Below are 56434 nucleotides of genomic sequence, written 5' to 3'. Positions count from 1 at the left end.
GGGCGATCGCGATCCGCTGGGCCTGACCGCCCGACAACTGGGACGGGCGCCGCGCGGCGAGATCCTCGGCGTCCACCTGCCGCAGCCAGTGCGCGGCGATCTCCCGCGACTGCGCCCGCGACATCCCGCGGCTGCGCGGCGCGAACGCGACGTTCGCGGCGGCCGTCAGGTGCGGGAAGAGCAGGGCCTGCTGCGACAGCAGAGCCACGCCCCGGTCGTGCGGCGGGACGAACACACCCGCAGCGGTGTCGACGAGGGTGCGGTCACCGAGCGTGACGGTCCCGTCGTCCGGCCGCAGCAGTCCGGCGATCATGCCGAGCAACGTCGACTTGCCCGCCCCGTTCGGTCCCAGCACCGCCAGCACCTCGCCGTCGCCGAGCGCGACGTCGAACCGTGCCCCGCGGTGCCCGAGGCCGGCCCGCACCGTCAACGCGCTCACAGCTTCTCCGTCGTTCGCTCGCTCACAGCGCCCCCACCCGGTGCCGGTGGGTCGCCAGCACGATCACCGCGGCCACCACGATCAGCAGCAACGACAACGCGACCGCCGCCTGCGGGTCGGTCTCGCGCTGCAGGTAGATCTCCAGCGGGAGGGTGCGGGTGACGCCCTGCAGCGACCCGGCGAAGGTGATGGTCGCGCCGAACTCGCCGAGCGCGCGGGCGAAGGCGAGGACGGCGCCGGACGCCAGGCCCGGAAGCACCAGCGGGAGCGTCACCCGCCGCAGCACCGTCGTCGGCCGGGCACCCAGGGTCGCGGCGACCTCCTCGTAGCGCCGTCCCGCCACGAGGAGTGCCCCTTCGAGGCTGACGACCAGGAACGGCAGCGACACGAACGTCTGGGCCAGCACCACAGCGGTGGTGGAGAACGCGATTCGGATCCCGAAGGCCTCGAGCGGCTCGCCGAGCAGACCGTTGCGGCCGAACGTGTACAGCAGCGCGATGCCGCCGACCACGGGTGGCATCACCAGCGGCAGCAACACCAGCGAGCGCAGCATCGAGCGGCCGCGGAAACGTCCACGCGCCAGCACCAGTGCCATCGGGACACCGAGGAGGATGCAGGCCACGGTGCTCGCGCTCGCCGTCTTCAGGCTCAGTGCCAGTGCGGTGCGAGCGGATTCGGAGGTGATCAGGGAAACGAAGTTGCCCCAGTCGATTTCGAGGAGGACGGCGACGAGGGGGAGGACGAGGAACGCGGCCCCGACAGCGGCGGGCAGGTACGTCCAGCCGGGCAGGCCGACGCGCACCCGCCCGTCCGGATCCCCACCCGCCCGCGAGGTCACGGTGCCGCGAATCCCGCCTCGGCCAGCACCTTCCGGCCCTCGGGTCCGGTGACCAGTGCGACGAACGCCTCGGCCGCCTCGGGGTTGCCCGCGTCGGTGAGCGCGGCGATCGGGTAGGTGTTCACGGCCCCGGCGGACTCGGGGAACGGGACCGCGGTGACCTTGTCGCCCGCGGTCGCCGCGTCGGTGACGTACACCAGGCCGGCGTCCGCCTGCCCCGAGGTGACCTTGCCGAGCACGTCGGTGACCGACGACTCCTCACTGACCGGAGACAGCGTGACGTTCGTCGCCGCCTCGACCTTCGCGGTCGCCGCGCCGCACGGCACCTGCGGCGCACACACCACGACCTGGACGTCCGGCTTGGCCAGGTCCGCGAAAGACGTGATCTGTGCGGGGTTTCCGGGCGGCGTCACGATCGTCAGGGTGTTGGTGGCGAAGTTCACCGGGGTGCCGGCGACCAGGTCCTGCGCCTTCGTCATGTTGGCGGTGTCGGCGGAGGCGAACACGTCGGCCGGCGCGCCCTGCTGGAGCTGCGCGACCAGGTCGGACGACCCGGCGAAGTTGAACGTCACCGAGGTGCCGGGATGCGCGTCCTCGAACATGTCGCCGAGTTCGGTGAACGTCGACTTCAGCGAGGCGGCCGCGAACACCGTCAGGTCACCCGAGACGGCGGCCGAGTCGGCGGCGCTGGTCGGGGTGGCGTCCTCGTCGGTGGACGAGCTCGAGCATCCGGCGATGGCTGCGGTGGCGGCGACCGCGGCGAACAGTGTTGCGAGGGTCCTGCTGTGCTTCACGAAGTTCCTTCGGGTGTTTCGACGATGACGGTGGTGGCCTTGACCATGGCGACCGCGACGGAGCCGGGTTCGAGGCCGAGCTCACGCACGGAGGCCGAGCTCATCAGGGAGACGACGGTGAACGGGCCGCACTGCATCTGCACCTCGGCCATCACCGTGTCGGTGGTGACCTTGGTGACCAGACCGACGAAGCGATTGCGCGCCGAGCTGGCGGATCCGATCGGGTCGGCCGGGGGAGTGGCCTGCCGAGTGGCGAACTCCGCGAGGACCTTCCCGTCGACGACCTTGCGGCCCGAAGCGTCCTTGTCGGCGGGCAGGGCGCCGCTGTCGATCCAGCGGCGGACGGTGTCGTCGCTGACGCCGAGCAGATCCGCAGCATCCTTGATGCGTAGCGACGGCATCGATCTCTCTTTCGCAGAATCGGTCTCCGGTAGGCCAGAAGATCGTATCAGCGGAGAGATGAGGTCAATATTGGCGCATCAGCGGATCTGCGGCCGGGGCCGGATCAGTACACGTCGCGCACGTACCGCTTCTCCGCCGCGAGCGCCTTCACGTACGCCTCCGCGCTGCGCGGCGCGAGGCGGCCGTGCTGCGCGACGATGCCGCACAGCGCCTGGTCGACGTCCTTGGCCATCCGGTTCGCGTCACCGCACACGTAGAAGTGCGCACCCTCCTGCAGCCACTGCCACAGTTGCGCACCGCGTTCGCGCATCCGGTCCTGGACGTAGATCTTCTTGCTCTGATCGCGGGAGAACGCCAGATCGAGTTCGGTGAGGAAGCCGTCGCCGCGGAGTTCCTCGATCTCGTCGCGGTAGTAGAAGTCGGTGCCCGCATGCTGCTCACCGAAGAACAGCCAGTTCGGTCCCGTGTGGCCGAGCGCCCGCCGTTCGTGCATGAAGGCGCGGAACGGGGCGACGCCGGTGCCCGGCCCGATCATGATCATCGGTGTGTCCGCGTCGGCCGGGGGCCGGAAGTGCCGCGACTTCTGCACGAAGATGCCGATGTCGTCGTCCTCGGCGTGGTCGGCGAGGTACGTCGAGCAGACGCCGCGCCGCGGGATGCCGTGAATGTTGTACCGGACGGCCGAGACCGTCAACTGGACCTCGCGGGGATTCTCCTTCGGGCTCGACGAGATCGAGTACAGCCGGGGCTGAAGGGGTTTGAGGACGGCCAGCCACTCGTTCGCGGAAGCGCGGAACGGGGCGTGGGTGAGCAGGTCGAGCGACTGCCTGCCCCACGACCAGTCGTCGAGGCGTCCCTTGTTCTCCGGCTTCATCAGCTCCGCGAGCTGCGCGTCGCCGGTGCGCTCGTGCGCGAACCGGAGCAGATCGCCGGTGATGCGGGTGATCTCCAGACGCTCGAGAAGTGCGGTGCGCAGCGGCATCGCGCCGTGATCGGCGACGTCGACGGTCGCGTCACCGTCGAGACCGGTGGCGCCGAGCCACTCGTCGACGAACGGGCGGCTGTTGCGCGGCCACACCCCGAGCGCATCACCGGCCTCGTAGTCGAGGGTGTCCTCCGGCAGGTGGAACCCGAACTGGCGCACGTCCTTCGACGATCCGGGCCGGCTCAGCACGGTGTTGCGGACCAGCTTGGTCACGAGCGGCGACTTGCGTCCGTAGCGAGCCTGCGGCGCTGCCGGTTCGGTGGCCGTCGCCCGGGCCGGGAACGACGTCGTGGACGACCCGGGCGCGGTCGTCGCCGGAGCAGGCGGCGCGGGCGTCGGCGGTGCGTCGTCCGGGGCGCCGGTCAATGCCGTCGTGACCGCGTCCAGCCACCCGGCCGCGGCAGCGTCGAAGTCCGGTTCGCAGTCCACCCGGTCGACGATGCGCGTGGCGCCGAGCTCGGCGAGCCGGGCGTCGAGTTTGCGTCCGTGACCGCAGAAGTCGTCGTAGTTGGAGTCGCCGAACGCGAGGACGGCGAAGCGGGTGCCGGTCAGCTGCGGCGCGTCCGCAGCGGACAGGGCGCTCCACAGGCCGCTCCCGTTGTCCGGTGGATCTCCGTCACCGGTGGTGCTCGTGATCACCAGCAGCTCACGTGTGCCCGCGAGATCCGTGGCGGAGAACCCGTCCATGTCGTGCAGGGTGACCGGCACACCGGCATCCGAGAGCGACGCCGCGCAGCCGGACGCGAACTCCTCCACGGTGCCGGTCTGCGACGCCCACAGCACGGTGACCGGTGCCCGGCCGGGGGCCGGGGAGTCGAGCGGCGACGCCGGTTTCGTCGTCGACACCGTGGTGCGGGAGAACAATCCGGCGAGCAGCCCGTCCACCCACGCGCGGGCGGCCGGATCGAACGGCGCCGAATCCGGCAACACCGGAACCCCCGAGCCGGCGGCGTCGGCGCGCAGCGCGGTCAGCATCCCGGCGAGGTAGCGTCGCCCGACGGGGTCGAAGTCGATCGGAGCCTGGTCGGACAGGCCCAGGATGTCGGCGAGGGTGTCGACCCGAGTCACACGGTTCTCCTCCGTCGAAAGCGGTGCGGCAGTGTCGAAAGCCGTTGCGGCGGCGACAGACGGTGCGGTCCCGTCGTCGGCGGGCGGTTCCCCGTCGGTGACGACCTTCGCGAGGGTGACCGCGCAGGCCTTGAACTCCGGCTGCTGGGACGCCGGGTCGATCGCGTCGTTGGTGACCGCGTTGATCGCCAGGTACTCACCGAACACGTCGTTCCAGTGGAACGGGGCGAAGCAGTCCCCGGGACGCACCCGGTCGCTGACCACGGCGGGAAGCACCGCCCGCCCGCGCCGCGACGCCACCTCGACCCGGTCCTTCGCGGTGACACCCAGACGCGCAGCGTCGTCGGGGTGGATCTCGACGAACGGGCCGGGGTTGAGCTTGTTCAGCTTCGCGACCTTGCCGGTCTTGGTCATCGTGTGCCACTGGTGCGCCAGCCGACCGGTGTTCAGCAGGAACGGGAAGTCGTCGTCGGGTATCTCGGCCGGCAGCATGTGCGGGCGCGCGAAGAAGGCGGCACGCCCGCTCGGGGTCGGGAACGCCAACCGCGGCGTGGTGCCGTCCTCGCGGACCAGAAGATGCTGGCTCACACCGTCGTTGAGGTAGCGGATCGGGTGCCGTCCGGTGTCGGGGTCGCGGTCGGAGTCGGCATCCGGGGGGCACGGCCACTGGATCGGCGTCTGCCGCAGCCGCTCGTAGCTGACGCCGCGCAGGTCGTATCCCGTTCGCGGATTGGCGAACTGCTTGATCTCCTCGAACACCTCCTCCGCGCAGGAGTAGGTGAACGCCTCGGCGTAGCCCATCTCGCAGGCGATCCGGGCGATGATCTGCCAGTCCGGCAGCGCCTGCCCGACCGGGTCGAGGGCCCGCTGGAACAGGGTGACGTTGCGTTCGGAGTTGATCATCACCCCGTCCGACTCGGTCCACAGCGCGGCGGGCAACAGGATGTCGGCGTACTCGTTGGTCTCGGTGTCCCGGAAGGCGTCCTGCGTGATCACCAGCTCGGCCTTCTCCAGCCCGGCGAGCACGGTCCGGCGGTTCGCCACCGTCGCAACGGGATTGGTGCAAATGATCCAGCAGGCCTTGATGTCGCCGTCGGCCATGCGGGAGAACATGTCGATGGTGCCGCCGCCGACGTCGGTGCGCAGCGTCCCGCGCGGAATGCCCCAGCGGTCCTCGACGAAGTCGCGGTCCGCCTCGGACGTGATCGCCCGCTGCCCGGGCAGTCCCGGACCCATGTAGCCCATTTCGCGGCCACCCATCGCGTTCGGCTGCCCGGTGAGCGAGAACGGGCCGCTGCCGGGCTTGCAGATCGCGCCCGTCGCCAGGTGCAGGTTGCAGATCGCGTTGGTGTTCCAGGTGCCGTGGGTGCTCTGGTTCAGGCCCATCGTCCAGCAGCTCGTCCAGTCGGAGGCCTCGCCGATCCACCGCGCCGCGGTACGGATGTCCGCCTCGGGGATACCGGTGATCTCGGCGACCTTCCCCGGCGTGTAGTCGGCGAGGAAGTCGGGCATGGCGTTCCAGCCCTCGGTGAACTCGGCGATGAACTCCGGATCGGTGTGCCCGTTCTCCACGATCAGGTGCAGCAGCCCGTTGAGCAGCGCCAGGTCGGTGCCGGGCGCGATCTGCATGAAGAGGTCGGCCTTGTCGGCGGTCGCGTTGCGCCGGGGGTCGACGACGATCAGCTTCGCGCCGGCCTTGACGCGGTCCATCATCCGCAGGAACAGGATCGGATGGCAGTCGGCCATGTTGGCGCCGATCACGAAGAAGACGTCGGCGTGGTCGAAATCCTGGTACGAGCCGGGCGGGCCGTCCGCGCCGAGGGACTGCTTGTAGCCGGTGCCCGCGCTGGCCATGCACAGCCGCGAGTTCGACTCGATCTGATTGGTGCCGATGAACCCTTTGGCCAGCTTGTTCGACAGGTACTGGGCCTCGAGGGACATCTGCCCCGACACGTACAGCGCCACGGCGTCCGGACCGTGCTCGTCGACGATCGCCCGCAGTCGGGTGGCCGTCTCGGTGATGGCGGCGTCCATCACGGTGGCCTCGACCGGTGCGCCGCGCTGCGGCCGCAGGTAGGCGGACTCCATGCGTCCCGACCCGGCGAGCATGTCGGCGGTGGTCGAGCCCTTCGTGCACAGGCGACCGAAGTTCGTCGGGTGATCGGTGCGTCCGGTGGACTTGGCGGCGCGGCGCCGTCCGGTCTCCGGGTCCGTGGTGATGTCGAGCACCAGACCGCAACCCACCCCGCAGTAGGCGCACAGCGTGTCGACGCTGTCGGCATCGCGGCATGCGCTCACGGAGCTCTCCTTCTGTCGACCGAACCAACCAGACCGAGTTTCGGGTGCGGATGTTTCCGGAGTCTTCGGCTGATATTTCGTACATGTGAACCGTTCGCCGAACGGCCGTCGCCCGATCCCCCCGCTGACGGAAGGTGGCCTTCGTCTCGCTCATCGAGATGAAGGTCACCTTCAGCCGGGGAGTGGGAGGGGAGGCGGAAGAGCTGGGTTCGGAATGTAGACTCAGCATCGTGACCACGCTCTCGGACACGGTGACCCTGCTCGGCGAACGCTGGGCGCTGCTCGTCGTGCGCGAGGTGTCGCTCGGACTGCGGCGCTTCGACGAACTCCGCTCCGCGACCGGAGCCCCGCGCACCGTGCTGTCCGACCGACTGCGACGGCTCGTCGAGGCGGGGGTGCTCGGCACCCGCGAGTACCGCGTCCCGGGAAGTCGGGCGCGGCTCGAGTACACGCTCACCGCCGCCGGGCTCGACCTGCTTCCCGTGCTCGCCGCGCTGACCGACTGGGGGGAGCGGCACCTCGACACGGCGTCGGTCCCCGATGTCGCCTACCGGCACGGCGGCTGCGGTGGCCGGGTCGAGGCCCGGCTGGTCTGCGAGTGCGGATCGGAAGTGGTTCCCGGACAACGACTTCTCGCCCAGGTCAACCGCTGACCGACCACACCACCACAGGAAGAAGGACACTCATGGCCCTCGCCTCCACCACCGACTCCGACTTCGCCGCCGATGTCCTCGGCTCCGACCTGCCGGTTCTCGTCGACTTCACCGCCGCCTCGTGCGGGCCGTGCCGGATGGTCGCGCCCGTGCTCGACCAGATCGCCGGCGACCTCGACGGACGCCTGCGCATCCTGACGCTCGACGTCGCGGCGAACCCCGTCACCACCGGTGAGTACCAGGTGATGGGCACGCCGACGCTGGCGTTGTTCGTCGGCGGCGAGCGGGTCGTGCGACTGGCCGGGGCGAAGTCCCGCGCCGCGATCCTGCGGGAGATCGAGCCGCACCTGCCGAACTGACGCGTCACCGCGGATCGTCGCGGGCGACCGGGACCAACTGCAGGTGCCGCAGCGGGATCGGCGTCTCCAACGCGATCGACGTCGAGGAGCGCAGGACGTGCCTGCCGTCGACGATCTCGTTGATCACGCGCTGCAGATCGGCGTGGGTGCGGGCCACCACCCGCACCAGGAGGTCGCCCGCGCCGGTCGTGGTGTGCGCCTCGAGCACCTCGGGGATCGCCGACAGATGCTCGATCACGGCACTGTGGCCCTGACCCTGCACGATCTCGAGCGTCGCGAACGCCGACACCGGGAACCCGAGCGCGGCGGCGTCCAGGGTGGGGGAACGGTCGGCGATCACCCCGCACCGTTCGAGGCGGTCCAGCCGGGCCTGGACGGTGCCGCGCGCGACACCGAGACGCCGCGACGCCTCGAGCACCCCGACGCGGGGCTCGGTGTGCAGCAGGGCCAGCAGGGCCGCGTCGAGACGGTCGATGGACATGGCTGCCTCCTGGTCGATCTGTCCAGTGAAACCGCGTCGATGCCCAGCATTCTGTACAGGGTGACCACCGTCAACGCCGACTGTTGCGCACTCCGGCGCCCGGGCCGACAGTGAGGCATGACCACCGCACGCCTCACCTCCCACGAACGTGCCGCGCACCTGCGTGCCGGACAGCTGCGGCGACTCGTCGGACTCGTCGACCACGACGACGCAGCCGACCCGTTCCCCGTCGTCGGGATGGACGCAGTCGAGTTCGTGTGCGGCAACGCCACCCAGGCCTGTCACTACTTCACCTCGGCGTGGGGGATGACACTCGTCGCGCACGCCGGCCCCGAGACCGGGCAACGCGACCACCGGTCGTTCGTCCTCGAATCCGGGTCGGTCCGATTCGTGCTCACCGGCGCCGTCGACCCCACCAGCGCGCTCGCCGACCACCACCGCCGGCACGGTGACGGCGTCGTCGACCTGGCCCTCGAGGTCCTCGACGTCGACCGCTGCGTCGCGCACGCCCGCGCCCACGGCGCCGTCGTCCTCGACGAACCCCACGACGTCACCGACGAGTCCGGCACAGTCCGGCTCGCCGCGCTCGCCACCTACGGCAGCACCCGGCACACGCTCGTCGACCGGTCCGGGTACCGCGGGGTGTACCTGCCCGGCTTCGAGCCCCGCTGTTCGGGATTCGTGCCCCGGCCCGGCGCGGAGGACCGGGTGTTCGCCGCCCTCGACCATGCCGTGGGCAACGTCGAGATGGGCCGGATGGACCACTGGGTGCGGTTCTACAACGAGGTCATGGGTTTCACGAACCTCGCCGAGTTCGTCGGCGACGACATCGCGACCCAGTACTCCGCCCTGATGAGCAAGGTCGTCGCGAACGGCAACCACCGCGTCAAGTTCCCCCTCAACGAACCGGCGGTCGGACGCAAACGGTCGCAGATCGACGAGTACCTCGACTACTACGGCGAACCCGGCTGCCAGCACCTCGCGCTCGCCACCGACGACATCCTGCGCGCCGTCGACCGACTACGCGCCGAAGGCGTCGAGTTCCTGCCGACGCCCGACGCGTACTACGACGACCCGCAGCTCCGCGCCCGGATCGGCCGGGTCCGGGTCCCGATCGACGAGCTGAAGGCGCGCGGCATCCTCGTCGACCGCGACGAGGACGGTTACCTGCTGCAGATCTTCACCAAACCCCTCGGTGACCGGCCGACGGTGTTCTTCGAACTGATCGAACGGCACGGTTCGCTCGGCTTCGGCAAGGGCAACTTCAAGGCCCTGTTCGAGTCCATCGAACGCGAGCAGGAGGCACGCGGGAACCTGTGAAGCGGTGATTCGCAACTCATTCGCTATTTCGCCGTGACTCGTGTCGCTGGCGTGGCAGGCGTCAGTGGTGTTTCATCGGTGAACTATGAGCGCAGTCAACCGAATCGCCCGAATTGCCACCGTCGCCGCCGGAACCGTCGCCGTCCTGGCCACGTCGGCCGCGATCGCCTCCGCCGCTCCCGCGGTGCCCGGTTCGGAGAGGTTCACCCCGTTGGTCGACGGCTCGCACACCGAGTTCCTGGTCAACCCGGTGATCACCCAGGACGACCTGCTCTACACGCACAAGGACTTCACCACCATTCCCGGCGTGCGCGCACACAGCATCGACGGCCGCAACTACTCCTTCTACCGCGTCGTCGACGGCGTCCGCATCAGCATGGCCCGCATCAACGAGGTGTGCCTGCCGACCGGCGTCTGCCACGGACTGATCGTCGACGCACCCAGCCCCTTCATCTGATCCACCGCCGCCCGCACGCCCCCGGGCCCGGGACGACACGCATCGTCCCGGGCCCGGTGTGTCACCGGGTGGCCGCAGCCTGTCCCAACACCCTGTCGTTGCCGGGTTCGCGGGAACTGGGACACTGGAGGCCGTGACTGCCACCCCCGGCGCCTCGGCGCAGCCTGCCACTCGATCCGCAGAACTCTTCGAGCGCGCCGCCGCCGTCACCCCCGGCGGCGTGAACTCCCCGGTCCGGGCATTCGGCTCGGTCGGCGGCACCCCCCGGTTCATCGCCCAGGCCCACGGCTGCACCCTCACCGACGTCGACGGCAACGACTACGTCGACCTCGTCTGTTCGTGGGGTCCGATGATCCTCGGGCACGCGCATCCCGCTGTCGTCGAGGCGGTGCAGCGGGCGGCCGTCGGCGGCCTGTCGTTCGGCGCCCCCACCGAGGGCGAGGTCGAGCTCGCCGAACTGATCGTCGACCGCACCTCCGTCGAGCAGGTGCGCCTGGTCAACTCGGGCACCGAGGCGACGATGAGCGCGGTCCGGCTCGCCCGCGGGTTCACCGGCCGCACCAAGATCGTCAAGTTCGCCGGCTGCTACCACGGCCACGTCGACGCGTTGCTCGCCGAGGCGGGCTCCGGCCTGGCCACCTTCGGGCTGCCGACCTCGCCCGGCGTCACCGGCGCCCAGTCGTCCGACACCATCGTGCTGCCCTACAACGACCTCGCCGCCGTCGAGCAGGCCTTCGCCGCGCACCCCGGCGAGATCGCATGCGTCATCACCGAGGCCGCCGCGGGCAACATGGGCGCCGTCCCGCCGCTGCCCGGCTTCAACGAGGGTCTGCGGTCCCTCTGCACCGCGAACGGCGCGCTGCTGATCATGGACGAGGTGATGACCGGATTCCGCGTCAGCCGGTCCGGCTGGTACGGCCTCGACGGCGTCGCCGGTGACCTCACGACCTTCGGCAAGGTGATGAGCGGCGGGCTGCCCGCCGCCGCGTTCGGTGGCCGCGCCGACGTCATGAACCACCTCGCACCGGCCGGCCCGGTGTACCAGGCGGGCACCCTGTCCGGGAACCCGGTCGCCGTCGCCGCCGGCCTCGCCAGCCTGAAAGCCGCAGATCAGAGCGTCTACGACGCGCTCGAACGCAACGCCGCCACCCTCGGTCGGCTGCTCGGTGACGCACTCCACGCTGCAGGTGTGCGGCACCAAGTGCAATTTGCAGGCACCATGGTGAGCGTGTTCTTCGCCGACCGACCCGTGACCAGCTACGCGGAGGCGAAGGCGAGCGAGACGTGGCGGTACCCCGCCTTCTTCCACACGCTGCTCTCCCGCGGCGTGTACGCACCCCCGAGCGCGTACGAGGCCTGGTTCGTCTCGTCCGCGCTCGACGAGGGCGCCTTCGACCGCATCGCCGCCGCCGTCCCCGCGGCGGCCGCCGCGGCCGCCGCGGCGACCCCCGGCACCTAGATCCACCCCGACCACCCGACACCCACCATCCAGCTCCCGGAGCAGACCACCGTGACAAGCCCCCAGCAGACGCCGTCCGCAGACCCCGCCGAGTCCCGCACGATCGTGCACGTCCTGCGGCACGGTGAGGTGCACAACCCGAAGGGCATCCTGTACGGGCGGCTCCCCGGCTACCGGCTGTCGGTGACCGGTCAGGCGCAGGCCCGCACGGTCGCATCGGTGCTGTCCGCGCACGACATCACCCACGTCGTCGCGTCGCCGCTGCAGCGGGCGCAGGAGACCGCGTCGCCGATCGCGGACGCGCACGGCCTGACCCTGGCGACCGACGACAACCTGATCGAGGCCGCGAACGACTTCGAGGGCCTGAAGGTCTCCGTCGGCGACGGTGCGCTGCGCCGTCCGCGGCACTGGTGGAAGCTGCGCGACCCGTTCACCCCGTCGTGGGGCGAGCCGTACCTGCAGATCGCGCACCGGATGCTGGCCGCCGTCAACGCGGCGCGCGTCGCGGCCGTCGGGCACGAGGCCGTGTGCGTCAGCCACCAGCTGCCCGTGTGGACGCTGCGCCGCTTCCTGCAGGGTGAGCGGCTCTGGCACGACCCCCGGCACCGGCAGTGCGGCCTGGCGTCGCTGACCTCGCTGGTGTACGAGGGCGACACCCTCGTCGACATCGTCTACTCGGAGCCCGCAGGCGCGTCGGATCCGAGGGTGACCGGGGCATGAGTGCGGCTTCGCCGCCTGTGCGCGTTGTCGGTGGCACCGGCCACCGACGGCGCGCACAGGTCCTTGTTGCCCTGGTGCTGAGCGTGCTGCTCGGCGGGCTGGCCAGCGCCTGCGCCACCGGCGACGACGCCGTCGCACAGGGCGGCACCTTCGACTTCGTCTCGCCCGGCGGCCAGACGTCGATCTACTACGACCCGCCCGCCGACCGCGGCACCATCGGCAACCTCACCGGCGAGGACCTGATGGAGGAGGGTAAGACCGTCTCGCTGTCCGACTTCGAGGACCAGGTCGTCGTGATCAACCTGTGGGGCCAGTGGTGCGGACCGTGCCGCGGCGAGGTCGACGACCTCGAGAAGGTGTACGAGGCCACCCGCGACCAGGGCGTCGCGTTCCTCGGCATCAACGTCCGGGACCCGCAGCGGGACAAGGCACAGGACTTCGTCACCAACAACAACGTCGGATACCCGTCGATCTGGGACCCGTCGATGCGCAGTCTCACCGCACTCGGCGGCAACTACCCGACCAGCGTCATCCCGTCCACCATCGTCCTGGACCGTCAGCACCGCGTCGCGGCGGTGTACCTGACCGCACTGCTCGTCGACGACCTGCAGCCCGCGGTCGAGAGGATCGCGGCCGAGCAGTGAACACAGCAGTACTGGCCCAGAGCATCGGCGTGCATGCGCAGAGCGTCGGCGTGCATGCGCAGGGTATCGGCGCCACCTTCCAGTCCACCGCGGCCACCGGGCCGCTGATCCTCGCGTTCGCCGTGTGCATCCTCGCGGGCCTGGTGTCGTTCGCGTCGCCGTGCGTCGTGCCACTGGTGCCGGGCTACCTGTCGTACCTGGCCGGTGTGGTCGGTGCCGACGCGCCGCCGGTGACGGTCGAGCAGGCGAGTGTGCGCACCGAGACGCGCGCCGCGCGAGTGCGGGTGGCGGGCGCGGCCGGACTCTTCGTGGCCGGGTTCACCGTGGTGTTCGTGCTGGCCACGATGACGGTGTTCGGGGCGATGTCCGCGCTGTCGGTGAACCGGGAGATGTTCCAGCGGATCGGTGGCGTCGTGACGATCGCGATGGGCCTGGTGTTCATCGGCCTGATCCCGGCGTTGCAGCGCGACGTGCGGTTCGAGCCGCGCCGGATCTCCGGCCTCGTCGGCGCACCGCTGCTCGGCGGCGTGTTCGCGCTCGGCTGGACGCCGTGCCTCGGGCCGACGCTGACCGGTGTGCTCACCGTCGCGGCGGGTACCGAGGGCACCACCGCGGCCCGCGGACTGGTGCTGATGGTCGCCTACTGCGTCGGCCTCGGACTGCCGTTCGTGCTGCTGGCCTTCGGGTCGGCGAGCGCCCTGCGTGGGGTCGGATGGTTGCGGCGCAACGCGCGCGTCATCCAGATCTTCGGTGGCGTGATGCTGGTCGCGGTCGGTGTCGCGCTGGTCACGGGGGCGTGGGATGTGTTCGTCGGTTGGGTTCGTGACGCGTTCGTGTCGGAAGTGACTCTGCCCATATGAGAGGCACGGAAGGTGGCGGCGCCGACATGACGGTCGACGAGAAGGACAGGACCGAGGACGACGCGGGTGCGGCGGTACCCCGGCAGTCGGTGGCGGGCCGGGCGGCGGCGCTGGTCCGCAACACCTGGCGCGGGCTGACGTCGATGCGGACCGCGCTGGTGCTGCTGTTCCTGCTGGCGCTGGCCGCGATCCCGGGCGCGTTGTTGCCGCAGCGCAGCCTCAACGCGGGCAAGGTCGACGAGTACATCGCGAACCGACCCACGCTCGGGCCGTGGATGGACCGCCTCGAGCTGTTCGACGTGTTCGGCAGCTTCTGGTTCACCGCCATCTACGTGCTGCTGTTCGTGTCGCTGATCGGCTGCATCATCCCGCGCTGCTGGGACCACTTCCAGGCGCTGCGCACCCAGCCGGTCGCCGCGCCGCGCCGGCTGTCCCGGCTGCCGCACCACACCGACGCCGTCGTCGACGCCACCCCGGACGCCGTCGCGGCCGGTGCCGTCGCCCGGCTGCGCGGCTGGAAGACGATCACCCGCACCGGGGACGACCTGCGTTCCGGACGGCCCGGCGAGATCACGGTGTCCGCCGAGAAGGGCTACCTGCGCGAGGCGGGCAACCTGGTGTTCCACCTGTCGCTGGTGGGTCTGCTCGCGGCGATCGCGATCGGCAAGCTGTTCAGCTACGAGGGCAACGTCATCGTCATCGCCGACGGCGGCCCGGGCATCTGCACCACCTCGCCGGCGGTGTTCGACTCGTTCCGCGCCGGCAACTCCGAGGACGGCACCGGGATGACGCCGCTGTGTGTGAAGGTCAACGACTTCACCGCCGACTACCTCGACAACGGTCAGGCGGAGATGTTCACGTCGAACATCGAGTACCAGGCCGGCGACGACCTCGAGTCCAACACGTGGCGCGACGCGCAGCTGCAGGTCAACCACCCGCTGCGGGTCGCGGGCGACCGCGTCTACCTGCAGGGCCACGGCTACGCGCCGACGTTCACGGTGACCTTCCCGAACGGGGAGTCGCGCACCGAGACGTTGCAGTGGCGGCCCGACGACGCGACCACCTTCCTGTCCAGCGGCGCGATGCGCTTCGACCCGCCGGGCGGCATGTACCCGGACGAGACGGAGCGCAGGCAGAACCAGATCGGCATCGAGGGACTGTTCGCGCCGACGGCGTTCTTCCACGGCGACCTGCTCTCGTCGAGTTTCCCGGCGCTCACCGATCCCGCGGTCGCGATCGACGTCTACAAGGGCGACACCGGGCTCGACACCGGCAACCCGCAGTCGATCTTCTCGCTGAGCAAGGAACTGGTGAACCAGGGCCGGATGGTGAAGGAGACCCGGGTCAACCTGACGCCGGGCGAGTCGACGACGCTCTCGGACGGCACCGTCGTCCGCTTCGACGGCGCGAAGGACTTCGTGAACCTGCAGGTCTCGCACGATCCGGCGCAGCAGTGGGTGCTTGTCTTCGCGATCACGATGATGGCGGGACTGCTGGTGTCGCTCGTGGTCAAGCGGCGTCGCATCTGGGTGCGGGTGTATCCCGAGTCAGCCGATCGCGGGACCGGGTCCGATACATTGGACCGGCAGCCACGACGTACCGTAGTAGAGCTGGGTGGACTCGCCCGCACCGACCAGGCCGGCTGGGGCGACGAGTTCGATCGGCTCGCCGCCCGCCTGCTCGAGGACCTCGGGCGCACGCCGGACACACCGCAGAATCGCGCCTGACGCGCAGGAGAGAGAAGCATGCCGATCAACGAGAACCTGGCGCAGTACAGCGACCTGGCGTTCGAGTCCGCGTTCGCGATCTTCGTGTTGGCGTTCGTGCTGCTCATCGCGCAGTACGCGACCACCCGCGCGCAGGCGGTGCAGGATCGCGAGGCGCGCGAACTCGTCACGGCCGGTGCGCCCTCCGGGGCGACGGCGGGGCCGGCGCCGTCGCAGCCGGTCCCCGGCAGGGTCACCGATCGGCGGGACAAGCCGTGGTCCGAGCGGCTCGGCAACATGGCGATGTCGGTGCTGGTCGTCGGTGTCGCGCTGCAGTTGGCGTCGATCGTCCTGCGCGGCTTCGCGACCGAACGCTTCCCGCTCGGCAACATGTACGAGTTCGTCAGCATGGCGGTCGCGGCGGCGACGGCGATGGGCCTGGTCCTGCTGCGCAAGCAGCAGTACCGCTCGCTGTGGGCGTTCCTGCTGATCCCGGTGCTGATCCTGATGTTCCTGGCGGCGACCGTGCTGTACGCCGACGCGGCACCGGTCGTCCCGGCGCTGCGCTCGTACTGGCTGCCCATCCACGTCACGATCGTCAGTGTCGGCAGCGGCATCTTCCTCGTCTCGGGTGTCGCCAGCCTGCTGTTCCTGCTGCGCATCCGGCAGCCGAAGGGCGAGGAGTCGAGCGGTGTCCTCGGCAAGGTCGCGGTGCGTCTGCCCGACGCCCAGACGCTCGACCGCCTCGCCTACAAGACGACGATCATCGCGTTCCCACTGTTCGGTGCCGGCATCATCCTCGGCGCGATCTGGGCGGAGGCGGCGTGGGGTCGCTTCTGGGGCTGGGACCCGAAGGAGACCGTCTCCTTCATCGCGTGGGTGATCTACGCCGCGTACCTGCACGCTCGCGCGACGTCGGGCTGGCGCGACACCCGGGCCGCGTGGATCAACGTCGCGGGCTTCGTCGCCATGCTGTTCAACCTGTTCATCATCAACATGGTCGTGTCGGGTCTGCACTCGTACGCGGGCCTGACCTGACGGTTCCACTTCGTGTCCACGAAATGAGTCACGATTGGACACCGGATAACGCAACAGGTCACGGAACCGTGGCGGAGTTGTGACCACTTAGCCCCCGTCAGCGGCTGCAATGAAGCGGTTCGGTACCGGATGATCGACACATGCGGACGGTGAGGGGGCGACGGCTCTGGATTTGGTCTGTGATCGCGCTGGCCGCTGTGCTGGTGCTCGGCGTCGCGGTCGTCGGCGGTGGCTTCACGAAACCGAAGAACGACGCGCAGTCCGTCCTCGCCCGGTACGTCGAGGCCCTCGGCGACGGTGACGTCGACGAGGCGGCCGCACTCACCTCCTACCCGGAAGCCGCGAAATCGACCATTGCGCAGGCCTTCGACGCCCTCGCGCCGGAGAGTGTGGACGTCGACGTCACCCAGATCATCGACCTCGACGCCGATTCGGGGATGTTCAGCGCCGTCGCGACCTGGGACCTCGGCAAGGACCGGACCTGGACCTACAACGTCAACGGCTGGGTGCGGAACCTGTCCGTCGGCTGGCGGGTGTCGTGGAATCCGGCGACGTTCATGCCCGGTCTCGGCAACGGCCGCACCGTCCGTCTCGACCGCACCGACGCCGCCCCGCCGACGGTTTTCGACGTCGGGGGAGCCCCGATGATGACGGAACAGACCATCAACGCGATCCGCCTCGACCCGAGCCGGACCGGTGATCCGGTGGGGAGCACCGTCGCCCTGGCGAAGGCCATCGAACCGGTCGCCCCCCTGATCACCGCCGAATCGCTGCAGCAGGAACTTGCCGCCGCGAACGGGCAGGCGATCACCGCGGTCAACCTCCGCGACGCAGACTTCGCGGTGCTCGAGGACTCACTGCGCGCCGTGCCCGGCGTGGTCGTCGAGGGTCAGCCGCGGCTGATCACGATCGACCGGCGCGTCTACGGGCCTGTGGTCGACGCGATGCGGACGGTGTGGCAGTCGAACCGGGACGCGAGCCAGGGCTGGGCGATCAACGCCGTCGAACCGAACGGCCAGACCGTGCGGCTGACCGGCTACCAGGGCCCGCCCGGCCCCGACATCCGGTCGTCGGTGGACCCGCATCTGCAGTTGGCTGCGGAGGACGCGGCGGTCAGCGTCGGAACGCCCGCCGCGATCGTCGCGATCCAGCCGTCGACCGGCGCGATCCTCGCGGTCGCGCAGAACAACCAGGCCACCGACGTCGGCCCGATCGCCTTCACCGGCCTGTACCCGTCGGGGTCGACGCTCGATCTGGTTCGCCTGGCCGCGTCGGCGCAGAACGTCGACCTGCAGCAGGCCGCGAAGCAACTCGGGCTCGGCGTCAAGTACACGATTCCGGGCCTGGATCAGCAGACGGCGTCGTTCGGTGGCGGTCCGAACCTGATGCGGGGGTCGCAGGAGAAGCAGTCCGACGACGATCAGGTGGCGGTCAGTCCGTTCGGGATGGCGCTGGTCGCGGCGTCCGTCGCGCGCGGCGCCCCGACGGTCCCGGTGATCGCGGCGGGTCAGCCGGCGACCACCGACGAAACGGTTCCCCAGCTGCCCGGTGCCGTCACCGAACAGCTGCGCGGCATCATGCGCGACACCGTCCACCGGGAGCCCGCCAACCTGCTCGCCGGCTACGGGGACGTGGTCGGCGCGACCGGAGCCCACGACGACGACCGCTGGTTCTACGGATACCGGGGCGATCTGGCCTTCGCGGTGTTCGTGCAGGATGCCGACGGTGGAGACCTCGCCGTCAAGGTGACCGATCGGCTGTTCAAGGCGCTGGGCAAGCCAACGGAGTGAGCCCGGCCGTCGGTGGGGTCACCCCGGGGTCAGTCCTGCGGATCTCCCGGCGCACCGTCCTGGGTACCACCGGTCCGCCGGTGATTCTGCCGATCGACCTGCCACAGGAATTCGGGGTCGTCGTCCGGTCCCATCACGCGACCTCCGGTCGCCTCGGAGTCGGGTCCGAAAGCCTTCCACAGCAGCACCGCGACAGTCACCAGTCCGATGAGCGCCAACAGGTAGATCACGACGCACCTCCTCACCCACAAGGCTAGTCGCAGTTGCCCACTCGGAGCCCCGGGTCCGCGCACTTGCCACGGCTGAAGGCGCCCTTCGTGCGGTCAGACCGCACGAAGGGCGCCTTCAGCCGGAGGAGAGGGGGTATCAGACGGCGACGACGATCGCCGATCCGTGGCCGAACAGGCCCTGGTTGGCGGTGATGCCGACGCGCGCGCCCTCGACCTGACGGCCGTCGGCCTGCCCGCGCAGCTGCCAGGTGAGTTCGCAGACCTGCGCGAGGGCCTGCGCGGGGACGGCCTCGCCGAAGCAGGCCAGACCGCCGGACGGGTTGACGGGGATGCGGCCGCCGATGGTGGTGTCCCCGGCGCGCAGCAGCTGCTCGGCCTCCCCGCGCGGGCACAGCGACAGGTCCTCGATCCAGTCCAGTTCCAGGGCCGTCGACAGGTCGTACACCTCGGCGACGTCGACGTCCTCCGGCGATATACCCGCCTCCTCGTAGGCGGCGTCGCCGATCGACTCCTTGAAGGTGCGCGCCGGGGCGGGCACCGCGGACGCCGACTCGGTGGAGAAGTTCGGCATGTCCATGATCGTCTGCGGGAACGTCGGGGTGACGGTGGAGATCGCCCTGATCTTCACCGGGTCGACGATGCCCTTGCGGCGGGCGTACTCCATCGACGTCAGCACGATCGCGGCGCCGCCGTCGGAGGTGGCGCAGATGTCGAGCAGGTGCAGCGGGTCCGCGACCACCGGCGACGCCAGCACGTCGTCCGCGGCGACCTCCTTGCGGTAGCGCGCGTACGGGTTGTTCACCCCGTGCCGGGCGTTCTTGACCTTCACCGCCGCGAAGTCCTCGGGGGTGGCGCCGTACAGGTCGATGCGGCGGCGCGCGCCCAGCGCGAAGTACGCCGGGTTGGTCATGCCCATCAGCCGGAACCGCAGCCAGTCGGGGTCGTCCCAGCGCTCACCGGCGTTCGGGGCGAGGAAGCCCTTCGGGGTGGTGTCCGCGCCGACCACGAGCGCGACCTCGGACAGCCCGGCGAGGATGCGGGCGCGGGCGGTGTCGAGGGCCTGGGCGCCCGTCGCGCACGCCGCGTACGACGTCGCGACCCGGGCGCCGTTCCAGCCGAGGGCCTGCGCGAACGTGGCACCGGCGACGTAGCCGCCGTACCCGTTTCGGACGGTCTCGCCGCCGACGATCAGGTCGACGTCGCGCCAGTCCACGCCGGAGTCGGCGAGGGCGGCGCGGGCGGCGGCGACGCCGTACCGGACGAAGGAGTGGCCCCACTTGCCCCAGGCGTGCATGCCGACGCCCAGGACCGCCACGTCGTGGTTGCTCATGCCGGTGCCCCGTTCTGTGCGGTGACCGGCTTCCAGCGCCAGACGGTGCGGTCGCCGGTCTCGTCGGTGTAGAGGGTCTCGACGACGAGCTCCACGTCGCTGCCCACCTTCAGGTCCGCGACGCCGTACCCGTCGGCGACCTGGCCGAGGACGACGAGGCCCTCCGGCAGCTCGACCGCGGCGAGGGCGAACGGTACGTACGGGTCGCCGACGGCGATGTACGGGGCGGGCGGCTGGTACTGCGCGTCGGTGTACGACCAGACGGTGCCGCGGCGGGACAGTTCGACGTCGTCGAACTCCTCGCCGGCGCAGGCCGGGTTCTTGCAGAAGGTGGTCTCGCGGGGAAAGGAGATCGTGCCGCAGGACCGGCACGAGGTCCCGATCAGGGCCGGCTCGGGGCCGGTGGTGAACCAGCCGTCGACGGCGGGTGTCGCGTTGCTCATCACGTCCTCTTCTGTCGGGCGAACCCGAGTCCGGGCCACCACGAATAGGTAGAACGTGTTGCAGTATTACACGAAAGATGCTGGTTTCGGGGCGGAGTTCCCACTCAGCGGTCGGCGTCCTCTCGCGGTACGGTCGGAGCCATGGCTGCCGCCCGCGGTTCCCGGGACGCCACCTCGGTCGAGGTCGGCGACAAGGAGATTCGCGTCTCGCACCCGGAACGGGTGTACTTCCCCGAGACGGGTGCGACGAAGCTCGATCTCGTCGAGTACTACCTCGCCGTCGGCGACGGCATCGTCCGGGCGCTGCGGGAACGGCCGTGCATGCTGCACCGGTTCCCGGACGGGACGGCAGGGGAGAAGGTGCACCAGAAGCGGGTGCCGCGCGGGGCGCCGGACTGGCTGCACACCGTGCGCGTGCACTTCCCCCGATACAACCGGGACGCCGACGAACTGTGCGTCACCGAACTCGCCGAGGTGATCTGGGCCGTGCAGATGTCCACCGTCGAGTTCCATCCGTGGAACTCGCGGCGCGCGGACGTCGAGAAGCCCGACGAGTGGCGGATCGACCTCGACCCGATGCCGGACTGCGGGTGGGACCGGGTGCGCCGGGTCGCGGGGGTCGCGCACGAGATCCTCGACGAGCTCGGTGCGGTGGGCTGGCCGAAGACGTCGGGGGGCCGCGGAATGCACATCTACGTGCGGATACCGCCCGACCACGGATTCTCGGACGTGAGGCGGGCGGCGTTGGCGTTCGCGCGGGAGGTCGAGCGGCGCGCACCCGACGACGCGACGACGACGTGGTGGCGCAGGGAACGCGACCCGGCCGCGCTGTTCGTGGACTACAACCAGAACGCCCGCGACCACACGATGGCGGCGGCGTACTCGGTGCGCGGGGTGCCGGACGCGCGGGTGTCGGCCCCGATCCGATGGGACGAGATCGACGATGCGAAGCCGGCGGACTTCACGCTCGCGTCGATGCCCGCCCGGTTCGCGCAGCTGGGCGACCTGCACGCGGGCATCGACGACGCGCCCTTCGATCTGGCGCCGCTGCTGGAGTGGGCCGAGCGCGACGACCGGGAGGGTGTCGCCCCGCCCCCGGAGGACTGAGCCCCGGAGGATCGAGCCCCGGAGGATCGAGCCCCGGAGGGACGGGCCCCGAAGGGGCGACGCTCCGGACAGGGACCGCTGTCAGCGGACGGTGGCCTCGGTGGTCAGCGACTGCAGGAGGGCCATGACCTCGGACTCGCGGAATCGACGGTGGCCGCCCGGGGTGCGCAGGGAGCCGAGACGTCCGGCGTGTGCCCACCGCGTGACCGTCTTGGGGTCGACATGGAAGAGGGCAGCCACCTGACCAGGGGTCAGCAGTGCTTCCTGGGTGGCGTGGAACGCGGGGACGCTCATCGAAAATCCTCCGTGAGGCTCGTCGGACGGACAGTGCGCACATGGTGGCATCCGAACCCCTGGGTACTCGAACTGTCTAAATTCAGTAAAGGGGAGGTAATTCGCAAATCGGATAAGTCCGGCGGGTCGGTGAGCCGTTCGGGCAGGCCGGTAACCTGGGAGGGTGACTGACTCGACCCCCGCCTCCACCCCGTCGAACGCGAAGGGCAAGCTCGCCCGCGATCTGGCCCTCTACACCGTCGCGCGGCTCGGTCTGGTCGTGGTCATCGCCGCCCTGATCCTGGGCGGCAGCATGCTGGTCGACGTCGACGTGCCGCTGCTCGTCGCCCTCATCTTCGCCGTCCTCATCGCGTTGCCGCTCTCGCTGGTGCTGTTCAAGGGCATGCGCACGCGGGTCAACGAGGGGATCGCCCAGGTCGACGAACAACGCCGCCTCGACCGCGAGGATCTGCGGTCGAAGCTGCGCGGCGACAAGTAGCCACCCGTGACCCCGACCGTCGTCGACCGCAGCGGCCCGCGGGACTGGGTCGACACCGCGGTCCGGCTGATCGACGCCGACACCCAACGCAGCGCCGACACCCACCTCCTGCGGTATCCGCTGCCGCCGGACTGGCCCGTGACGCTCTACCTCAAGGACGAGTCGACCCACGTCACCGGCAGCCTCAAGCACCGGCTGGCGCGGTCACTGTTCCTGTACGCGATCTGCAACGGCTGGGTCACCGAGAACACCACGGTCATCGAGGCGTCGTCGGGGTCGACCGCCGTCAGCGAGGCGTACTTCGCGAAACTGCTCGGCCTGGAGTTCGTCGCGGTGATGCCGCGCAGCACCAGTCCCGCGAAGATCGCGCTGATCGAGGCGCAGGGCGGGCGCTGCCACTTCGTGGACCGCCCGGCGGAGATCTACACCGAGGCCCAGCGGCTCGCCGCGGAGGTCGACGGACACTACATGGACCAGTTCACGCACGCCGAGCGTGCGACGGACTGGCGGGGCAACAACAACATCGCCGAGAGCATCTTCGACCAGATGCGGCTCGAGCGGCACCCGATCCCCGACTGGGTGGTCGTCGGGGCGGGCACCGGCGGCACGTCCGCGACCATCGGCCGCTACGTCCGGTACCGCAGGCACGCCACCCGGCTGCTGGTCGTCGACCCCGAGAACTCGGCGTTCATCGGCGGCTACGAGACCGGCTCGTCCGACTACCGGACCGCGATGCCGTCCCGGATCGAGGGCATCGGCCGGCCGCGGGTGGAGCCGTCGTTCGTCGGGCAGGTGGTGGACCGGATGGTGACGGTTCCCGACGCCGCGTCGATCGCCGCCGCCCGCCACGCCAGCGCCGCGCTGGGCCGGCGCGTCGGCGGGTCCACCGGCACCAACCTGTGGGGTGCGTTCTCGGTGCTCGCCGAGATGCTCGACACCGGACGCGCGGGCAGCGTCGTCACCCTGATCTGCGACGGCGGCGAACGCTACTCGGGCACCTACTTCGACGACGACTGGGTCCGCGGCCAGGGCCTCGACCTCGCCGGCCCGGCGGCGATCCTCGACACCTTCGCCGGAACCGGCCGCTGGACGGCGTGACGCGTCAGGTGACGTGTGCGTGGGCCTGGTCGTCGGTGTCGGCGAACTGGGTGCGGTAGAGCTGCTCGTACCGGCCTCCGGCCGCGAGGAGCTCGGTGTGCGTGCCGCGTTCGACGACCCGACCCTCCTCGACGACCAGGATCTGGTCCGCGGCCCGGATCGTCGACAGCCGGTGCGCGATCACCACGGACGTCCGCCCGGCCAGCGCCTCACCGAGCGCCGCCTGCACCGCCGCCTCCGACGTCGAGTCCAGGTGGGCGGTCGCCTCGTCCAGGATCACCACTCGCGGGTGTGCGAGCAGCAGTCGCGCGATGGTCAGCCGCTGCCGCTCGCCGCCGGAGAGCCGGTAGCCGCGCTCGCCGACCACGGTGTCGAGGCCGTCGGGCAGCGATCGGATCAGTTCGGTGAGCCGCGCCCGGCCGATCACCTCCCACAGGTCGTCCTCCGACGCCTCCGGGCGGGCGAGCAGCAAGTTCGCCCGGATCGAGTCGTGGAAGAGGTGGCCGTCCTGGGTGACCATGCCGACGGTGGCGCGGATCGAGTCGGCGGACAGGTCGCGGACGTCGACCCCGCCGAGCCGGACCGCTCCCTCGTCGGTGTCGTACAGCCGCGGAACGAGCTGCGCGATGGTCGATTTGCCGGCGCCGGACGAGCCGACGAGGGCGACCATCCGGCCGGGCTCGGCGCGGAACGACACCTCGTGGAGGACGTCGACGCCGCCGCGGGTGTCGAGTGTCGCGACCTCTTCGAGCGAGGCCAGCGAGACCTTGTCTGCGGACGGGTACGCGAACCGCACGCGGTCGAACTCGACGGAGACCGGGCCGTCCGGGACCGGCCGCGGGTGTTCCGGTTCGGTGATCAGCGGCGGCAGGTCGAGCACCTCGAAGACCCGCTCGAAGCTGACCAGCGCGCTCATCACCTCGACCCGCGCGGACGCGAGCGCGGTCAGCGGCGCGTACAGGCGGGTCAGCAGCAGGGCCAGTGCCACCACGGAGCCGGGCTCGAGCGTGCCCTGCAGGGCGTACCAGCCGCCGAGCCCGTAGACCAGTGCCAGCGCCAGCGCCGACACCAGGGTCAGCGACGTGACGAAGGCGCTCTGCGTCATCGCGGTGCGGACCCCGATGTCCCGGACGCGGTGCGCGCGGACCTCGAACTCCGCGGATTCCTCACGCGGACGGCCGAACAGCTTGACCAGGGTCGCACCGGGGGCGGAGAAGCGTTCCGTCATCTGGGTGCTCATGGCGGCGTTGTGGTTCGCGGCCTCGCGCTGCAGGGCGGCCATTCGCGCGCCGATCCGGCGGGCGGGCAGCACGAACACGGGCAGCAGCAGCAGCGCGAGAACCGTGATCTGCCAGGAGATTCCGAGCATCACGACGAGGGTGAGCGCCAGCGTCACCAGGTTCGCGACCACCCCGGACAGGGTGTCGCTGAACGCGCGCTGGGCACCGATGACGTCGTTGTTGAGGCGGCTCACGAGGGCGCCGGTGCGGGTGCGGGTGAAGAACGCGATCGGCATCTTCTGCACGTGATCGAACACCGCGGTGCGCAGGTCGAGGATCAGGCCCTCGCCGATTCCGGACGACAGGTAGCGGTTGTACAACCCGAGCGCGGCCTCGACGACGGCGATGATCGCGATCGTCACCGCCAACCACACCACGACGCCGGCGTCGGTGCCCTCGACGATCGCGTCGACCACCCGGCCGGCGAGAACGGGTGTCGCCACCGCGAGCGCCGCGCTGGCGACGCTGACGACCAGGAACAGCGCGATCTTGCGGCGGTGGGGCGTCGCGAACCCCAGGATGCGCCGGACCGTGGCCATCGAGAACGGACGCCGGTCGTTCTGCGCGGTCATCATCCGGTACATCGAGTTCCAGGCGACCGATTCCATGCTCATGGTCGAACCTCGCTCACAACAGTCCCCTCGTGTCGATCGGTGTAACGCTACGACCGGCCTCCGACATACCGGGGCGGCGTGACACGACCGTAGAACCCCGAGTGGACCTCAGGTCCGGGCGGACCCCTCAGGAGCAGCGCGCGGGGGCGTCTTCCGCGAACGGTTCGTCGTCGGGCAGCAGGTAGGTGACCAGCAGCACGACGGGGTCCGAGCCCAGGTTGAGTCCGACGTGGTCGCTGCCGGGATCCTCGCTGACCCACGATCCCGGGCCGGACACCACCCGCGAGCAGTCGGCCAGCACCCGCGTCAGGGTTCCGGAGACGACGATTCCCTGGACGTGGCCGTTGTGGTGGTGCCAGCCGGTGCTGCCGCCCGGCGCGATGACGAGGCGGCGCAGGGAGCCCTCGGTCTCGTCGGGCAGCGGCGGATGGCCCGCTGGCGGCGGGGGCAGCAGTGACGGCGCCAGCTCGAGTTCGGCGAGGTCGTCCGCGGTCACCCCCTGGGACGGGGTCGCGGACGCGGGCGCCGCGAGGGCCGCGGTGACGGCGACGACGAGTCCCATGGTGGCCGTGCCGGCCAGGACGCCGGTGGCGGCGAGTCGGGTCAGTGGGGTGCGCATGTCGGAGTCCGTTCGGTGTGTGGCGAGTGGGTCGGTTCCCTCGGGGCCGGAACGATCACCCCGGAACGCGGTGCTCCGTCCTCATCGTCGCGCACCCCGGCGGCCGCTGCAGCGGGAACGCGGCAATCCGGACAACCCACCTGCGTCGTTGTGGCCATGCCTGGAACGTGTTCTCGCTAGGGTCGGGGCATGCGCAGCCGCAGAGTCCTCACCCTGTCCGCTGTCGGAGCCGCCGTGGTCGCCCTGACCGTGGCCTTGGGCGCCGGGCAGGCCACCGCGGGCCCGGCCGTGTCCGCCGACCCGGCGCGGGTCGACACCGAACGTGAGGCGGTGGCCCGCGCCTACATCGACGCCCTCGTCTCGCACGACGCGTCCGCGGTGCGGTTCGCGCCCGACGCCACCCGCGTCGAGGCGGGCCTGAAGACCGGCTGGTCGGGCGAGCAGATGCGCCGCGACCTCGAGCACGGCCCGCAGTACCGCGTCATCCAGGGCATCCGGGACCTGGAGATGTCCGAGGACGGCGACGTGGTGTCCACCCGCTACCTGCTCGACTCCGGGGTCGCGGGCGTGAAGCTGCTGACGGTGGAGATCACCGAGACCTTCGAGATCCCGGACGGCGCCATTCACGCGATCGTCGCGCACATCACGCCGAGGTTCGGGGCGTGACCGGTTTCCCTGCCGACCCGCTCGTGCCGATCAGCCCTTGCTGATCAGCTGCGACGCCACCGCGGTGCCCGCGGCCACGACGCCGACGGACGGCCAGGCGCCGATCTTCTTCGCCAGCGGGTGGGACGCGCCGAACGCCCCGACATAGGTGGCGACGAGGGCGGCGGTGCGGGCGGGTCCGCTCGTACGCGCCCAGTTCGTCCCGCACACGGCCCCGACGACACCGAGGACGGCGCCGCCGAGCGGGCGGATGCCGGTCTGCCGGGCGACGGCGTATCCGCCGACCAATCCGCCTGCGGCGAGCGCGGATACGGCTGTCTTCGGCAGTGCCATGAGGGTGCTCCTTCGGTGTCGGTTCGGGCCGCGATCCACCGTAGACCCACCCTCGTTGTCAAGGTGGGTTGACACAGCGGTTCTGTCAATTAATGTTGACAACATGACCGAGGCGACGAATCTGGCGGCAGCGGCGGGCAGCCCGGACCCCAAAGTGGGGCTGCGAGCCGTCCTCGCGCTGCGCCGGCTGCTCGAGCGACTCGAGGCGGTGCAGGTCCAGAACGCCCGCGACCAGGGCTGGTCCTGGCAGGCGATCGCCGACTCGCTCGAGGTCAGCAGGCAGGCCGTGCACCAGAAACACAACCGGAGAGGGCGGAACTGACCATGTTCGAACGATTCACCACGGCGGCGCGAGCCGCGGTCGTCGCGGCTCAGACCGAGGCGCGGGACCTGAGGTCGCCGAGGATCGGAGCGGTGCACGTCCTGCTCGGAGTGCTTGTCGTCGAGGCGGACTCGCCGCTCGGGCGGGTGTGCGCGGACAGCGGGCTGACCGCGGACGGTGTCCGGGCCGAACTCGCAGACGGCGCGGCCGGTCGCCCGCTGGGTGAGGAGGACGCGGAAGCGCTGCGGTCCATCGGTATCGACCTGGACGCCGTGCGCGACAGCATCGAGGCGAACTTCGGGGCCGACGCGCTCGACGCCCGCGACGAGGATGAGCGGAAGGGATGGTTCACGCGCCGGTCCGGTCACATCCCGTTCACCGCGGAGGGCAAGAAGGCGATCGAGCTGGCGTTGCGAGAGGCATTGGCGCGCAAGGACCGCGAGATCCGGGCCGAGCACCTCGCCCTGGGCCTGCTGCGCGGCGCCGCGCCCGACGTCGTCGCGGTGATCGCGCCCCACATCGCGCCCGCGGACCTGCGGCGCGAGGTACTCGTCCTTCTCGACCGCGCCGCCTGAGCGGGTTCGCCGGAAGCGTGTTCACCACCGGCGGCGTCAACACTCGCGGCGCATCGCGAGGCGGGGCCACGCGTCGAGGCCGTGCTCGGCCTCGCGGGCCCGCACAGCACGCAGTCCGGGGCCGACCTCGGTGTCCGGGATCGGTTCGAAGCCCAGGCGCCGGTAGTAGGGCGCGTTCCACGGCACCTCGGCGAACGTGGTCAGTGTCAGCCACCGGTGGCCACCGCGGGACGCCCACACCGACACCTCCTCGATCAGCGCGGCACCGATGCGGCGACCGGACCACTGCGGGTCGATCGACACCTGGTCGAGGTGCGCGCAGCCGTCCACGACGTCGGCGCACGCGTATCCGACCGGGCGTCCGGCGTCGTCGACGGCGACCCAGAGCCGGGCGTCGCGCAGGTACCGCTCGAGGTCGGCGACGGTCGGCGGGGCGTCGTCGGCGACGGCCGTCATCCCCAGTGCGCGGAACGGTTTTCCCGCCGCGACCTCGATCGCGGGCAGCAGCGGCAGGTCGGCGGCGGTGGCGATACGGATCACACCCCATGTGTAGCGCGTGTGCCAGCATGGACGCATGAGCTTTCTGTTGCGTCTGGTGATCAACGCGATCGCGATCTGGCTGGCGTCCGAATGGGTCGACGGCATCGACGTCGCCACGAAGGACGACGTCAACCAGGTCCTCGTGGTGCTGTTCATCGCCCTGGTGTTCACCGTGGTGAACGCCTTCGTCAAACCGCTCGTGCAGCTGCTGTCGCTGCCCCTGCTCATCCTGACGCTCGGCCTGTTCACCCTGGTGATCAACGCGCTGATGCTGCTGCTGACGTCGTGGATCACCGAGTCGACCGGCCTCGGCATCTCCGTCGACGGGTTCTGGACCGCGGTCTGGGGCGCCCTGATCATCTCGCTCGTCAACTTCGTGCTCAGCGCTCTGGTACCGAACTCCAAGCGCTGAGTCAGCCGATTCCGAGGGCGAGTCCGGTCGCGGCGCCCCACACCAGCATCGCGGCGCCCGTGGCGGCCAGGGCCGGGATCAGGGCCAGGCCCTGCTGACCGGACCGGACCGGGCCGTTCGCCTTGACCGCGAGCGGCAGGGCCAGCAGCCCGAGCAGCGCCCACGGGGTCCGCGCGACGAGCACCAGCGTCACCACGAACGGCACCGTCAGCAGCGCCAGGTGCAGGGTGCGGGTGCCCGCGTCGCCGAGCCGCACGGCGAGCGTGATCTTGCCGGACTCGGTGTCGGTCGGGATGTCGCGCAGGTTGTTCGCCACCAGCACCGCCGACGAGAACGACCCGACCGCGACGGCCGTGACCAGGCCCACCCAGTCGACCCGTTCGGCCTGCACGAACTGCGTGCCGAGGACGGCGACCAGACCGAAGAACACGAACACGGCGACCTCGCCGAAGCCGCTGTAGCCGTACGGCTTCGACCCGCCGGTGTAGTACCAGGCGCCGATGATGCACAGCGCGCCGACCACGATCAGCCACCACGCCGACGTCACCGCCAGTACGACACCCGCGACCGCCGCGATCCCGAAGCAGGTGAACGCGGCCGCCTTCACCGACGCCGGGGACGCCAATTTCGACCCGACCAGCCGCACCGGACCGACCCGCTCGTCGTCGGTGCCGCGGATGCCGTCCGAGTAGTCGTTGGCGAAGTTGACGCCGACGATCAGGGCCATCGACACCACCAACGCCAGCAACGCCTTCCACCACACCGCGCCGTCGAGGGACGCCGCGGCGCCGGTCCCGGCGAGCACCGGGGCGATCGCGTTCGGCAGGGTGCGCGGTCGGGCGCCTTCGATCCACTCGGAAACAGAAGCCATGCCCCGATCCTTTCACCACCGGGCGGCCGGACCGTCCACCACCGGCGGCACGGCGAGTGCGGGCCCGGGGCCTACCATGGTCGCCGGTGCACCCCGATTCGAACTACCTCGCCCCGGCCGCGTCCCCCGGCGTCGAGGTCGCGCTGCTCGGCGAGGTCGCGACGCGACGCGGCGGTGACCTGGTCCCGCTGCCGGGGACGCGCGCCCGCAGCCTGCTCGTCGCGCTGGCCCGCACGCCCGGGCGGATGCGCAGCGCGCAGGCGCTGATCGAGGACGTGTGGGGTGACGCGCCGCCGAAGTCGCCGATGAACGCCCTGCACACCCAGATCTCCCGGCTGCGGGCGGCGCTGCCCGACGGCGTCCTCGAGAGCGGACCGGCCGGCTACCGGCTGGACCTGTCCCGGGCGCAGGTGGACCTGACGTTGGCGCGCGCGCTCGAGCAGCACGCGCAGCAGCAGCATGCCGACGGCGATCACCTCGGGGCGGTGGCGACGGTGCGGCGGGCGCGTGACCTGTGGCGGGGTGAACCGGCCGCCGACCTGCCGCCGGGTGACCTGGCCCGGGAGCTCGCCGAGGACGCGTCGTCCCGGTCGGCCGCGCTGGACGCGGTCGAGATCGCCGCGCTGGTGGCGGCGGGGGAGTTGCGGCAGGCGTTGCCGCTGGCCCGGACGTCGGCCGCGCGGGCCCCGCTCGACGAGCAGGCGCACGGCCAGCTGATGCTGGTGCTGTACGGGCTGGGGCTCGGCAACGAGGCGCTCGAGGTCTTCGCGGGTCTGCGGGAGCGGCTCGCGGACCGGCTCGGCACCGACCCGTCACCGCGGCTGGTGGAGCTGAACGCGGCGGTGCTCACCGCGGCGCCGCTGCCCGTTGCCCGGCCCGCCGTGACGTACGGGCCGGAAACCGTTGCCGTGCAGTCGGGTCCGACCTCGGTCGGACTGCGCGCCGCTCCCAACGTGTTGCTGGGGCGGGACTCCGACCTGGCCGGGATCGAGCGACTGCTCGCCACGACGCGGGTCGTCACCGTCCTCGGCCCCGGCGGCACCGGCAAGACCCGCATCGCACACGAGGTGGGACTGCGCGCCGCCCAACGGGTTCCGGTCGCCCTGGTCGAACTGGCGTCGCTGCGCAACGGTGCGGACGTGATCGCGGCGATCAGCAGCACGCTCGGCATCGGTGAGGTCGAACTCGCGCCGGGCACGACCTTGACCCGGGCCCGGATCCACGACGCCCGCGACCGGCTGCAGGAGGCGCTGTCGGCGCGTCCGTCGCTGCTGATCCTCGACAACTGCGAACACCTCGTCGACGACGTCGCGGAGGTCGTCGCGGACCTGGTCGCGGCGAGCGATCAGCTGACGGTGCTCGCGACCAGCCGGGCACCGATGGCGATCACCGCGGAGGCGGTCTATCCGCTGCCGCCGCTGACCGTCGACGAGAGCGGTTCCCCGGCAACGGAACTGTTCCGGGCGCGGGCGCAGGCGGTGCGCCCCTCGGTGCGACTGGAGCCGTCGGCGGTGGCCCGGCTGTGCCGGACGCTGGACGGGCTGCCGCTGGCGATCGAACTTGCCGCCGCGCGGGTGCGGACGATGAGCGTCGAGGAGATCAACGACCGCCTGACGGACCGGTTCGCGTTGCTGCGGTCCGGCGACCGGACGTCGCCGCAGCGGCACCGCACCCTGCACGCCGTCATCGAGTGGAGCTGGAACCTCCTCGAACCCTACCAGCGGGCGGCGCTGCGCCGACTGTGCCGCTTCCCGGCCGGCTTCACCCTCGACGCGGCCGTGGCCGTCGCCGAGTGGGACGGGGTGGCCGACGCGGCGGACGCGGTCGAGGGGCTGGTCACCCAGTCGATGCTCACGGTGGTCGAGGACCAGGTCGGCCTGCGGTATCTCATGCTCGAGACCGTCCGCGAGTTCGGCGAGGAGCAGCTGGCCCTGGCCGGTGCCGACGAGGAGACCGCCGTGACGGAGCGGACCTTCGACTGGGCGCAGCGGTTCTGCCTGGGCGCCGTTCGGCGATTCCTCGACGGCGACCAGACCACGGTCACACATGTGGCAGACACCGAGCACGACAACCTGCTCGCCGTGTTGCGGCAGGCGCACGGCGTCGGTCGCGAGGACGTGGCGCTGACCCTGTTCCCGGTGCTCGCCGTGCTGTGGACGTTCCGCGGCACGCACTCCGAGGTGGTCGCCTGGGCGCCGCGGATCCTCGACATCGACCCGCGCGGCGCGGCGGCGCGGGCGGTCCCGGGCAACGTGCTGGCGCTGACGTACGTCCTCCTCGCCGGAGTGTTGGCGTTCGGCGGCGTCAGCCGTTCGCTGGCCCTCGCGCGAGTCCGGCTTCGTGAGATCATCCGGGTCCGAAACGATTTCGATCCGGTGATGGCGACGGGCGCGACGCTGATGGTGCTTCCGGCGACCGGTCGCGGTGTGCCGCGGACGCTCGCCGTCGCGGTCCGTCACCCCGACCGCGCGTCCCGCTGCGCTGCGCTGATCGTGCGGGCGAATCTGCGCGAGAACGGTGGTGACCTCTACGGCTCCGGCGTCGACGCCCGGATCGCGCTCGAACTGGCCGAGGCGGCCGGGGAGTCGTGGACGGTGTCGATGGTGTGCCAGCACCTCGGCAGTCTCGCCGCCCAGTCCGCGCGGTACGAGGAGGCGGTGCGGTACTACCGGCGGGGCGCCGCGCTGATGCAGGAGCTGCACGTGCTCGAGGAGACTGCGGCCATGCACAGCTACATCGCCGCGGCGCTGGTCGGACTGGGCCGTCTGGACGAGGCACACCGCGAACTGGAGTCGGCGGGTCCGCTGGTCGAGGTCCCGGACGGTCCCGGGCGGCGTGACGGGGCGCAGAGCGCGGCCGCCGTCGCGGGGAGCCGAGCCGAGGTGGACCTGGCGTCCGGTGACGTCGAGGCAGGGTTGCGCGGGTACCGGTCGGCGCTGGGGCTCGTCGGGTGGCCGGAGCCGGGGGTCGAGGACAACCCGGATCCGTTCGGGCTCCTGGTGCTGTCGGCCGCTGTCGATGCCCACGTCCTCGCCGGGCGAGCCCCCGAGGCCGCGACGATCGTCGACTGGTTCACCGCACGGATGCTCGAGCAGCTCGGGCCCGGCGGGCATCGCGACCATCCGCAGACCGGCGCCGTCGCGTGCGCGGTCGGCAGCTTCGACATCGCGACCGGTGTCGACGACGGCGTGCGGTTGCTGGCGCTGGCCACGAGAGTGTCGCCGCGACAGGACTTCCCGTCGATGCGGGTGGACCGCCACCTCGACCTGGCGCGTCGCACCCTCGGCGACGCCCGCGTCGAGGACGCGCTCGCTGCGGTGGCCGGCATCCCCCGCCGCCGGGCCCGGGCCCTGATCCTGGAGGCGCTGCGCGCCCGTGAGTAGTTCCGGCCCCCTGGGGGACCGGAAGGACTCACGGGCGGCGGAGCCGCGTCAGGTCTTGCGCATGTAGGTGCGGACGGCGATCGGCGCGAAGATCGCGACGACTGCGGCGGCGCCGACCAGTGACCACACGAGTGGCATGCCGACGTGCCCGTCGTTCACCAGCTCGCGGACCGCGGTCACCAGGTGCGAGACCGGGTTGACGTTCACGAACGCCTGCATCCACCCCGGCATGGTGTGGGCGGGGACGAACGCGTTGGACATGAAGGTCAGCGGGAACAGTACGAGCATCGAGACGCCCTGCACGGTCGAGGCCTTGCTCATCACCACGCCCATCAATGCGAAGATCCAGCTGATCGCGAAGGCGCACACCATCACCAGCAGGCCGGCGGCGACGACGCCGACGATGCCGCCGCCGGGGCGGTACCCCATCGCGTAGCCCATCACGAACGTGATCGTGGTGGCGATCGCGTACCGCACGACATCCGAGAGCAGTGCCCCGGCAAGGGGTGAGATACGGGCGATGGGAAGGGATTTGAACCGGTCGAAGACGCCCTTGTCCATGTCCTCGCGCAGCTGGGTGCCGGTGACGACGGACGCCGTGATGACGGTCTGCACCAGGATGCCGGGGATGATGATCGGCAGGTACGACGCGACGTCACCCGAGATGGCGCCGCCGAAGATGTACGTGAACATCACCGTGAAGATCACCGGCTGGATCACCACGTCGAACAGTTGCTCGGGATTGTGCTTGACCTTGACCAGACCGCGGTAGGCCATCGTCAGGGACTGGGTGAGGGTCTCGCGCAGTCCGATCGAGCGGGCCGCGGGAACCGGCGCGGTGGGGGTGCGGGTGATGGTGTCGACTGCGGTGGTCATGCCGCGCTCCTGTCCGTGTCGTCGGTGCTGTCGTCGGCGCCGTGGCCGGTGATGGTGAGGAACACCTCGTCGAGGCTGGGCTTGCTGACGGTGATCTCGTCTACCCGGATCCCGTTGTCACGCAACCGGATCAGCAACTCGGGTGTGACCGAGGTGTCGGTCAGCGGCGCGGTGAGGCGCGCGGCCTCCGGGCTGACCGCGACCTCGGTGCCGAGCGCCTCGGCGAGCAGCGTCCGGGTCGCGTCGAGGTCGCCGCGGTCGACGAGGGTCAGCTGCAGCGACGACGTCCCGACGGATGCCTTGAGTTCGTCGGCGGTGCCGTCGGCGATCACCCGTCCGCGGTCGATGACGGCGATCCGGTCGGCGAGCTGATCGGCCTCGTCGAGGTACTGCGTCGTCAGCAGCACGGTGGAGCCCTCGGCGACCAGGCGCCGGATGGTGTCCCACATCTGCGCGCGGGTACGCGGGTCGAGGCCGGTGGTCGGCTCGTCGAGGAACAGCAGCGGGGGATGGGAGATCAGGCTGGCCGCCAGGTCCAGACGTCGGCGCATGCCGCCGGAGAAGTTCTTCAGGGCCCTGTTCGCGGCCTCGGTGAGCGCGAACTCCTCGAGTAGTTCGGTGGTCTTGCGGCGGGCGTCCGCGCGGCTCAGTCCGAGCAGCCGGGAGAAGATCATCAGGTTCTCGGTGGCGGTAAGGTCCTCGTCGACCGACGCGTACTGGCCGGTGACGCCGACCAGCGACCGGACGGCGGTCGGCTCGGCGACGACGTCGTACCCGAAGACCCGGGCGTGACCGGCGTCGGGGCGCAGCAGGGTGGCGAGCATGCGGATGGTGGTGGTCTTGCCCGCCCCGTTGGGGCCGAGGACGCCGTAGACGGTGCCGGTGGGGACGGTGAGGCTGACGCCGTCGACCGCGGTGAAGTCGCCGAAGCGCTTCACCAGCCCCTCCGCCTCGATGGCGGGGGGAGTCGAGAGGTTCATGAGGAGTCCTTTCGGATCGGCCGGTGTTGGTCCCCACCCTCCGACGGCCCGCTTGCACGCCCCTTGCGTCGCCCTTGCGTCGGAGCAGCGGACCCCGACCACCGGCTGATCGACGTTCTGGTTGCCACCGTGCTCCATCGCGCGGCACTGACCGGTTCAGCGCCGTCATGTGTGCCCGACGCCTGAACGTGTGGGATTCCTCCCGTGATCCGGGAGGAATCCCACACTTCACCGGGTGAAGCGGGCGGTGAGGTCGCGGCGGTCCACCTTGCCGGGGCCGCGCAGCGGCAGGGCGTCCAGCAGGTGCAGCTCACGCGGCGCCGCCGTGGGGTCGAGGGTGCGGATCACGTGCTCGCGCAGCGACTCGAGGCTCGGCGCCGTGACGCCGACCGGCACCACCGCGGCCACGACGCGCTGCCCGAGCCGGTCGTCGGGCACCGCGAACACCGCGACCTCCGCGACGTCGGGGTGGGTGACCAGCGCGGCCTCGACCACCTGCGGGACGACGGTGAGCCCGCCGGTGGAGATGGCCTCGTCGAGCCGGCCGAGGATCCGCAGCACCTCGCCCTCGACGAAGCCGGCGTCGTCGGTGCGGAACCAGCCGGGCTCGGCGAACGCCGGATGATCCGGCAGGCCGCGATACCCGGACGCCAGCACCGGGCCGCCGAGCAGCACCCGCGAATCGGCGTCGACCCGCACCCGCACCCCACTCAGGGCGACGCCGTCGTACACGCAGCCGCCGCAGGTCTCGCTCATCCCGTAGGTCCGCACCACCGTGATCCCCGCAGCCCGGGCCCGGGCCAGGACGGGAGCCGGGGTCGCGGCACCGCCGAGCAGGACGGCGTCGAGGTCCGCGAGCGCTGCGGTGGCCTCCGGGTGGTCGAGCGCCTTGATCAGCTGCGTCGGCACCATCGACGAGTAGCGGCGCGGCCCCGACATCCGGGCGACGGCGCCCGGCAGCGCGGCGGGGTCGAAACCGACGCCGATGTCGACGATCACCGGATCGGTGCCCGCGAGCACGGCGCGGGCGAGGACCTGCAGGCCCGCGATGTGGTGCGCGGGCAGCGTCAGCAGCCACGATCCCGGACCGCCGATGCGGTCGTGCGTGGCGGTGCCGCTGGCCCGCAGCGCCGCCGCCGACAACTGCGCACCCTTGGGGACGCCGGTCGTGCCCGAGGTCGCGACGACCAGCGCGACCTCGTCGTCGATCGGTTCGCCTGGACGCAGCGCATCGGAGAGCCGGGCGATCTCGCGGTCGTCGCCGGCCGGCACCGGCAGCAGTGCGGGTCCGTCACCGGCCAGTGCTCGTTGCAGGGCGGGGAGTACGTCCGCGACCGCCGGACCGGTCGCAACGGTCAGGGTCTGCAGCACGGAACTCACCCGGCCCATGCTGCCACCACGGACCGCGGCGGCGTCCTCCGGACCTCAGGCGTCCGGCGTCTCGGTGTCCGCCAGCGACCACCCGGCGCTCTCGAGGTGTCCCCGAACCCGCACGATGTCGGATTCGAGCGGCATCTCGTCGGTGACCTTCGTGATGAGGACCGCGATGTCGACCCGGTCGATGGCGTCGGTCGGGTACTCGACGAGGGCGGCGGTCACCGCAAGGACCTCCTCGTCGGTGAGGCGGCGTCGCAGCAGGGCGATCAGCGGGACGTAGTCCTGCTCGGGCACACCGTTGGGATACCCGGCCCGAAGCCAGCCGAGTATCGAGGTGAGAAGCGGTGTCAGGCTCACGGGCATACCGTCGGCGCTACGGCTCGGAGCCGGGGTCCGCGACGCCGGCGTGGTCGGCGAGCGACCAACCGGCGGAGACGAGGACCGCCTCGACCCGCGTGATGTCCTCGGCGGACGGCTCGGCGTCGGTGACCTCCCCGATCAGATCGCCGATCCGGTCGCGGGCGATCGTCGCATCCTCTTCCTGGCCGGCGGCATCGGTGAGCGCGACCGCGACGTCCTTGATCTCCTCCGGGGTCAGCCTGCGATGCAGCAGGGCCACCAGCGGGATGCGGTCCTTCGGTGGCACGCCTTCCGGGTATCCGGCGCGCAACCACTCCAGCACCGACTGGGGGAAAGTCGATTTCGTGGGGGTCACAGACACACTGCCTCTCGAACGCCTGGTCTCTCGACGCTAGAACAGGTGGATCCCGAACGTGTGGTCGAGGAAATCGGACATGATGAACAGGATCCCGGTGGCGATCGCGATCACCACGATCGCGAAGCAGACCGCTGCCGCGATGACGGCGAGCGGCCCCCGGCGAGTGGTGCTCACCTGCTCGGCCACGCGGCCCGTCGGCGCGGCGCCGGACCCGTCGGGAATACCCGATCCGAGCAGTCGTAAACCGCACGCGAACAGCGCGGGCAGCCCGGCTCCGAGCACGAGTCCGACCAGGATCACCTGCCACAGGGATTCGGCGGTCTTGGTCAACAGATCCATCGGTGTCTTCCGTCTGTCAGGCCGACACGTTGTCGGCAGGTGCCGACGTGTCGGGCTTCGGGGTGGGCGGGCCGGGGATCTGCTCCACGAGTTCGGCGTCCAGCGCGGTGAGCTCGGCGAGGGTGGCGTCGGCCGCGACCAGTTCGGACGGCGAGGCGTCGGGCTCGAGACGTCCGGTCCATTCGGCGTTGACGTTGCGGTGGTCGACCGGCTGACGACGCGACCGCACGTACATCAGCCCGGCCAGCGCGAGCAGGATCGCGAACACCACCAGCACACCGGCGAGACCACCGACCAGATGGGCGATTCCCCAGCAGATCGCGCCCGCGAGCGCCGCGGACGGCAGCGTGATCAGCCAGGCGACGCCCATCCGGCCCGCGACTCCCCAGCGCACCTCGGCGCCGCGACGGCCGATTCCGGTGCCCATGATCGACCCCGTCGCGACGTGCGTCGTGGACAGCGGCAGGCCGAGATGGCTGGACGTCAGAATGATCGCGGCCGACGACGCCTCCGCGGCCATACCCTGCGGCGCGGCGATCTCGACCAGACCCTTGCCGAGGGTGCGGATCACGCGCCAGCCACCGAGGTAGGTGCCGAGCGCGATGGCGACGGCGCAGCCGAGCTTGACCCAGAACGGCATCGGCGCGTCGGCGCTGATCGTGCCGTGTGCGACCAGCGCCAAGAAGATCACGCCCATCGTCTTCTGCGCGTCGTTGGTGCCGTGCGCGAGGGAGACCAGTGACGCCGACCCGACCTGCCCGAGCCGGAATCCCCGCTCCTTGGTGCCCTCGTCGACGCTGTGGGTGATTCGGTAGATCAGCCACGTGCCGCAGGCCGCGACGAGGCCGGCGACGACCGGGGCCAGCAGCGCGGGCACGATGACCTTGCTCAGGACGCCACCCCACTCGACACCGTTCATGCCGATACCTGCGACGGCGGCGCCGATCAGACCACCGAACAGGGCGTGCGAGGAACTCGACGGAATCCCGAACAGCCACGTCAGCAGATTCCAGAGGATGCCGCCGACCAGACCGGCGAACACGATCAGCAGCAGATCCTCGCCGCCGGTCGAGCTGAGATTGACCACGCCCTTGGCGACGGTGGCGGCGACTTCGACGGAGAGGAACGCGCCGACCAGGTTCAGGGTTGCGGACAGCGCCACCGCGACCTTCGGTCGGAGAGCCCCGGTCGCGATGGAAGTTGCCATCGCGTTCCCGGTGTCGTGGAAGCCGTTGGTGAAGTCGAACCCTAGGGCTGTGACGACCACGACGAGAAGAACGATGAGTTCCGCGTTCACGATCCCCAATCCTCCGTTACGACGGCGTAAATGTCGAGTTGACAGCGGGTGTTCCCAGGATGTCCGGAGCATGGCCGGGAGATGTACTCGGACCGGCCCTTTCGCTCGTCCCGGACGCGTCCACGCCGCCTCGTCCCGGCGCTCGGCCCCCGGCGCTGTGGGCTAACTCACGCGCGGTCTCACTGACCGGGAACCGGCGGATTCGTGCTGTGACGGCTGGTTAGCGTCCCCGCATCGAGTGACGCAGAACACTCTTCGCCTCACCCCGACACCACCCCACGTGAATTCCCACCCCACCCCCCGTACGAAACGGAGACCCCGACCGTGAACCCACGCACGACCGCGAGACTCGTCGCGGCCCTGGCCCTGTCGGCCACCCTCGTCTCCGCCTGCGCCACCGACCGCGGCGGTGACGCCGGGGTGCCGGTCTCGGGCGCAGCCGGCGCTGCGACGTCCGCCGCGACCGCGGACACCGAGTTCGGCACCCTCGCGTCGCCCTGCGGGACCGGTGACGCGTCGGGCGCCACCGACCAGGGCGTCAGCGACACCGAGATCAGGATCGGCTACGGCGACGACCGCGGCTACGCGCAGAGCCCCGGGCTGAACAAGGAGATGTCCGACGCCGTCGCCGCGATGATCGACTGGTGCAACGAGCAGGGCGGCATCAACGGCCGCACGATCGTCGGCACCGACTACGACGCGGCGATGACGCAGGCCAACACCGTCATGCAGGAGGCGTGCCGTTCCGAGTTCATGATGGTCGGCCACGGCTTCGCGATGGACCAGACAGCCGAGCAGACCCGGGTGGCGTGCAACATGGCCGCCGTCCCCGGCTTCACCGTCTCGCCCGACGCCGCGAACGGTCCGATGACCTACCAGGGCGTGCCGTTCCCGGTGGACTACGCCAACGGCGCCGCCTGGTTCCAGATGGCCCAGATGCACCCCGACCTGCTGGGCGACTTCGACCTCGTCGGCTCGACCATGCCGACGATCATCACGTCGCTGGCCAAGACCCGCTCCATCGCCGAGGCCGCCGGCTTCACGCTCAAGGACTGCGGCGTCACCATCAACTACCAGGGTGAGCCGAGCTACGTCCCGTTTGCCGAGAAGTACAAGCAGTGCGGCGTCAAGGGCCTGTGGACCTCGCGGTCGCCGGTGCCGAACGAGTTCAACTTCTTCAAGGCGATCGACCAGGTCGGCCTGGATCCGATCATCTTCGGCGAGGCCACCTGGTACGGGAACTCGGCGCAGCAGTTCAACGCCGGCAGCGGCATCCTGAACAACCTCAACGCCGACATGACCTTCCAGATGCTGGAGAACGCCGACAAGGTGCCGGCGGTCGCGAAGTACAAGGAGCTCGTGGAGGCGAAGGGCGGCAAGACCGCGCTGCTCGGCATGCAGTCCACGTCGTCCTTCCTGCTGTGGGCGACCGCGGCCAAGGAATGCGGCTCCGACCTGACCCGGCAGTGCATGGTCGACGAACTGGCGAGCATCCACGAGTGGGACGGCGGCGGACTGCACGCGGTCACCGACCCCGGCAAGAACATGCCTGCCGAGTGCGGCCTGATGGTCGCGCTCGAGGGTGCCGAGTACACGCAGGTGTTCCCGGAGCAGTCCGCGGAGTTCGAGTGCAACGACAAGTACCTGGTCAAGACCGATCCGTCGACGTGGGGTACCGAGCTCGGACCGGACCGCATCTCCACCAAGTACCTCGGACCGAACGTGATCACGCCGCAGGCCTGAGCGCGGCTTCGCCGCAGTGGTGCACTTTCGGACGGCGGAGCCTCCGAAAGTGCACCACTGAGGCTCCGCCTCATACACAGAGGGTTCTCACATGGACACATTCGTGACGTTCACGATCCTGGGCCTCGTGCTCGGGTCCGTCTACGCGATCGCCGCCTCCGGGCTGGTGCTCACCTACAACACCTCCGGAATCTTCAACTTCGCGCACGGTGCACAGGCCATGCTCGGCGCGTTCGTCTACTGGCAGCTCAGCGTGGGGTGGGGAGTGCCGACCCCGATCGCCCTGCTCCTCGTGCTCGGCGTCTTCGGGCCGCTGATGGGCCTGGGCCTGTACGTCCTGATCATGCGGGGACTGCGGGACACCGCCGAGGTGACCAAGATCGTGGTCACCGTCTCGATCATGCTCGGCATGCTGTTCCTGTCCCAGTGGTTCTGGCATCCGGAGGACCCGCGGACCCTGCGGATGTTCTTCGGCGACGACGCCGCGTTCTCGTTCTTCGGCGCCACCGTCCACGTCCACGAGCTGCTCTGCCTGATCGCCGCCGTCGCGATCGCCGTCGGCCTGCGACTGCTGTTCACCCGCACCCGGATGGGCGCGACGATGCGCGGTGTCGTCGACGACCCCGACCTGCTGCGCCTGAGCGGGCACAACCCGGAGCGCATCGCCGGCTTCTCCTGGGCGCTGAGCTCGATGCTCGCGGTGCTCGCCGGCATCCTGATCACCCCGATCAGCGGCGGCACCCTCGAGGCGAACCTGCTGACGCTGTTGGTGATCGACGCGTTCGCGGCCGCGATGTTCGGTCGGCTGCGCAGCATCCCGCGCACGTTCGTGGGCGCGCTCGTGCTCGGACTGGCCGGCACCTACCTGCTCGGCTACGCCCCCGCGACGTGGACGTGGACGTCGAACCTGCGCGTCTCGCTGCCGATGATCGCGCTGTTCGTGGTGCTGATCGTGCTCCCGCAGGACCGCCTGCGCGGTGCGGCGGTGCGCACCCGCGAGCGCTACCACGTGCCGTCCGTCCGCAAGGCCGTCGGCTGGGCGGTCGCGCTGGTGGTGATCGTGTACCTGATCCGGCTGCTGATGGTCGAGTCCGCGATCACCACGCTGACCATCGGCGTCTGCTTCGCGATCGTCGCGCTCTCGCTCACCCTCCTCACCGGGTACGCCGGCGAGATGAACCTCGCCCCGCTGTCCTTCGGCGCGATCGCGACGATCGTGGTGTACCACGTCGGGATCACCGGAACGGGTCTGGCGCAACGACTCACGATCGTCGGGGTGATCCTCGGCGTGATCGTCGCCGCGCTCGTCGGCGGGTTGGTGGCGCTGCCTGCGCTGCGGTTGCGGGGGCTCTACCTCGCACTCGCGACGATGGCGTTCGGCGTGTTCCTGTCCAACATGGTGCTCCGCGACACCACCGAACACGAACTGTTCGGGCTGCGGTTCTCGATCTTCACCGGCGGCACCCTGGTGATCCCGCCGCTGCGGGTCGGTCCGCTGGACCTGGCCGACCCGACCACCTTCCTGATGACCGTCACCGCTGTGTTCGCGGTGCTCGGTGTCGCGCTGGTGGCCCTGCGCAACAGCGGCTACGGCCGACGGCTGACCGCGATGAAGGACAGCCCGGCGGCGTCGGCGATGCTCGGGCAGAGCCTGGTCAAGCTGAAGCTGAGTGTGTTCGTGCTGTCGGCGGGCATCGCAGGTCTGGGCGGCATCCTGATGTCGTCGGCGATGGGTTCGGTCTCCGGGGAGTCGTTCACGATCGTCATCAGCCTGACGCTGCTCATGCTCACCGTGGTCGCGGGCATCGGCTACGTCAGCGGTGCCTTCTTCGGCGGCGTGATGGCCGGCGTCGGCTTCTCGGTCATCATGGTCTCCTTCACCAACCTCGCGAAGGCCCAGCCCGACCTCGAGGGCCTGTACCTGCTGCTCGGCAACATCGCGGCGGTCAGCCCGGCGCTGATCGGTATCGGCGTGGGTCACAACCCGTCCGGCAGTGTGCACCAGGTGGTCGAGAGCTATCGCACGCTGCGGGGCGCCAAGCCGGTGCTGATCGGCGGGGCCGCGGTCGTCGCGGTCGCGTACGTGCTGGCGCTGACCGGGATCCTCGACAACTGGTGGTTCGCCTCGATCACCATCGTCACGGTCTTCCTGCTGCCCGTGATCGGCGAGATGCTCATGCCGACAGCGGTTCTCGGGTCCGAGGAGGCCGCTCGCCGGCGTCCGGTCGACCCCGAGGTCGTGGGGATCGACGAGCCGTACGGCGAGGGCGTCATCGCGCGCGTCGACCGGGAACTCGGACTACCCGCCTCGCTCCGGCCGGCCGCACCCGCGACCCCGGCGGCGGGCCGGTGCGCCCGGCCCGATGCCGAGATCCCGAGCCCCACCGACACCGAGCCCGACAAGGAGCTGACGACCCATGCCGTCTCCTGACGCGACCCCGCTTCCCGGAACTCCGCTCGACGTGACGCCGCTCCTCGAAACACGCGGTGTCACCGTGCGATTCGGTGGCCACGTGGCGGTCGACGACGTCAGCCTCACCGTCCACGCCGGCACCGTCACCGGCCTGATCGGACCCAACGGTGCCGGCAAGACCACCCTGTTCAACACCGTCACCGGACTGCAGAAGCCGACTGCGGGACGGGTGCTGATCGACGGGCAGGACGTCACCCGCACGGCCCCCTACAAGCGCGCCCGTACCGGGCTGGCCCGGACGTTCCAGCGAATGGAGCTGTTCCTGTCGTTGTCGGTGCGGGACAACCTGCGCGTCGCCGGCGACATCCACGGCAACGGGACGCGGGGCGCCGGGACGCGTCGGCGGCGCGAACTCGAGGCCGAGACGGACCGGCTCCTCGCGCTGACCGGGCTGACGGACGTCGCGCACATGGACGTCTCGGACATCCCCACCGGCCGCGCCCGGGTCGTTGAGGTGGCCCGCGCGCTGATGACGGCGCCCCGGGTGTTGCTGCTCGACGAGCCCGCGTCCGGGCAGACGGAGCAGGAGACCGCGGACTTCGCCGAGTTGCTGGTGCGGCTGGCGGGGGAGGGACTCGGTATCTGTCTCGTCGAGCACGACCTGCCGCTCGTCATGCGGGTGTGTTCGCGGATCCACGTCCTCGACTTCGGATCGCTGATCGCGTCGGGGACCCCGGTCGAGATCCGGAACGACCCGGCGGTCGTCGCGGCCTACATCGGAACGGAGGAGGTGGCATGACCGCATCCACGGAAATCGCGGCGGATGTCGTTGCGACGGAGCCGCTGCTGGAGCTGGCGGGCGTGCGCGCCGGGTACGGCGCCATCGAGGTGCTGCACGGTGTCGACCTGCAGCTCCAGCCGGGCGCCGTCGTCGCGCTCCTCGGGCCCAACGGCGGCGGCAAGACGTCGACGCTGAAGATCTGCTCCGGCATCCTCCCGGTCACCGCGGGGGAGTTCCGGCTCGCGGGCCGGTGCGTCAACGGCGTCGACGCGGCCGCGCTGGCGCGGCTCGGGATCTGCACGATCCCCGAGGGGCGCGGGGTGTTCGCCAACCTCACCGTCCGGGAGAACCTCTGGGTGGCCACCGGAACCGGAGCCGCACTCGAGGATCTCGAACAGGTTGCGTACGAACGTTTCCCGATCCTCGGAAAGCGGCGGGGGCAGCTCGCCGGGTCGATGTCCGGCGGCGAGCAGCAGATGCTCGCGCTGTCGCGGGCGCTCGGCACCGCGCCGACCGTACTGCTCCTCGACGAGCTGTCGATGGGCCTGGCGCCCCGCGTCGTGACCGAGATGTACGACATCGTCGGGCAGCTCGCGGCAGAGGGACTGTCCATCCTCGTCGCCGAACAATTCGCGCGGGCCGTGCTGCCGATCGCCACCTCGGCGGCGCTGATGCTGCAGGGCCGGGTGGTCAGGACCGGAAACCCCGCCGACATCGACAGTGAACTATCGACCAGCTACCTAGGAGGATGACCATGACCGCACTCACGCAGGACCGTCGCGACCAGTTCACGAAGGACGTGTCCGATCTGAAGTTGAAGACCGACACAGGAGGAGCGGACGGCAGGGTCAGGATCGCGGGACTGGTGCTGATGGTGGTCGGCGCGGTGGCGGCGTTCGTCGTCTACTTCGCGTCGCTGTCCCTGGCCGACCTGCGGAACATCGCGTCGTACCAGATCCTGGCCACCGCGCTGCTCGCGCTGACCGTCATCGGCACCGCGCTCTACCTGGCCGGCGCGGTCGCGCGCGTGCTGCGACTGTGGCTGCTGCGTCAGCTCTACGAGAGCCACGAGCAGGCCGAGCGCATCGCCGGGGCCGTGCGCGGGAGGTAGGTCCGGGCGACGACGGCAGCCCGGACAACAGCGGGCGAACCCCGGGTGAACGGGTGTGCGGCGGTGGGGATCTGCGGTTAGCATCGGCCCCGACCGGCGTACGCCGGAACCCGGGGAAGGGCGGTGCCGTCGTGGTCGGTGCTCGGACAGCGGCGTCGCGGTGGGCCGCCGCGGACCACCCCTTCGTGTACGAGATCAACACGTGGCCCTGGCTGGCCGGGCTGAGCGAGGGCAGCGGCCGCCGGATCGATCTGGCCTCGGTGCCCGACGCCGAGTGGGATGCGATCGCCGCCGCCGGGTACGACGCGGTGTGGCTGATGGGGGTGTGGGAGCGCAGCCCCGCCGGTGTCGCCGTCGCGCTGGCGAACCCCGGCCTGGTCGACGATTTCCGGGCGGCTCTGCCGGATTACGTGCCGGGCGACGTGGTCGGCTCGCCCTACTGTGTGCGCGACTACCGGGTGGATCCAATTCTCGGCGGCCCGGCCGGGCTCGCCGCCGCCCGCGCCGCGCTCGCCCGGCGGGGCGTCGGGCTGGTCCTGGACTTCGTCCCCAACCACGTCGCCCCCGACCATCCGTGGACCCGGTCGCATCCGGAGTACTTCGTCCGTGGCACCGCCGACGACCTCGGCGCCGAGCCGGCCGCCTTCCTCGAGGTGGCCGGCTCGGTCCTTGCCCGGGGTCGTGACCCCTACTTCCCGCCGTGGCCGGATGTCGTTCAGCTGGATGCGTTCTCGCCGGCGCTGCGCTCGGCGGTCGTGGACACGCTGCGGTCCGTGGCCGATCGGTGCGACGGCGTGCGGTGCGACATGGCGATGCTGATGACCAACGACACCTTCGCCCGCACCTGGGGCTCGCGCGTCGGGGACCCGCCGGGCGACGAGTACTGGACCACCGTGATCGCCGCGGTCCACGCGACGCATCCCGGGTTCACCTTCATCGCCGAGGCGTACTGGGACCTCGAATGGTCCTTGCAGCAGCAGGGATTCGACTTCTGCTACGACAAGCGGCTCTACGACCGGCTGCGCAGCGGTGACGCGGCGGCCGTGCGTGCGCACCTCCGCGGCGATCCGGTGTACCAGCGCCGGCTGGTGCGGTTCGTGGAGAACCACGACGAACCGCGCGCGGCGTCGGTGTTCGGCCGGGAGAAGCAGAAGGCGGTCACGGTCGCCGCGCTCACCCAGCCGGGGGCGCGGCTGGTGCACCACGGCCAGCCGGCGGGCCGCACCGTCCGCCTGCCGGTGTTCCTGGGCCGGTTCCCGACCGAGGAGACCGACGCCGACCTGGCCGCGTTCCACCGGGTACTGCTCGAGGCGCTGGCCGACAGCGCGTTCCGGACCGGCACCCACCGGCTCTGCGAGCTGTCCGGGTGGCCCGGCAACGAGACCGTCGCCGACCTCGCGGCGTGGTGCTGGGACGGTGACCGGCGGTGGGTGGTCGTCGTCAATCTCGGCGACCGGGAGGCCTGTGCACACGTCCGGGTCCCGTGGACCGACGTGCGCGGACGCGGGTTCCGTCTGGTCGACCCGACCCGTGATCTCGCCTACGAGCGGTCCGGCGACGACCTGAGCGACGGTCTGTACGTCGAACTGGGTCCGTGGCAGTGGCATCTGTTCCGCGTCGACGAGGAGTGACATGACACCGGCACCCGACCAGTCCGCGGGCAGCGCCCGCACCGCCGAGCACGCCCGGCTCGCCGAGGCGACCGGACGCGCGGAAGACGCACTGTTCGAGGCGAACCCGTGGTACGAGTGGGGTCCCTACCTCGCCGAGCGAGCCTGGGGCACCGTCCGCGAGGACTACAGCGGCAGCGGTGACGCGTGGGACTTCTTCCCGCACGACCACGCCCGGTCCCGCGCCTACCGGTGGAACGAGGACGGGATGGCCGGGCTCTCCGACGTCCGCCACGAACTGTGCCTGGCGCTGGCGTTGTGGAACGGGAACGACCCGATCCTCAAGGAGCGGATGTTCGGTCTGACCGGCCCGCAGGGCAATCACGGCGAGGACGTCAAGGAGTACTGGTGGTATCGGGAGGCGCTGCCCAGTCACGCGCTGCTGCAGTGGCGGTACCACTACCCGCAGGGGGCGTACCCGTACCAATGGCTGATCGACGAGAACGCGCGCCGCGGACGCGACGACGCCGAATTCGAACTGCTCGACACGGGCGTCTTCGACGAGGACCGCTACTGGGTCGTCGACGTCACCTACGCCAAGGCCACGCCCACCGACATCCGGGCGCTGATCACGGTCACCAATCGCGGTCCCGAGGACGCCGAGATCGACGTCCTGCCGACGATGTGGTTCCGCAACACCTGGCGGTGGTCCGAGGGCGTCGACATCCCGGTCCTGCGCCTCGACGGCGACGCGATCACCGTCGCGGACCACCGGCTGGCCGGGTACCGGCTGCAGGCCGCCGCGGCCGGTGACGCGAGCGTCCCGCGAGCGGTGTTCTGCGACAACGACACCAACACCGCGCGCCTCTTCGGCGCCGAGCCTGTCACCGCGTACCCGAAGGACGGCATCGGCGACCACGTCGTGCACGGGGCCGCGACCGTCAATCCCGCACAGCGGGGCACCAAGGCGGCGTGGTGGTACCACCTGCGGGTCCCGGCGGGCGGCACCGCCACGGTGCGGCTGCGGCTCAGCGGTCCGGACACCGGCGCCGGGCCCGGATGGGCCGAGGAGTCCGACGCCGTTCTCGCGCAGCGGCGCCGCGACGTCGACGAGTTCTACCGCGCGCTGGCACCCGCCGACCTCGACACCGACCGGATGCAGGTCCTGCGGCAGTCGTGCGCGGGACTGATCTGGAGCAAGCAGATCTACCCGTACGACGTCACCCGCTGGCTCGACGGCGATCCCCGGCAGCCCGCACCGCCGGACGGGCGTCGCCGCGGACGCAACACCGACTGGCGGCACCTCGAGTCGTACGACGTGCTGGCGATGCCGGACGTGTGGGAGTACCCGTGGTTCGCGGCGTGGGACCTGGCGTTCCACACCATCCCGTGGGCGCACCTCGACCCGGCGTTCGCGAAGTACCAGCTCCTCGTGCTGCTTCGGGAGCGGTTCCTGCATCCGAACGGGGCACTGCCCGCCTACGAATGGAGCTTCGACGACGTCAACCCGCCGGTCCACGCGCTCGCGGCGCTGCGGGTGTTCGCGATCGACGGGAGCCGTGACGTCGAGTTCCTCGAACGCGTCTTCCAGAAGCTGCTGATGAACTTCACCTGGTGGCTCAACCGTCAGGACCCCGACGGCAACAACATCTTCGCCGGGGGCTTCCTCGGGCTGGACAACATCAGCCCGATCGACCGGTCGCACCTGCCCGAGGGGGTCCGGCTCGAGCAGGCCGACGCCACCGGCTGGATGGCGTTCTACGCGGCCGCGATGCTCGAGATGGCGCTGGTCCTCGCCGACCGCAACCCGGTCTACGAGGACATGGTGATCACGTTCCTGGAACACTTCGTGCGGATCACGACCGCGCTCGACACGTCGGGACTGTACGACGCGGACGACGGCTTCTTCTACGACCGGCTCACCGATGCGTCCGGCCGGTCCGCCACGATCCGGGTGCAGACCCTGGTCGGTGTGATCCCCGCCCTGGTCGCGGTGACCCTCCCGGAGCGGGATCCGCAGCGGGTGAGCCGGCTGCAGCAGCGCCTCGCGCACCGGTTGCGGGACATCACCGGCGGGACCGACCAGTCGTGGCGGGTGCGCGCCGACCCGCGCACGGGGCAACGACGCGCACTGCTGTCCGTCCTGGGGGAGGACCAGCTCCGCAACGTCCTGACCACACTGCTCGACGGCGACGCGATGCTGTCGCCGCACGGATTGCGGTCGCTGTCACGGCGTTTCACCGATCCGTACAGTGTCGCGTCGGTGCCCGGGGCGACCATCGAGTACAGCCCCGCCGAGTCGCGCACCGCGATGTACGGCGGCAACTCCAACTGGCGTGGCCCGGTGTGGCTTCCGATCAACTACCTCGCCATCCGGGCACTGCTGCAGTACGCGACGTTCTACGGCGACGACTTCACGATCGAGTACCCCACCGGGTCCGGGGTCCGGCACACCCTGCGCGCGATCGCCGACGATCTCGCGGACCGCCTCGTCGGCATCTGGACACCGGGCCCGGACGGTCGCCGACCGGTCGACGGGGGCACCGACCGGTTCCACCGCGACCCCGTCTGGCACGAGAACCTGACGTTCCACGAGTACTTCCACGGCGACAACGGCGCCGGACTGGGAGCGGCCCACCAGACCGGGTGGACCGCCGTCGTGGCGGACCTGATCCTCGACCCGCCCGGCGGCACCGGGCCGGGCTCGGTCACTTCCTGATTCGTCCCGTCGCGACCACGTCCACGATCACCGACCCTCCGGGCGTGGTGACGAGCACCGACCCGATCGGGGCGGTTCCCGGGCCGGAGGCCCTGTTCATCCGCCACGGGTGAGGTCCGCGGCCCGGCGGTGCGGAAGGGTCGTCGGCGGGTCCACCTCAGCACCGGGTGGTCGAACCGGAGGGCGTCGACGATGGTCCGGAACCGTGTACTCGGGCTGCGACGGGAGTCGTGGGGTTTCGCGATCGGCTCCACGCTGTTCGCCGTCGGCGCCGTCCCCGGCTACGCGCAGGCGGTCGGGGTACGTGCCGACAACCTCACCTACTTCGTCGGGTCGCTGTTCTTCACCGCGGCCGCGGCGATCCAGTTGTGGCTCAGCGGCAGGCGCAGGCCGCGCGGCGGCGCCCACCGGGTGGAGCAGTGCGACTGGTACTCGGCGGCGATCCAGTTCGGCGGCACCCTGCTGTTCAACGTGAGCACCGGCGCCGCCCTCGTCGTGTCGCTGACCGTCGACGAGGAGCGTCGATGGGTGTGGCGACCGGACATGTTCGGGTCCGTCGCGTTCCTGGTGTCGAGCGCACTCGCCGTGGTCGCGACGACCGAGACCGACCGGTTGTGGGATCCGCGGGCGCGGAACTGGCTCAGCACCTGGCTCAACGCGGTGGGGTCGGTGGCGTTCGGGGTGTCCGCGGTCGCCGCGTACGTGGTGCCGAGCACGGGCGAGCTGCGCAACGCGGCGATGGCGAATCTCGGCACCTTCGTCGGCGCGCTGTGCTTCCTGGCCGCGGCCCTGCTGACCCTGCCGCCAGCCGACGATCCGGACCGGCTCACCCGCGGTGGGTGATCCGCGGAAGCGGACATCGTGCTGTTGTGATCGGAGAACCGGGCCGCACCGACATCCGGCGCGCGACCCACCACACGCGAGGGGATGCGACATGGCCGACACAGCCGGGGACCCGAGTGCACCGCTGACCTCCGACGAACGCGCCGAACTCGAACGGCTGCGACGCGAGGTCACCGAGCTGCGCGCCGCGGCGCCACCACCCGCGGCCGCCGCACCGCCGGGTCCGCCGCGGGCCGGTCACCCGGCACTGCGCTGGACCGCGGTCGGGCTGCTGCTGGTGATCGTCGCGGTCGTCGCGTACGCCGGAGTCGCGGCCCGCTTCACCCGCAGCCAGATCCTCGACACCGACCGCTACGTGCAGACCGTCACCCCGCTGGCGTCGGAACCGGCGTTGCAGGCCGCGCTCGCCGATCAGATCACCGACCAGATCATGACCCGCGTCGACGTCGAGCAGATGACCGCCGACGCGCTCGGCGCGCTCACCGAGGTCGCGCCGCGGGTCCCGCAGGCCGTCGTGGGGCTCGCCCCGGTGATCGCCGGGCAGGCGCAGTCGTTCGTGCACAATGCCGCGTCGAAACTCGTCTCGTCCGAACAGTTCCAGACGCTGTGGATCGAAGCGAACCGGCAGGCGCACGAGGAACTCGTGTCGGTCGCCACCGGGGAGAACTCGGGCAACATCAAGGTCGACGACCGCGGACAGGTGAGCATCTCCCTCGCCGCGATCATCGACACCGTCAAGGCGGACCTCGCCGCCCGCGGATTCCGGTTCGTCGAGCGGATTCCCGACGTCGACGCGACCTTCGTGATCTTCCAGTCCGCGGACCTGGTCAAGGCGCAGCGGGCCGTCAACGCGCTCGACAAGGCCAGCGCGATCCTGCCGTGGGTGTTGCTGCTCGTCTCGCTGCTGGCGATCTGGGCGGCGCCGCGCGGCGGACGCCGGCGGGCCCTGTGCCTGGTCGGCGTCGCGATCGCCGTCGCCATGGCCCTGCTCGCCGTCTCGATCAGCATCGGCCGGGCGGTCTACCTCGGTGCCGTTCCCCCCGACGTGCTGACGTCGGACGCCGCGGCGGTGCTGTTCGACACGATCGTCGCGCCGCTGCGCACCACGGTGCGTGCCGTCTTCGTCGTCGGACTCCTGATCGCCGTCGTCGGCTACCTGACCGGCTCGTCGGCGTCCGCCACGGCGATCCGCGGTGGGTACAGCCGCACGATGGACCGGCTGCGGGCACCCGCCACCGACCGCGAACCCCGCGCCGTCGAGACGTACGCGGCGTCGTACCGCATCCCGCTGCGCGTCGTGATCATCGGCATTGCCATTGCCGTGCTGGTGTTCTGGCGGTACCCGTCCGGGATCGTCGTGATCGTCACGATCCTGATCGCGGTCCTCGCGCTGCTCGCCGTCGAGGTCCTGGCGCGGCCCGCGCTGGCCGCGCGCCGCTCCGTGACCGCACCGGCGGAACCGACGCCGTCACCCTGACCGGCACCACCCGAGTGTGGCGTCCGGTCGACGTGACCGGACGCCACACTCGGGTGGGTCGTCAGCGGAGATCGCGGCGCAGCGGGTGGTCGGAGGGAACCTGCACCAGCACGATGGGCACGCCGTCGGGGTCCGCGATCCACATCTCGTGCAGACCCCACGGTTCCTGCCGCGGCTCGCGGACGATCGACACACCCGCCGAGGCCAGCTCGGCCTGCGCGTCCTCGAGGTCGCGGACCTGCAACCAGATCGCGCCCTCGAAGGTGGACTCGACGTCGGACCCGCCGTGCCCGGCGATCTCGATCAGGTTCTGGCCCGCGAAGAACACGGTTCCCGCGCCGTACTCCCGGGCGATCGCGAGCCCGAGTGCGTCGCGGTAGAACGCGAGGGTCGTCTGATAATCCTTGGGGCGCAGGATGGTCCGGCTGCTCAGGATCTCCATGGTCAGTCCTCCTCGGCGGGACGCGATTCGTGGCCGGGGCGGCCGTGGGTGCGACGGGCTTCCTTCATCTCGGCTTCGTAGACGTGACGCCGACCGCCCAGGACGGTGTCGCGTGCGGTGCGCTCCCACCGGCGGAACGCCGACCAGTAGCCGTCGTCGAACTCCTCGACCACCTGGAACGTCCACCGACCCGGCACGACGTTGCGGCCGACCAGGTCGGTGTCGATCGTGGCGGCGAGGTCGGCGCGTCCGGCGGAGCGCAGCGCGTCGACGGCCTCGCCGAGTTGCAGGTCGGCGTGCCCGATCAGCTGGTGGAAGTCGTAGAGGTGGCCGCGAGCACGCTCGACCGTCTCGAGCGCCTCGGACAGCTTGCCGACGGCCGCGACCTCCGCGTCGGTGACGCCGTCCGGCCGGCAGTGCTCGGGCGCCGGGTGTTCGCGAGGATCGTCCGGATCGTCGGTCATGGGGTCAGTGTGCCCGAGTCGGGCGCCGGCGGTGGTGCGGTCGGCGGGTGTCGCGACCGCGGTGAGCTGTCACGACGGAAACGCCCCACACCGCACCGGGGAGATGCGGGGTGGGGCGTCCGTTCGGAACTGCGCGCCGGTCAGAAGTACCAGGGGTAGGGCGACCAGTCGGGGTCGCGCTTCTCGAGGAACGAGTCGCGGCCCTCGACGGCCTCGTCGGTCATGTACGCCATCCGGGTCGCCTCCCCGGCGAACAGCTGCTGGCCGACCAGACCGTCGTCCTGCAGGTTGAACGCGTACTTGAGCATTCGCTGCGCCTGCGGCGACTTGCCGTTGATCTTCGCGGCCCACTCGAGTGCGACGTTCTCGAGCTCGGCGTGGTCGACGACGCGGTTCACGGCGCCCATGTGGTGCATCTCCTCGGCGGTGTAGGTGTCGCCGAGGAAGAAGATCTCGCGGGCGAACTTCTGGCCCACCATCTTCGCCAGGTACGCGCTGCCGTAGCCGCCGTCGAAGCTGCCCACGTCCGCGTCGGTCTGCTTGAAGCGGGCGTGCTCGCGGGAGGCGAGCGTGAGGTCGCAGGTGACGTGCAGGCTGTGGCCGCCGCCGGCCGCCCACCCGTTGACCAGGGCGATGACGACCTTCGGCATGAACCGGATCAGCCGCTGCACCTCGAGGATGTGCAGGCGGCCCGCGCGGGCCTTGTCGACGGTGTCCGCCGTCTCACCGGACGCGTACTGGTAGCCGCTGCGGCCGCGGATCCGCTGGTCGCCGCCGGAGCAGAAGGCCCAGCCGCCGTCCTTGGGGCTCGGGCCGTTGCCGGTAAGGAGCACCGCGCCGACGTCCGAGGTCATCCGCGCGTGGTCGAGCGTGCGGTACAGCTCGTCGACGGTGTGGGGGCGGAAGGCATTGCGCACCTCCGGCCGGTCGAACGCGACGCGGACGGTGCCCTGCGTGACGTGCCGGTGGTAGGTGATGTCGGTGAGGTTCTCGAACCCCGGGACGGGACGCCACAACTGCGGAGTGAAGGTCACGGGAAGCAAGGATAGGCCGGGGCGGCGGGCCGCTGGTCGGCACTGCGGCGGGCCGCTGGTCGGCACGGCGGCGGGCCGCTGGTCGGCACGGCGGCGGGCCGCTGGTCGGCACTGCGGCGGGCCGCGGGGATACCGTGCATTCCATGAGCGAGCACACCGAGCGTGACGGCGACTACGAGCATCACGGTGGGTTCCCGGTGTACCGGGCCGATCCGGACAACGGCGGACCGCACTTCGGCCGGCTCGTCGACGCGCTGCGAACCGTGCAGGATGTGGCGGTGTCGACGGCGCCACCGCCGGACGTGATCGAGCGTGCCGCCGAGCAGGCCGAGGCTCTCGCCGCGCTGCTGGCGCCGTACGGGGCGAAGGAGGGCGACTCCCCGGCCGGTCGGTCGCTGGGGTTGCCCGGTCGCGGCAGCCTGCTGTTGCCGCCGTGGCAGATCGACAGGTTCGGCGCCGACGGCGTCCGGTCGAAGGGCGTCTTCCGCCGCTACCACATGGGCGGCAACGGAGCCGTGCACGGCGGGGTCCTGCCGCTGCTGTTCGACGACCTGTTCGGCACGGTCGTCCACGCCGCGGGCCGGCCGATCAGCCGCACCGGCTACCTCCACGTCAACTACCGCAGGATCACCCCGTTCGACAGGCCGCTGGTCGTCGAGGGGAGGGTCGACCGCGTGGAGGGCCGCAAGACGTTCGTGTCCGCGCGGCTCACCGAACCGGACGGCACGCTGCTCGCCGACGCCGACGCGTTGATGATCGTGCTGCTGCCCGGTCAGCCCTGACGGCGGCGCAGGTGACGTCACCACCGTCGGTCGATCCGGCCCACAGTCAGGACGCGTACCGGTTCCGGTTCGACTGGGGCCGTGAGGGTGCTGCGGCGGTTGTGCCCGGCTGCGATGTCGCGGTCGTCGTGGACGTGCTGTCGTTCACCACGACCCTGACCGTCGCGATCGACGCCGGCGCGGCCGTGTACCCCTACCCGTGGGACCCGGAGGCCGCCGCCGACCACGCCGCGCGCCTGGACGCGACGCTCGCGGTCGGCCGGTCGAAGGCCGGCCCGGGGCAGCCGAGCCTGTCGCCGGCCAGCATCCGCGCGGCCGGGACGCTGGAGCGTCTCGTGCTGCCGTCGCCGAACGGTTCGGCGCTGTCGTTCGCGCTCGCGGAGGCCGGGGTCGCGGTGGTGGGGGCGTGTCTGCGCAACGCGTCCGCGGTCGCGCGGTGGATCGTCGCCCGTGCGGGCGGACCGGTCGCGGTGATCGCGGCGGGGGAGCGGTGGCCGGACGGCACCCTGCGGCCCGCGGCGGAGGACCTGTGGGGCGCGGGCGCGGTGCTGGGCGCCCTGGCGGCGGCCGATCCGGCGGGGGCGTCACCGGAGGCGCTCACGGCCGCGGCGGCGTTCGCGGCCGTGGCTCCGTCGATCGGCGGCCGTCTCCGGGACTGCGCGAGCGGCCGGGAACTCGTCGCCAAGGGTTTCGCCGGGGACGTCGAGGTCTCGGCCGAACTCGACACCACCACCACGGTTCCGCTGTTGCGGGGCCTCGCGTTCGAGGACGCGCCGACCCGAGGTGAGGACCGGTGACCGACGGAGTCGTCGCGGCGGTGCCGGTGGACGAGGTGCTCGCGTCCGCGACGGTGGTGAGTCTGCCGATGCGGGTTCGCTTCCGGGGCATCACGGTTCGTGAGGTGTTGCTGCTGCGTGGTCCGGCGGGCTGGGGCGAGTTCGCGCCGTTCCCCGAGTACGGCGACGTGGAGTCGGCGGCGTGGTTGCGGTCGGCGATCGAGAGCGCGTGGCTCGGGCCGCCGCCGGCGGTGCGGTCGTCGATCCCCGTCAACGCGACGGTGCCCGCGGTCGCGCCGGCGCAGGTGCCGGAGATCCTCGCCCGGTTCCCCGGCGCCCGCACCGCGAAGGTGAAGGTCGCGGAGAAGGGGCAGACCCTCGCGGACGACGTGGCCCGCGTCGCCGCGGTCCGTGAGCACGTCGACCAGGTACGCGTCGACGCCAACGGTGGGTGGACGGTCGACGAGGCGGTGACGGCGCTGTCGGCGCTGACCGCGGGCGGCGAGCTGCAGTACGCCGAACAGCCGTGCGCGACGGTGCCGGAGCTCGTCGAGGTGCGTCGGCGCCTCGCCGCGTCCGGGACGGTGGTGCCGATCGCCGCCGACGAGAGCATCCGGCGCGCCGACGACCCGATGCGGGTCGTGCGGGCCGGGGCGGCGGATGTCGCGGTGGTCAAGGTGGCGCCGCTCGGGGGGACGCGCGCGCTGCTGGCGCTGGCGGACGAACTGTCCGGGCACGGGGTGCCGGTGGTCGTGTCGAGTGCGCTGGACTCAGCGGTCGGGATCGGTGCGGGCCTGGCCGCCGCGGCCGCGCTGCCGCGCCTGGACCTGGCGTGCGGGCTGGGGACCGGCGGGTTCTTCGTCGACGACGTCGCGGCGCCGAGTGTGATGTCCGCCGGTGAACTGCCGGTCGCCGAGGTGTCGCCGGATCCGGAGCGTCTGACCGCGCTGGCCGCCTCACCCGACCGGACGTCCTGGTGGCTGGAGCGGTTGACCCGGTGTCATGCCCTGCTGTGAGTGCGCTGCCCGGTAGCTGGCAGGCTGGAGGTGGTCGGTGCGGCTCGGTGCTGGTGTGATGGTGGTGACTGGAGTTGATGGTGGGGTCGGCTCGTCGTATAGGGTCGGCGCGACATTCACGTCAACATCGGAGGCATTGAAAGTGGTTGCAGCACTGAACGAAACCCTGCTCGACCCGGCGCGGCTGCCCGCAGTCGTCGCGGACGTGCAGGCGCTCATCGACGCCGAGGTCTCGGACAAGTCCGGTGCCTCGGGTCTGGCCCTCAAGGGCGGCTACGGCGCCGTGAAGAAGGTCGGTCCGTCGATCGTTCCGGATGCGGTCGAGGGTCTGCTGCCGAGCTTCGTCTCCCGTCTCGAGCCGTTCTGGCAGGACTACGGCACCACCGGTGGCGCGGGCTTCGGCGACTTCCTCAGCGCGCGCAGCGACGAGGTCTCGAACGCCCTGCTCGGCGTGACCGACGACAAGATCGAGGGCACCAGCAAGGCCGCGGTCAAGAAGGTCTACTCCTCGCTGCGCCCGTCCGCGCAGAAGCATGTCGTCGCCGCCCTGCCGCGACTGGGTGCGCTGGTCCAGAAGCACGCGGGGTAGCGGCTTCGCCGCAGTGGTGGGGGGTGGGGGGGGGGGGGCGCCCCCCCCCCCCCCCCACCCCCCCGGCCGCGGGGGTGCCGGGGCCGGCCCACGGCGCCCGCGCGGCCAGCGGTCGGGCCGCCCCGCCGGAGGGGACAACAG

At 70.9% G+C, this 56434-nt stretch carries 57 protein-coding genes (1 of these 57 running past the window's edge); 32 read left to right on the top strand and 25 right to left on the bottom strand.

The genetic code is table 11. From position 1 onward, the window contains the following. The 5 genes from ACFYVR_RS12140 to ACFYVR_RS12120 all read right to left on the bottom strand — a co-directional run. Positions 1-439, bottom strand: partial view of a sulfate/molybdate ABC transporter ATP-binding protein gene (locus ACFYVR_RS12140; RefSeq protein ID WP_387473101.1) — the beginning only. Its footprint begins 653 nt before the window's first position; only the first 439 of its 1092 coding nucleotides appear in the window; the start codon lies at positions 437-439; its stop codon lies off the left edge, out of view. A 22-nt stretch (positions 440-461) separates the two neighbouring features. Beyond that, on the bottom strand, positions 462-1277 hold the full coding sequence (locus tag ACFYVR_RS12135; protein ID WP_387473099.1) for an ABC transporter permease: 816 nt from the start codon (positions 1275-1277) through the stop codon (positions 462-464). Further along, positions 1274-2071, bottom strand: a complete 798-nt coding sequence (gene modA, locus ACFYVR_RS12130; protein ID WP_387473097.1) for a molybdate ABC transporter substrate-binding protein — start codon at positions 2069-2071, stop codon at positions 1274-1276. The genes ACFYVR_RS12135 and modA overlap by 4 nt, the downstream gene beginning before the upstream one ends. Next, positions 2068-2472, bottom strand: a complete 405-nt coding sequence (locus ACFYVR_RS12125) for a molybdopterin-binding protein (protein ID WP_387473095.1) — start codon at positions 2470-2472, stop codon at positions 2068-2070. The genes modA and ACFYVR_RS12125 overlap by 4 nt, the downstream gene beginning before the upstream one ends. A 104-nt stretch (positions 2473-2576) precedes the next feature. Then, entirely contained in the window at positions 2577-6824 is a 4248-nt protein-coding gene (locus ACFYVR_RS12120; protein ID WP_387473093.1) for a molybdopterin-dependent oxidoreductase, read from the bottom strand. Positions 6825-7054: 230 nt separating this feature from the next. On the opposite strand from ACFYVR_RS12120, the gene ACFYVR_RS12115 reads away from it, so the two are divergent. Beyond that, positions 7055-7477: a winged helix-turn-helix transcriptional regulator gene (locus tag ACFYVR_RS12115; RefSeq protein WP_387473091.1), complete on the top strand. Its 423-nt coding sequence runs from the start codon at positions 7055-7057 to the stop codon at positions 7475-7477. A 32-nt stretch (positions 7478-7509) separates the two neighbouring features. Then, complete coding sequence (locus ACFYVR_RS12110) at positions 7510-7836, top strand: thioredoxin family protein (RefSeq protein WP_387473089.1); 327 nt, start codon at positions 7510-7512, stop codon at positions 7834-7836. Positions 7837-7840: 4 nt separating this feature from the next. On the opposite strand, the gene ACFYVR_RS12105 is transcribed toward ACFYVR_RS12110, so the two are convergent. Beyond that, entirely contained in the window at positions 7841-8317 is a 477-nt protein-coding gene (locus ACFYVR_RS12105; RefSeq protein ID WP_387473087.1) for an Lrp/AsnC family transcriptional regulator, read from the bottom strand. Between the two features lie 117 nt (positions 8318-8434). On the opposite strand from ACFYVR_RS12105, the gene hppD reads away from it, so the two are divergent. The 9 genes from hppD (at position 8435) to ACFYVR_RS12060 (ending at position 18311) form a co-directional block, all read left to right on the top strand. Further along, entirely contained in the window at positions 8435-9637 is a 1203-nt protein-coding gene (gene hppD / locus ACFYVR_RS12100; RefSeq protein WP_387473085.1) for a 4-hydroxyphenylpyruvate dioxygenase, read from the top strand. Positions 9638-9722: 85 nt separating this feature from the next. Continuing rightward, positions 9723-10094 (top strand): hypothetical protein, encoded by a 372-nt coding sequence (locus ACFYVR_RS12095; protein WP_387473083.1) that lies wholly within the window; start codon positions 9723-9725, stop codon positions 10092-10094. A gap of 133 nt (positions 10095-10227) precedes the next feature. Next, positions 10228-11553, top strand: coding sequence for a glutamate-1-semialdehyde 2,1-aminomutase (gene hemL, locus ACFYVR_RS12090; RefSeq protein ID WP_387473081.1), 1326 nt, complete (start codon positions 10228-10230; stop codon positions 11551-11553). A 51-nt stretch (positions 11554-11604) separates the two neighbouring features. Next, positions 11605-12273 (top strand): histidine phosphatase family protein, encoded by a 669-nt coding sequence (locus ACFYVR_RS12085; protein WP_387473079.1) that lies wholly within the window; start codon positions 11605-11607, stop codon positions 12271-12273. Then, a complete protein-coding gene (locus tag ACFYVR_RS12080) occupies positions 12270-12917 on the top strand; it encodes a TlpA disulfide reductase family protein (protein ID WP_387473077.1) in 648 nt (215 codons plus the stop codon). The genes ACFYVR_RS12085 and ACFYVR_RS12080 overlap by 4 nt, the downstream gene beginning before the upstream one ends. Positions 12918-12967: 50 nt before the next feature. Continuing rightward, positions 12968-13777, top strand: a complete 810-nt coding sequence (locus tag ACFYVR_RS12075; RefSeq protein ID WP_387473137.1) for a cytochrome c biogenesis CcdA family protein — start codon at positions 12968-12970, stop codon at positions 13775-13777. 26 nt (positions 13778-13803) lie between these two features. Beyond that, a complete protein-coding gene (locus ACFYVR_RS12070) occupies positions 13804-15504 on the top strand; it encodes a cytochrome c biogenesis protein ResB (RefSeq protein WP_387473135.1) in 1701 nt (566 codons plus the stop codon). An 18-nt stretch (positions 15505-15522) separates the two neighbouring features. Further along, positions 15523-16521 (top strand): c-type cytochrome biogenesis protein CcsB, encoded by a 999-nt coding sequence (gene ccsB, locus ACFYVR_RS12065; protein WP_387473075.1) that lies wholly within the window; start codon positions 15523-15525, stop codon positions 16519-16521. A 140-nt stretch (positions 16522-16661) separates the two neighbouring features. Further along, positions 16662-18311, top strand: a complete 1650-nt coding sequence (locus ACFYVR_RS12060) for an NTF2-like N-terminal transpeptidase domain-containing protein (protein WP_387473073.1) — start codon at positions 16662-16664, stop codon at positions 18309-18311. A 29-nt stretch (positions 18312-18340) separates the two neighbouring features. On the opposite strand, the gene ACFYVR_RS12055 is transcribed toward ACFYVR_RS12060, so the two are convergent. The 3 genes from ACFYVR_RS12055 to ACFYVR_RS12045 form a co-directional block, all read right to left on the bottom strand. Next, positions 18341-18541, bottom strand: coding sequence for a hypothetical protein (locus ACFYVR_RS12055; protein WP_387473071.1), 201 nt, complete (start codon positions 18539-18541; stop codon positions 18341-18343). Positions 18542-18677: 136 nt separating this feature from the next. Beyond that, positions 18678-19871: a lipid-transfer protein gene (locus ACFYVR_RS12050; RefSeq protein ID WP_387473069.1), complete on the bottom strand. Its 1194-nt coding sequence runs from the start codon at positions 19869-19871 to the stop codon at positions 18678-18680. Beyond that, a complete protein-coding gene (locus ACFYVR_RS12045) occupies positions 19868-20314 on the bottom strand; it encodes a Zn-ribbon domain-containing OB-fold protein (RefSeq protein WP_387473067.1) in 447 nt (148 codons plus the stop codon). The genes ACFYVR_RS12050 and ACFYVR_RS12045 overlap by 4 nt, the downstream gene beginning before the upstream one ends. Positions 20315-20455: 141 nt before the next feature. On the opposite strand from ACFYVR_RS12045, the gene ligD reads away from it, so the two are divergent. Continuing rightward, positions 20456-21421, top strand: coding sequence for a non-homologous end-joining DNA ligase (gene ligD / locus ACFYVR_RS12040; protein WP_387473065.1), 966 nt, complete (start codon positions 20456-20458; stop codon positions 21419-21421). 81 nt (positions 21422-21502) lie between these two features. On the opposite strand, the gene ACFYVR_RS12035 is transcribed toward ligD, so the two are convergent. After that, on the bottom strand, positions 21503-21715 hold the full coding sequence (locus tag ACFYVR_RS12035; RefSeq protein WP_387473063.1) for a BldC family transcriptional regulator: 213 nt from the start codon (positions 21713-21715) through the stop codon (positions 21503-21505). A gap of 163 nt (positions 21716-21878) precedes the next feature. Between ACFYVR_RS12035 and ACFYVR_RS12030 the strand changes: the two genes are divergently transcribed. Together ACFYVR_RS12030 and ACFYVR_RS12025 are read left to right on the top strand one after the other, a co-directional pair. Then, positions 21879-22193, top strand: coding sequence for a DUF4229 domain-containing protein (locus tag ACFYVR_RS12030; protein ID WP_387473061.1), 315 nt, complete (start codon positions 21879-21881; stop codon positions 22191-22193). A gap of 6 nt (positions 22194-22199) precedes the next feature. Further along, entirely contained in the window at positions 22200-23291 is a 1092-nt protein-coding gene (locus ACFYVR_RS12025) for a PLP-dependent cysteine synthase family protein (RefSeq protein ID WP_387473059.1), read from the top strand. Between the two features lie 4 nt (positions 23292-23295). Here the strand turns inward: ACFYVR_RS12025 and ACFYVR_RS12020 are convergent, their stop codons facing one another. Together ACFYVR_RS12020 and ACFYVR_RS12015 are read right to left on the bottom strand one after the other, a co-directional pair. Next, positions 23296-25185, bottom strand: a complete 1890-nt coding sequence (locus ACFYVR_RS12020) for an ABC transporter ATP-binding protein (protein WP_387473057.1) — start codon at positions 25183-25185, stop codon at positions 23296-23298. Positions 25186-25312: 127 nt separating this feature from the next. Beyond that, entirely contained in the window at positions 25313-25804 is a 492-nt protein-coding gene (locus ACFYVR_RS12015) for a cupin domain-containing protein (RefSeq protein ID WP_387473055.1), read from the bottom strand. Positions 25805-25993: 189 nt separating this feature from the next. Between ACFYVR_RS12015 and ACFYVR_RS12010 the strand changes: the two genes are divergently transcribed. Continuing rightward, positions 25994-26470 (top strand): hypothetical protein, encoded by a 477-nt coding sequence (locus tag ACFYVR_RS12010; RefSeq protein ID WP_387473053.1) that lies wholly within the window; start codon positions 25994-25996, stop codon positions 26468-26470. 30 nt (positions 26471-26500) lie between these two features. On the opposite strand, the gene ACFYVR_RS12005 is transcribed toward ACFYVR_RS12010, so the two are convergent. Next, on the bottom strand, positions 26501-26803 hold the full coding sequence (locus ACFYVR_RS12005; protein ID WP_387473051.1) for a hypothetical protein: 303 nt from the start codon (positions 26801-26803) through the stop codon (positions 26501-26503). Positions 26804-26906: 103 nt separating this feature from the next. Between ACFYVR_RS12005 and ACFYVR_RS12000 the strand changes: the two genes are divergently transcribed. Continuing rightward, positions 26907-27125, top strand: a complete 219-nt coding sequence (locus tag ACFYVR_RS12000) for a helix-turn-helix domain-containing protein (RefSeq protein ID WP_387473049.1) — start codon at positions 26907-26909, stop codon at positions 27123-27125. Between the two features lie 2 nt (positions 27126-27127). Then, a complete protein-coding gene (locus tag ACFYVR_RS11995; RefSeq protein ID WP_387473047.1) occupies positions 27128-27700 on the top strand; it encodes a Clp protease N-terminal domain-containing protein in 573 nt (190 codons plus the stop codon). A 36-nt stretch (positions 27701-27736) separates the two neighbouring features. Here the strand turns inward: ACFYVR_RS11995 and ACFYVR_RS11990 are convergent, their stop codons facing one another. Next, positions 27737-28240, bottom strand: a complete 504-nt coding sequence (locus ACFYVR_RS11990) for a GNAT family N-acetyltransferase (RefSeq protein ID WP_387473045.1) — start codon at positions 28238-28240, stop codon at positions 27737-27739. Positions 28241-28274: 34 nt separating this feature from the next. On the opposite strand from ACFYVR_RS11990, the gene ACFYVR_RS11985 reads away from it, so the two are divergent. Further along, a complete protein-coding gene (locus ACFYVR_RS11985; RefSeq protein WP_387473043.1) occupies positions 28275-28652 on the top strand; it encodes a phage holin family protein in 378 nt (125 codons plus the stop codon). A 1-nt stretch (position 28653) separates the two neighbouring features. On the opposite strand, the gene ACFYVR_RS11980 is transcribed toward ACFYVR_RS11985, so the two are convergent. After that, positions 28654-29523, bottom strand: coding sequence for a 1,4-dihydroxy-2-naphthoate polyprenyltransferase (locus ACFYVR_RS11980; RefSeq protein WP_387473041.1), 870 nt, complete (start codon positions 29521-29523; stop codon positions 28654-28656). An 86-nt stretch (positions 29524-29609) separates the two neighbouring features. On the opposite strand from ACFYVR_RS11980, the gene ACFYVR_RS11975 reads away from it, so the two are divergent. Continuing rightward, complete coding sequence (locus ACFYVR_RS11975) at positions 29610-32906, top strand: BTAD domain-containing putative transcriptional regulator (protein WP_387473039.1); 3297 nt, start codon at positions 29610-29612, stop codon at positions 32904-32906. 48 nt (positions 32907-32954) lie between these two features. On the opposite strand, the gene ACFYVR_RS11970 is transcribed toward ACFYVR_RS11975, so the two are convergent. The 7 genes from ACFYVR_RS11970 to ACFYVR_RS11940 form a co-directional block, all read right to left on the bottom strand. Then, positions 32955-33782, bottom strand: a complete 828-nt coding sequence (locus ACFYVR_RS11970) for an ABC transporter permease (RefSeq protein ID WP_387473037.1) — start codon at positions 33780-33782, stop codon at positions 32955-32957. After that, complete coding sequence (locus ACFYVR_RS11965) at positions 33779-34762, bottom strand: ATP-binding cassette domain-containing protein (RefSeq protein ID WP_387473035.1); 984 nt, start codon at positions 34760-34762, stop codon at positions 33779-33781. Before ACFYVR_RS11965 ends, ACFYVR_RS11970 begins: the two co-directional genes overlap by 4 nt. 228 nt (positions 34763-34990) lie before the next feature. Beyond that, positions 34991-36151 (bottom strand): o-succinylbenzoate--CoA ligase, encoded by a 1161-nt coding sequence (menE, locus tag ACFYVR_RS11960; RefSeq protein WP_387473033.1) that lies wholly within the window; start codon positions 36149-36151, stop codon positions 34991-34993. Positions 36152-36187: 36 nt separating this feature from the next. Beyond that, the gene (locus tag ACFYVR_RS11955) at positions 36188-36496 is read right to left on the bottom strand and encodes a DUF3349 domain-containing protein (protein WP_387473031.1); all 309 of its coding nucleotides are present in this window, start codon (positions 36494-36496) and stop codon (positions 36188-36190) included. A gap of 16 nt (positions 36497-36512) precedes the next feature. Then, the gene (locus ACFYVR_RS11950; RefSeq protein WP_387473029.1) at positions 36513-36854 is read right to left on the bottom strand and encodes a DUF3349 domain-containing protein; all 342 of its coding nucleotides are present in this window, start codon (positions 36852-36854) and stop codon (positions 36513-36515) included. 36 nt (positions 36855-36890) lie between these two features. Then, a complete protein-coding gene (locus ACFYVR_RS11945; protein ID WP_387473027.1) occupies positions 36891-37196 on the bottom strand; it encodes a hypothetical protein in 306 nt (101 codons plus the stop codon). A 16-nt stretch (positions 37197-37212) separates the two neighbouring features. Beyond that, complete coding sequence (locus ACFYVR_RS11940; RefSeq protein ID WP_387473025.1) at positions 37213-38493, bottom strand: anion permease; 1281 nt, start codon at positions 38491-38493, stop codon at positions 37213-37215. A gap of 324 nt (positions 38494-38817) precedes the next feature. On the opposite strand from ACFYVR_RS11940, the gene ACFYVR_RS11935 reads away from it, so the two are divergent. From ACFYVR_RS11935 to ACFYVR_RS11895, 9 genes are all read left to right on the top strand, one after another. Continuing rightward, complete coding sequence (locus ACFYVR_RS11935; protein WP_387473023.1) at positions 38818-40236, top strand: ABC transporter substrate-binding protein; 1419 nt, start codon at positions 38818-38820, stop codon at positions 40234-40236. A 91-nt stretch (positions 40237-40327) separates the two neighbouring features. Further along, positions 40328-42667 (top strand): ABC transporter permease, encoded by a 2340-nt coding sequence (locus tag ACFYVR_RS11930; RefSeq protein ID WP_387473021.1) that lies wholly within the window; start codon positions 40328-40330, stop codon positions 42665-42667. Continuing rightward, positions 42654-43448, top strand: a complete 795-nt coding sequence (locus tag ACFYVR_RS11925) for an ABC transporter ATP-binding protein (RefSeq protein ID WP_387473019.1) — start codon at positions 42654-42656, stop codon at positions 43446-43448. Before ACFYVR_RS11930 ends, ACFYVR_RS11925 begins: the two co-directional genes overlap by 14 nt. Further along, positions 43445-44182, top strand: coding sequence for an ABC transporter ATP-binding protein (locus ACFYVR_RS11920; RefSeq protein ID WP_387473017.1), 738 nt, complete (start codon positions 43445-43447; stop codon positions 44180-44182). The genes ACFYVR_RS11925 and ACFYVR_RS11920 overlap by 4 nt, the downstream gene beginning before the upstream one ends. A gap of 2 nt (positions 44183-44184) precedes the next feature. After that, on the top strand, positions 44185-44541 hold the full coding sequence (locus ACFYVR_RS11915; RefSeq protein ID WP_387473015.1) for a hypothetical protein: 357 nt from the start codon (positions 44185-44187) through the stop codon (positions 44539-44541). 131 nt (positions 44542-44672) lie between these two features. Next, on the top strand, positions 44673-46172 hold the full coding sequence (locus tag ACFYVR_RS11910) for an alpha-amylase (RefSeq protein ID WP_387473013.1): 1500 nt from the start codon (positions 44673-44675) through the stop codon (positions 46170-46172). A gap of 1 nt (position 46173) precedes the next feature. Beyond that, the gene (locus ACFYVR_RS11905; protein ID WP_387473011.1) at positions 46174-48870 is read left to right on the top strand and encodes a glucosidase; all 2697 of its coding nucleotides are present in this window, start codon (positions 46174-46176) and stop codon (positions 48868-48870) included. A 192-nt stretch (positions 48871-49062) separates the two neighbouring features. Next, entirely contained in the window at positions 49063-49713 is a 651-nt protein-coding gene (locus ACFYVR_RS11900; protein ID WP_387473009.1) for a hypothetical protein, read from the top strand. Between the two features lie 91 nt (positions 49714-49804). Then, positions 49805-51190, top strand: a complete 1386-nt coding sequence (locus tag ACFYVR_RS11895; RefSeq protein ID WP_387473007.1) for a hypothetical protein — start codon at positions 49805-49807, stop codon at positions 51188-51190. Positions 51191-51251: 61 nt separating this feature from the next. Here ACFYVR_RS11895 and ACFYVR_RS11890 read toward each other — a convergent pair whose 3' ends face one another. The 3 genes from ACFYVR_RS11890 to ACFYVR_RS11880 form a co-directional block, all read right to left on the bottom strand. Beyond that, on the bottom strand, positions 51252-51632 hold the full coding sequence (locus tag ACFYVR_RS11890) for a VOC family protein (protein ID WP_387473005.1): 381 nt from the start codon (positions 51630-51632) through the stop codon (positions 51252-51254). A gap of 2 nt (positions 51633-51634) precedes the next feature. Further along, positions 51635-52096, bottom strand: a complete 462-nt coding sequence (locus ACFYVR_RS11885; RefSeq protein ID WP_387473003.1) for a hypothetical protein — start codon at positions 52094-52096, stop codon at positions 51635-51637. A 140-nt stretch (positions 52097-52236) separates the two neighbouring features. Then, complete coding sequence (locus tag ACFYVR_RS11880; RefSeq protein ID WP_387473001.1) at positions 52237-53130, bottom strand: 1,4-dihydroxy-2-naphthoyl-CoA synthase; 894 nt, start codon at positions 53128-53130, stop codon at positions 52237-52239. Between the two features lie 143 nt (positions 53131-53273). On the opposite strand from ACFYVR_RS11880, the gene ACFYVR_RS11875 reads away from it, so the two are divergent. The 4 genes from ACFYVR_RS11875 (at position 53274) to ACFYVR_RS11860 (ending at position 56293) form a co-directional block, all read left to right on the top strand. Then, positions 53274-53912: a PaaI family thioesterase gene (locus ACFYVR_RS11875; RefSeq protein WP_387472999.1), complete on the top strand. Its 639-nt coding sequence runs from the start codon at positions 53274-53276 to the stop codon at positions 53910-53912. Between the two features lie 11 nt (positions 53913-53923). Then, entirely contained in the window at positions 53924-54709 is a 786-nt protein-coding gene (locus ACFYVR_RS11870; RefSeq protein ID WP_387472997.1) for a 2-phosphosulfolactate phosphatase, read from the top strand. After that, positions 54706-55704 carry an o-succinylbenzoate synthase gene (locus tag ACFYVR_RS11865; RefSeq protein ID WP_387472995.1) on the top strand — a complete coding sequence of 333 codons (999 nt, stop codon included), beginning with the start codon at positions 54706-54708 and terminating at the stop codon, positions 55702-55704. Before ACFYVR_RS11870 ends, ACFYVR_RS11865 begins: the two co-directional genes overlap by 4 nt. A 142-nt stretch (positions 55705-55846) precedes the next feature. After that, positions 55847-56293, top strand: a complete 447-nt coding sequence (locus ACFYVR_RS11860; RefSeq protein ID WP_387472993.1) for a DUF6918 family protein — start codon at positions 55847-55849, stop codon at positions 56291-56293. Positions 56294-56434 lie beyond the last annotated feature (141 nt).

It is taken from the genome of Rhodococcus sp. NPDC003318 (assembly GCF_042879035.1).
In the GTDB taxonomy this organism is placed as follows: domain Bacteria; phylum Actinomycetota; class Actinomycetes; order Mycobacteriales; family Mycobacteriaceae; genus Rhodococcus_G.
This window is presented reverse-complemented; position numbering and strand designations above follow the sequence as displayed.

Bases quoted from the DNA above. Each gene is read 5' to 3' on its own strand.
- ACFYVR_RS12125 (WP_387473095.1), bottom strand. From the start codon at position 2,472: ATGCCGTCGCTACGCATCAAGGATGCTGCGGATCTGCTCGGCGTCAGC.
- ACFYVR_RS12110 (WP_387473089.1), top strand. From the start codon at position 7,510: ATGGCCCTCGCCTCCACCACCGACTCCGACTTCGCCGCCGATGTCCTC.
- ACFYVR_RS12105 (WP_387473087.1), bottom strand. From the start codon at position 8,317: ATGTCCATCGACCGTCTCGACGCGGCCCTGCTGGCCCTGCTGCACACC.
- hppD (WP_387473085.1), top strand. From the start codon at position 8,435: ATGACCACCGCACGCCTCACCTCCCACGAACGTGCCGCGCACCTGCGT.
- ACFYVR_RS12095 (WP_387473083.1), top strand. From the start codon at position 9,723: ATGAGCGCAGTCAACCGAATCGCCCGAATTGCCACCGTCGCCGCCGGA.
- ACFYVR_RS12080 (WP_387473077.1), top strand. From the start codon at position 12,270: ATGAGTGCGGCTTCGCCGCCTGTGCGCGTTGTCGGTGGCACCGGCCAC.
- ACFYVR_RS12070 (WP_387473135.1), top strand. From the start codon at position 13,804: ATGACGGTCGACGAGAAGGACAGGACCGAGGACGACGCGGGTGCGGCG.
- ccsB (WP_387473075.1), top strand. From the start codon at position 15,523: ATGCCGATCAACGAGAACCTGGCGCAGTACAGCGACCTGGCGTTCGAG.
- ACFYVR_RS12060 (WP_387473073.1), top strand. From the start codon at position 16,662: ATGCGGACGGTGAGGGGGCGACGGCTCTGGATTTGGTCTGTGATCGCG.
- ACFYVR_RS12050 (WP_387473069.1), bottom strand. From the start codon at position 19,871: ATGAGCAACCACGACGTGGCGGTCCTGGGCGTCGGCATGCACGCCTGG.
- ACFYVR_RS12045 (WP_387473067.1), bottom strand. From the start codon at position 20,314: ATGAGCAACGCGACACCCGCCGTCGACGGCTGGTTCACCACCGGCCCC.
- ligD (WP_387473065.1), top strand. From the start codon at position 20,456: ATGGCTGCCGCCCGCGGTTCCCGGGACGCCACCTCGGTCGAGGTCGGC.
- ACFYVR_RS12035 (WP_387473063.1), bottom strand. From the start codon at position 21,715: ATGAGCGTCCCCGCGTTCCACGCCACCCAGGAAGCACTGCTGACCCCT.
- ACFYVR_RS12020 (WP_387473057.1), bottom strand. From the start codon at position 25,185: ATGAGCATGGAATCGGTCGCCTGGAACTCGATGTACCGGATGATGACC.
- ACFYVR_RS12015 (WP_387473055.1), bottom strand. From the start codon at position 25,804: ATGCGCACCCCACTGACCCGACTCGCCGCCACCGGCGTCCTGGCCGGC.
- ACFYVR_RS12010 (WP_387473053.1), top strand. From the start codon at position 25,994: ATGCGCAGCCGCAGAGTCCTCACCCTGTCCGCTGTCGGAGCCGCCGTG.
- ACFYVR_RS12005 (WP_387473051.1), bottom strand. From the start codon at position 26,803: ATGGCACTGCCGAAGACAGCCGTATCCGCGCTCGCCGCAGGCGGATTG.
- ACFYVR_RS12000 (WP_387473049.1), top strand. From the start codon at position 26,907: ATGACCGAGGCGACGAATCTGGCGGCAGCGGCGGGCAGCCCGGACCCC.
- ACFYVR_RS11995 (WP_387473047.1), top strand. From the start codon at position 27,128: ATGTTCGAACGATTCACCACGGCGGCGCGAGCCGCGGTCGTCGCGGCT.
- ACFYVR_RS11985 (WP_387473043.1), top strand. From the start codon at position 28,275: ATGAGCTTTCTGTTGCGTCTGGTGATCAACGCGATCGCGATCTGGCTG.
- ACFYVR_RS11980 (WP_387473041.1), bottom strand. From the start codon at position 29,523: ATGGCTTCTGTTTCCGAGTGGATCGAAGGCGCCCGACCGCGCACCCTG.
- ACFYVR_RS11970 (WP_387473037.1), bottom strand. From the start codon at position 33,782: ATGACCACCGCAGTCGACACCATCACCCGCACCCCCACCGCGCCGGTT.
- ACFYVR_RS11965 (WP_387473035.1), bottom strand. From the start codon at position 34,762: ATGAACCTCTCGACTCCCCCCGCCATCGAGGCGGAGGGGCTGGTGAAG.
- menE (WP_387473033.1), bottom strand. From the start codon at position 36,151: ATGGGCCGGGTGAGTTCCGTGCTGCAGACCCTGACCGTTGCGACCGGT.
- ACFYVR_RS11945 (WP_387473027.1), bottom strand. From the start codon at position 37,196: ATGGATCTGTTGACCAAGACCGCCGAATCCCTGTGGCAGGTGATCCTG.
- ACFYVR_RS11930 (WP_387473021.1), top strand. From the start codon at position 40,328: ATGGACACATTCGTGACGTTCACGATCCTGGGCCTCGTGCTCGGGTCC.
- ACFYVR_RS11925 (WP_387473019.1), top strand. From the start codon at position 42,654: ATGCCGTCTCCTGACGCGACCCCGCTTCCCGGAACTCCGCTCGACGTG.
- ACFYVR_RS11920 (WP_387473017.1), top strand. From the start codon at position 43,445: ATGACCGCATCCACGGAAATCGCGGCGGATGTCGTTGCGACGGAGCCG.
- ACFYVR_RS11915 (WP_387473015.1), top strand. From the start codon at position 44,185: ATGACCGCACTCACGCAGGACCGTCGCGACCAGTTCACGAAGGACGTG.
- ACFYVR_RS11905 (WP_387473011.1), top strand. From the start codon at position 46,174: ATGACACCGGCACCCGACCAGTCCGCGGGCAGCGCCCGCACCGCCGAG.
- ACFYVR_RS11900 (WP_387473009.1), top strand. From the start codon at position 49,063: ATGGTCCGGAACCGTGTACTCGGGCTGCGACGGGAGTCGTGGGGTTTC.
- ACFYVR_RS11895 (WP_387473007.1), top strand. From the start codon at position 49,805: ATGGCCGACACAGCCGGGGACCCGAGTGCACCGCTGACCTCCGACGAA.
- ACFYVR_RS11890 (WP_387473005.1), bottom strand. From the start codon at position 51,632: ATGGAGATCCTGAGCAGCCGGACCATCCTGCGCCCCAAGGATTATCAG.
- ACFYVR_RS11885 (WP_387473003.1), bottom strand. From the start codon at position 52,096: ATGACCGACGATCCGGACGATCCTCGCGAACACCCGGCGCCCGAGCAC.
- ACFYVR_RS11875 (WP_387472999.1), top strand. From the start codon at position 53,274: ATGAGCGAGCACACCGAGCGTGACGGCGACTACGAGCATCACGGTGGG.